Origin of the sequence: Gudongella oleilytica (assembly GCF_004101785.1) — a bacterium.
In the GTDB taxonomy this organism is placed as follows: Bacteria; Bacillota; Clostridia; order Tissierellales; family Tissierellaceae; genus Gudongella; species Gudongella oleilytica.
Genome location: NZ_CP035130.1, coordinates 2,305,185 through 2,356,157, shown reverse-complemented (window position 1 = coordinate 2,356,157; position 50,973 = coordinate 2,305,185). Strand labels below are relative to the sequence as shown.

At 42.1% G+C, this 50,973-nt stretch carries 57 protein-coding genes (1 of these 57 cut by a window edge); 50 read left to right on the top strand and 7 right to left on the bottom strand.

Annotated elements, in window-relative coordinates:
• Positions 1–523 precede the first annotated feature (523 nt).
• The 16 genes from rpmH (at position 524) to EC328_RS11360 (ending at position 14,808) form a co-directional block, all read left to right on the top strand.
• Positions 524–658: a 50S ribosomal protein L34 gene (gene rpmH / locus EC328_RS11435; protein ID WP_128426939.1), complete on the top strand. Its 135-nt coding sequence runs from the start codon at positions 524–526 to the stop codon at positions 656–658.
• A gap of 51 nt (positions 659–709) precedes the next feature.
• Positions 710–1,054, top strand: a complete 345-nt coding sequence (gene rnpA / locus EC328_RS11430; RefSeq protein WP_128426938.1) for a ribonuclease P protein component — start codon at positions 710–712, stop codon at positions 1,052–1,054.
• On the top strand, positions 1,054–1,269 hold the full coding sequence (gene yidD, locus EC328_RS11425; protein WP_128426937.1) for a membrane protein insertion efficiency factor YidD: 216 nt from the start codon (positions 1,054–1,056) through the stop codon (positions 1,267–1,269). Before rnpA ends, yidD begins: the two co-directional genes overlap by 1 nt.
• A 12-nt stretch (positions 1,270–1,281) precedes the next feature.
• Positions 1,282–1,992, top strand: a complete 711-nt coding sequence (locus EC328_RS11420) for a YidC/Oxa1 family membrane protein insertase (RefSeq protein ID WP_128426936.1) — start codon at positions 1,282–1,284, stop codon at positions 1,990–1,992.
• Between the two features lies 1 nt (position 1,993).
• A complete protein-coding gene (gene jag, locus EC328_RS11415) occupies positions 1,994–2,620 on the top strand; it encodes an RNA-binding cell elongation regulator Jag/EloR (protein ID WP_128426935.1) in 627 nt (208 codons plus the stop codon).
• A gap of 132 nt (positions 2,621–2,752) precedes the next feature.
• Complete coding sequence (gene mnmE / locus EC328_RS11410) at positions 2,753–4,126, top strand: tRNA uridine-5-carboxymethylaminomethyl(34) synthesis GTPase MnmE (RefSeq protein ID WP_128426933.1); 1,374 nt, start codon at positions 2,753–2,755, stop codon at positions 4,124–4,126.
• 86 nt (positions 4,127–4,212) lie between these two features.
• On the top strand, positions 4,213–6,111 hold the full coding sequence (gene mnmG / locus EC328_RS11405; protein ID WP_128426931.1) for a tRNA uridine-5-carboxymethylaminomethyl(34) synthesis enzyme MnmG: 1,899 nt from the start codon (positions 4,213–4,215) through the stop codon (positions 6,109–6,111).
• A gap of 1 nt (position 6,112) precedes the next feature.
• Entirely contained in the window at positions 6,113–6,832 is a 720-nt protein-coding gene (gene rsmG, locus EC328_RS11400) for a 16S rRNA (guanine(527)-N(7))-methyltransferase RsmG (protein ID WP_338035541.1), read from the top strand.
• A 214-nt stretch (positions 6,833–7,046) separates the two neighbouring features.
• The gene (locus EC328_RS11395) at positions 7,047–7,811 is read left to right on the top strand and encodes a ParA family protein (protein WP_128426929.1); all 765 of its coding nucleotides are present in this window, start codon (positions 7,047–7,049) and stop codon (positions 7,809–7,811) included.
• A gap of 33 nt (positions 7,812–7,844) precedes the next feature.
• The gene (locus EC328_RS11390; RefSeq protein WP_128426928.1) at positions 7,845–8,714 is read left to right on the top strand and encodes a ParB/RepB/Spo0J family partition protein; all 870 of its coding nucleotides are present in this window, start codon (positions 7,845–7,847) and stop codon (positions 8,712–8,714) included.
• A gap of 34 nt (positions 8,715–8,748) precedes the next feature.
• Positions 8,749–9,645 (top strand): PhzF family phenazine biosynthesis protein, encoded by an 897-nt coding sequence (locus EC328_RS11385; protein WP_128426927.1) that lies wholly within the window; start codon positions 8,749–8,751, stop codon positions 9,643–9,645.
• A gap of 21 nt (positions 9,646–9,666) precedes the next feature.
• Complete coding sequence (locus tag EC328_RS11380) at positions 9,667–10,305, top strand: cyclodeaminase/cyclohydrolase family protein (protein WP_128426926.1); 639 nt, start codon at positions 9,667–9,669, stop codon at positions 10,303–10,305.
• Positions 10,306–10,323: 18 nt separating this feature from the next.
• Positions 10,324–11,466 carry an aminotransferase class V-fold PLP-dependent enzyme gene (locus EC328_RS11375; protein ID WP_128426925.1) on the top strand — a complete coding sequence of 381 codons (1,143 nt, stop codon included), beginning with the start codon at positions 10,324–10,326 and terminating at the stop codon, positions 11,464–11,466.
• Between the two features lie 11 nt (positions 11,467–11,477).
• Complete coding sequence (locus tag EC328_RS11370) at positions 11,478–12,035, top strand: DUF4446 family protein (RefSeq protein ID WP_128426924.1); 558 nt, start codon at positions 11,478–11,480, stop codon at positions 12,033–12,035.
• Positions 12,010–12,888 (top strand): diacylglycerol/lipid kinase family protein, encoded by an 879-nt coding sequence (locus EC328_RS11365; protein WP_128426923.1) that lies wholly within the window; start codon positions 12,010–12,012, stop codon positions 12,886–12,888. Before EC328_RS11370 ends, EC328_RS11365 begins: the two co-directional genes overlap by 26 nt.
• Before the next feature lie 252 nt (positions 12,889–13,140).
• Positions 13,141–14,808, top strand: coding sequence for a LysM peptidoglycan-binding domain-containing M23 family metallopeptidase (locus EC328_RS11360; RefSeq protein ID WP_164906120.1), 1,668 nt, complete (start codon positions 13,141–13,143; stop codon positions 14,806–14,808).
• Positions 14,809–14,862: 54 nt separating this feature from the next.
• Here EC328_RS11360 and EC328_RS11355 read toward each other — a convergent pair whose 3' ends face one another.
• Positions 14,863–17,556, bottom strand: coding sequence for a cation-translocating P-type ATPase (locus EC328_RS11355; protein ID WP_128426921.1), 2,694 nt, complete (start codon positions 17,554–17,556; stop codon positions 14,863–14,865).
• A gap of 319 nt (positions 17,557–17,875) precedes the next feature.
• On the opposite strand from EC328_RS11355, the gene EC328_RS11350 reads away from it, so the two are divergent.
• The 14 genes from EC328_RS11350 to EC328_RS11285 all read left to right on the top strand — a co-directional run bounded on the left by EC328_RS11350 (position 17,876) and on the right by EC328_RS11285 (position 29,858).
• Complete coding sequence (locus EC328_RS11350) at positions 17,876–18,568, top strand: response regulator (protein ID WP_128426920.1); 693 nt, start codon at positions 17,876–17,878, stop codon at positions 18,566–18,568.
• 1 nt (position 18,569) lies between these two features.
• Positions 18,570–20,357, top strand: a complete 1,788-nt coding sequence (locus tag EC328_RS11345; RefSeq protein WP_128426919.1) for a HAMP domain-containing sensor histidine kinase — start codon at positions 18,570–18,572, stop codon at positions 20,355–20,357.
• A gap of 87 nt (positions 20,358–20,444) precedes the next feature.
• Positions 20,445–20,969, top strand: coding sequence for a hypothetical protein (locus EC328_RS11340; protein ID WP_128426918.1), 525 nt, complete (start codon positions 20,445–20,447; stop codon positions 20,967–20,969).
• A 21-nt stretch (positions 20,970–20,990) separates the two neighbouring features.
• Entirely contained in the window at positions 20,991–22,412 is a 1,422-nt protein-coding gene (locus EC328_RS11335; RefSeq protein WP_128426917.1) for a hypothetical protein, read from the top strand.
• Positions 22,413–22,423: 11 nt separating this feature from the next.
• Positions 22,424–23,272 carry a two-component system regulatory protein YycI gene (yycI, locus tag EC328_RS11330; RefSeq protein ID WP_128426915.1) on the top strand — a complete coding sequence of 283 codons (849 nt, stop codon included), beginning with the start codon at positions 22,424–22,426 and terminating at the stop codon, positions 23,270–23,272.
• A gap of 85 nt (positions 23,273–23,357) precedes the next feature.
• A complete protein-coding gene (locus tag EC328_RS11325; RefSeq protein ID WP_128426913.1) occupies positions 23,358–24,155 on the top strand; it encodes an MBL fold metallo-hydrolase in 798 nt (265 codons plus the stop codon).
• Positions 24,156–24,166: 11 nt separating this feature from the next.
• On the top strand, positions 24,167–25,315 hold the full coding sequence (htrA, locus tag EC328_RS11320; protein WP_128426911.1) for a serine protease HtrA: 1,149 nt from the start codon (positions 24,167–24,169) through the stop codon (positions 25,313–25,315).
• A gap of 10 nt (positions 25,316–25,325) precedes the next feature.
• Entirely contained in the window at positions 25,326–26,096 is a 771-nt protein-coding gene (surE, locus tag EC328_RS11315; RefSeq protein ID WP_128426909.1) for a 5'/3'-nucleotidase SurE, read from the top strand.
• A gap of 77 nt (positions 26,097–26,173) precedes the next feature.
• Positions 26,174–26,683: a thiol peroxidase gene (tpx, locus tag EC328_RS11310; protein ID WP_128426908.1), complete on the top strand. Its 510-nt coding sequence runs from the start codon at positions 26,174–26,176 to the stop codon at positions 26,681–26,683.
• Positions 26,684–26,727: 44 nt separating this feature from the next.
• On the top strand, positions 26,728–27,207 hold the full coding sequence (gene rlmH, locus EC328_RS11305) for a 23S rRNA (pseudouridine(1915)-N(3))-methyltransferase RlmH (protein ID WP_128427063.1): 480 nt from the start codon (positions 26,728–26,730) through the stop codon (positions 27,205–27,207).
• Positions 27,208–27,222: 15 nt separating this feature from the next.
• Positions 27,223–27,579 carry a DUF2200 domain-containing protein gene (locus EC328_RS11300; RefSeq protein ID WP_128426906.1) on the top strand — a complete coding sequence of 119 codons (357 nt, stop codon included), beginning with the start codon at positions 27,223–27,225 and terminating at the stop codon, positions 27,577–27,579.
• Between the two features lie 108 nt (positions 27,580–27,687).
• Complete coding sequence (locus tag EC328_RS11295) at positions 27,688–28,461, top strand: B3/B4 domain-containing protein (RefSeq protein WP_128426904.1); 774 nt, start codon at positions 27,688–27,690, stop codon at positions 28,459–28,461.
• Complete coding sequence (locus EC328_RS11290) at positions 28,427–29,332, top strand: GNAT family N-acetyltransferase (protein WP_128426902.1); 906 nt, start codon at positions 28,427–28,429, stop codon at positions 29,330–29,332. Before EC328_RS11295 ends, EC328_RS11290 begins: the two co-directional genes overlap by 35 nt.
• Positions 29,313–29,858 (top strand): GNAT family N-acetyltransferase, encoded by a 546-nt coding sequence (locus EC328_RS11285; RefSeq protein WP_164906119.1) that lies wholly within the window; start codon positions 29,313–29,315, stop codon positions 29,856–29,858. Before EC328_RS11290 ends, EC328_RS11285 begins: the two co-directional genes overlap by 20 nt.
• 246 nt (positions 29,859–30,104) lie before the next feature.
• Here the strand turns inward: EC328_RS11285 and EC328_RS11280 are convergent, their stop codons facing one another.
• The gene (locus EC328_RS11280) at positions 30,105–31,274 is read right to left on the bottom strand and encodes an IS110 family RNA-guided transposase (protein ID WP_128425894.1); all 1,170 of its coding nucleotides are present in this window, start codon (positions 31,272–31,274) and stop codon (positions 30,105–30,107) included.
• Positions 31,275–31,596: 322 nt separating this feature from the next.
• Here EC328_RS11280 and EC328_RS11275 point away from each other — a divergent pair, with 322 nt between their 5' ends.
• Positions 31,597–32,049 (top strand): acyl-CoA thioesterase, encoded by a 453-nt coding sequence (locus EC328_RS11275; protein WP_206363870.1) that lies wholly within the window; start codon positions 31,597–31,599, stop codon positions 32,047–32,049.
• 25 nt (positions 32,050–32,074) lie between these two features.
• Here EC328_RS11275 and EC328_RS11270 read toward each other — a convergent pair whose 3' ends face one another.
• Positions 32,075–32,791, bottom strand: a complete 717-nt coding sequence (locus tag EC328_RS11270) for an EcsC family protein (RefSeq protein ID WP_128426897.1) — start codon at positions 32,789–32,791, stop codon at positions 32,075–32,077.
• Here EC328_RS11270 and EC328_RS11265 point away from each other — a divergent pair.
• From EC328_RS11265 to EC328_RS11180, 18 genes are all read left to right on the top strand, one after another.
• A complete protein-coding gene (locus EC328_RS11265) occupies positions 32,790–33,170 on the top strand; it encodes an EFR1 family ferrodoxin (protein ID WP_128426895.1) in 381 nt (126 codons plus the stop codon). The two genes, EC328_RS11270 and EC328_RS11265, sit on opposite strands and share 2 nt — an antisense overlap.
• 12 nt (positions 33,171–33,182) lie before the next feature.
• Positions 33,183–33,323: a 4Fe-4S binding protein gene (locus EC328_RS11960; protein WP_128426893.1), complete on the top strand. Its 141-nt coding sequence runs from the start codon at positions 33,183–33,185 to the stop codon at positions 33,321–33,323.
• A gap of 128 nt (positions 33,324–33,451) precedes the next feature.
• The gene (locus EC328_RS11255) at positions 33,452–34,147 is read left to right on the top strand and encodes a M48 family metallopeptidase (RefSeq protein WP_164906118.1); all 696 of its coding nucleotides are present in this window, start codon (positions 33,452–33,454) and stop codon (positions 34,145–34,147) included.
• 65 nt (positions 34,148–34,212) lie between these two features.
• On the top strand, positions 34,213–34,662 hold the full coding sequence (locus EC328_RS11250; protein WP_128426889.1) for a GNAT family N-acetyltransferase: 450 nt from the start codon (positions 34,213–34,215) through the stop codon (positions 34,660–34,662).
• A gap of 22 nt (positions 34,663–34,684) precedes the next feature.
• Positions 34,685–35,137, top strand: a complete 453-nt coding sequence (bcp, locus tag EC328_RS11245) for a thioredoxin-dependent thiol peroxidase (protein WP_128426887.1) — start codon at positions 34,685–34,687, stop codon at positions 35,135–35,137.
• Entirely contained in the window at positions 35,134–36,000 is an 867-nt protein-coding gene (locus tag EC328_RS11240; protein WP_128426885.1) for a radical SAM protein, read from the top strand. Before bcp ends, EC328_RS11240 begins: the two co-directional genes overlap by 4 nt.
• A gap of 74 nt (positions 36,001–36,074) precedes the next feature.
• Positions 36,075–36,416: an encapsulin-associated ferritin-like protein gene (locus EC328_RS11235; RefSeq protein ID WP_128426883.1), complete on the top strand. Its 342-nt coding sequence runs from the start codon at positions 36,075–36,077 to the stop codon at positions 36,414–36,416.
• A gap of 12 nt (positions 36,417–36,428) precedes the next feature.
• Positions 36,429–37,214 (top strand): family 1 encapsulin nanocompartment shell protein, encoded by a 786-nt coding sequence (locus EC328_RS11230; RefSeq protein WP_128426881.1) that lies wholly within the window; start codon positions 36,429–36,431, stop codon positions 37,212–37,214.
• 274 nt (positions 37,215–37,488) lie between these two features.
• The gene (locus EC328_RS11225) at positions 37,489–37,668 is read left to right on the top strand and encodes a hypothetical protein (protein WP_128425093.1); all 180 of its coding nucleotides are present in this window, start codon (positions 37,489–37,491) and stop codon (positions 37,666–37,668) included.
• Between the two features lie 112 nt (positions 37,669–37,780).
• Positions 37,781–39,022: a group II intron reverse transcriptase/maturase gene (gene ltrA, locus EC328_RS11220; RefSeq protein WP_240671456.1), complete on the top strand. Its 1,242-nt coding sequence runs from the start codon at positions 37,781–37,783 to the stop codon at positions 39,020–39,022.
• Positions 39,023–39,169: 147 nt separating this feature from the next.
• Positions 39,170–40,570 carry an MATE family efflux transporter gene (locus tag EC328_RS11215; RefSeq protein WP_164906117.1) on the top strand — a complete coding sequence of 467 codons (1,401 nt, stop codon included), beginning with the start codon at positions 39,170–39,172 and terminating at the stop codon, positions 40,568–40,570.
• Between the two features lie 65 nt (positions 40,571–40,635).
• Complete coding sequence (locus EC328_RS11210; RefSeq protein WP_128426879.1) at positions 40,636–41,331, top strand: cytochrome c biogenesis CcdA family protein; 696 nt, start codon at positions 40,636–40,638, stop codon at positions 41,329–41,331.
• 11 nt (positions 41,332–41,342) lie between these two features.
• Positions 41,343–41,990 (top strand): TlpA family protein disulfide reductase, encoded by a 648-nt coding sequence (locus tag EC328_RS11205; RefSeq protein ID WP_128426877.1) that lies wholly within the window; start codon positions 41,343–41,345, stop codon positions 41,988–41,990.
• A 47-nt stretch (positions 41,991–42,037) separates the two neighbouring features.
• Positions 42,038–42,670, top strand: a complete 633-nt coding sequence (locus EC328_RS11200; RefSeq protein ID WP_164906116.1) for a sensor histidine kinase — start codon at positions 42,038–42,040, stop codon at positions 42,668–42,670.
• Positions 42,671–42,773: 103 nt separating this feature from the next.
• Positions 42,774–43,862 (top strand): redox-regulated ATPase YchF, encoded by a 1,089-nt coding sequence (ychF, locus tag EC328_RS11195; RefSeq protein WP_128426873.1) that lies wholly within the window; start codon positions 42,774–42,776, stop codon positions 43,860–43,862.
• A 52-nt stretch (positions 43,863–43,914) separates the two neighbouring features.
• On the top strand, positions 43,915–44,784 hold the full coding sequence (locus EC328_RS11190; RefSeq protein WP_206363869.1) for a tRNA 2-thiocytidine biosynthesis TtcA family protein: 870 nt from the start codon (positions 43,915–43,917) through the stop codon (positions 44,782–44,784).
• 18 nt (positions 44,785–44,802) lie between these two features.
• The gene (locus EC328_RS11185; protein WP_128426872.1) at positions 44,803–45,555 is read left to right on the top strand and encodes an exodeoxyribonuclease III; all 753 of its coding nucleotides are present in this window, start codon (positions 44,803–44,805) and stop codon (positions 45,553–45,555) included.
• A gap of 19 nt (positions 45,556–45,574) precedes the next feature.
• Positions 45,575–46,222, top strand: a complete 648-nt coding sequence (locus EC328_RS11180; RefSeq protein WP_128426871.1) for a YczE/YyaS/YitT family protein — start codon at positions 45,575–45,577, stop codon at positions 46,220–46,222.
• A gap of 30 nt (positions 46,223–46,252) precedes the next feature.
• Here the strand turns inward: EC328_RS11180 and EC328_RS11175 are convergent, their stop codons facing one another.
• Positions 46,253–46,939 (bottom strand): MBL fold metallo-hydrolase, encoded by a 687-nt coding sequence (locus EC328_RS11175; protein WP_128426870.1) that lies wholly within the window; start codon positions 46,937–46,939, stop codon positions 46,253–46,255.
• Positions 46,940–47,072: 133 nt separating this feature from the next.
• Here EC328_RS11175 and htrA (EC328_RS11170) point away from each other — a divergent pair, with 133 nt between their 5' ends.
• Positions 47,073–48,224 carry a serine protease HtrA gene (gene htrA / locus EC328_RS11170; RefSeq protein ID WP_128426869.1) on the top strand — a complete coding sequence of 384 codons (1,152 nt, stop codon included), beginning with the start codon at positions 47,073–47,075 and terminating at the stop codon, positions 48,222–48,224.
• Positions 48,225–48,253: 29 nt separating this feature from the next.
• Here htrA (EC328_RS11170) and EC328_RS11165 read toward each other — a convergent pair whose 3' ends face one another.
• From EC328_RS11165 to EC328_RS11160, 3 genes are all read right to left on the bottom strand, one after another.
• The gene (locus tag EC328_RS11165) at positions 48,254–49,843 is read right to left on the bottom strand and encodes an ABC-F family ATP-binding cassette domain-containing protein (protein ID WP_128426868.1); all 1,590 of its coding nucleotides are present in this window, start codon (positions 49,841–49,843) and stop codon (positions 48,254–48,256) included.
• A gap of 247 nt (positions 49,844–50,090) precedes the next feature.
• Positions 50,091–50,255 carry a hypothetical protein gene (locus tag EC328_RS11565; protein ID WP_164906115.1) on the bottom strand — a complete coding sequence of 55 codons (165 nt, stop codon included), beginning with the start codon at positions 50,253–50,255 and terminating at the stop codon, positions 50,091–50,093.
• Positions 50,256–50,486: 231 nt separating this feature from the next.
• Positions 50,487–50,973 carry the 3' portion of a DsbA family oxidoreductase gene (locus EC328_RS11160; RefSeq protein ID WP_164906114.1) on the bottom strand. It continues 104 nt past the right edge of the window, so only the last 487 of its 591 coding nucleotides appear in the window; its start codon lies off the right edge, out of view; the stop codon is at positions 50,487–50,489.

The following is a 50,973-nucleotide window of genomic DNA, read 5'->3' as shown; positions in this document are numbered from 1 at the left end:
ACTGCTACCTCCTCAGGAAATTATCAACAATGCTTTCAACAGAAATTGAATTGTCCACATATGTGGAAATAAAATGATAACTTAATAGAATTTGTGGATAAAATTATCAACTTACTGTTGATTCAGTAAAAAAATGTTTAAGTATTTTCTTTTTCCACAACTGGATTTAGATAGAATTGTGGATAAAAACTTAAACAAATTACGAAACCTTAATATAAAAACCATAGATTAGTTAAATGTTATACACAAACTATACACACATTGTGTATAACTTTAAGTTATCCACCAGTTTTATAATTTATCAACATTCTATATTATCTTACCAAAATGGGAGCCTTTATTCAATAAATTTATCCACAATACTAACAGTTTAAGAACAGGTGTTTTGTGGATTTTCAGTAAATTTAAAAACTTGACAGCTGCGGGGCTGATACATATAATTTATAGTAGTGTTTTATGCGTTCCATGTTGCAAGCTCTATATTGGTGATATAGATGTATGATTATTGAAGGGGGTGTGTCGGGTGAAAAGAACTTATCAACCAAAGAAAAGACAAAGAAGCAAGGAACATGGCTTCAGAAAAAGGATGAAGACCAGATCAGGTAGGGAGATATTAAAAGCTAGAAGAAGAAGAGGAAGAAAGAAACTTTCTGCATAAGGCCGCTTGATAGTGGCCTTTTATTAAAGGTCATTTTAAGGTGGAATACCTGTGAAAAAAGAAAACAGACTTAGAAAGAATATGGAGTTTAAGAAGGTCTACAAATCCGGCAAAAACTATTGGAATCGAAATCTTATTATGTATGTCAGAAGAAATGGCACTGATAAGGTGAGGATAGGTGTTTCTATTACAAGAAAGATTGGAAACGCTGTTGTAAGAAACAAGCTTAAAAGAAGGATCAAGGAAGTAAACAGAATTTATCTTCCTAATCTTAAAAAGGGCTACGACCTGATCTTCATACCAAAAAAAAATGCCGTTGACCTTAGTTTTGCTGAATTGGAAAGCGCTATTAAGCACATTTACCGGATTTCCGGCATGGCCGAGAAGGTGAATTGATGACAAGGATTGCTATTTTATTGATCAGATTCTACCAAAGATATATCTCAAGATATATTCTTACTGGGAAAAATTGCAGATTTTATCCTACCTGCTCGGAGTACTCCCTGCAGGCTTACACGAAGTATGGTTTTTTTAAGGGGAGCTTTTTATCAGCAAAAAGGATCCTTAAATGCCATCCGTTTCATGAGGGAGGATATGATCCGCTAAAATGAGGGGGTTAGTCGATGATTGGTTTTTTGGGTAATATTATGGGGTCGATCCTGAAGTTAGTTTACAGCTTTGTTTCATCCTCTTTTGGGAGTGAACCGGCTCAGATTTCATTCTATGCGATAGCCATAATATTAACTACGATAATTTTTAAGCTGATGCTGTTGCCTATAAATCTTCAGCAGACAAGATCTACTAAAAAGATGGGTGAAATTCAACCCTTGATGAAGGAGATCCAAACAAAATATAAAAATGATCCACAAACAATGCAGGTAAAGATGCAGGAGCTTTATAAGAAGCATAAGTATAATCCGGCATCCGGATGTCTGATCCTTTTGGTGCAATTACCTATCATATTTGCGTTTTTTGCAGTATTCAGAGAGCCTGCAACATATGCTTTTACAGAGCCAGGATTGTATGAGAGTATGGCGAAGAATTTCTTATGGATAACCGATCTTGAAAACCCGGACATATATTTGTGGGGTCTTCCACTCCTCTCTGCTGTGACGACATATATCCAGAGCTTGACCATGGGACAAGGAAATAAGGACCCGCAGGCAATGGCAACTCAAAGAATAATGAACTACATGCTTCCTGTTATGATTTTTATGGCTGCACGCAGCTTCCCAGCTGGCCTTGCATTGTATTGGGTCGTTAGCAATATCTTTACTATAGTTCAGCAAGTTATTTCGAACAGATCAACGTTGTCGATCAAGGGGGCCAAATGATATGAAATTTGTTGTGAAGACCTCTAAAACGGTTGAAGAAGCTTTAAAAGAAGCTTTGGTTGAGCTTAATGCAACAGAAAAGGACGTCGAGGTTGAGATCATAGAGGAACCCTCCAAGGGCTTATTCGGGATAATTGGTACTAAGGAAGCAAAGATAAAGGTTACATTGAAGAATGATCCGGAGGAGATTGCAGACAAGTTTCTCGAGAACGTTCTCAAGGGTATGGGGATAGTAGCCCTTCAGGATGTTGTTTTGAAGGGAGATACTCTGCATGTGGATATTAATCATATTTCCTCATCAGATATGGGTATACTGATAGGTAAAAGAGGAAATACACTTGATTCACTTCAATACCTTCTCAGTCTTGCCGTCAATAAGGACAGAGACGAGTATTTGAAGGTTGTTCTTGATACTGAGGGATACAGGCAAAAAAGAGAAGAAACACTCAAAAAGCTTGCCAAGAAAATGGCAGATAAAGCCCTATACAGCAAGAGACCTGTCAAGCTTGAGCCAATGAATCCATATGAGAGAAGGATCATCCACTCCGCTCTTCAAAATGTAAGCGGAGTATCGACCTACAGTGAAGGAACTGAGCCGTACAGAAGAGTTGTAATCATAAACAAGTGATAAATGCCCGATACCGGGAATAGTTCAGCAAGAGCCCTATATAGGGCTTTTGTTTTTTGGTTTGACATACAGCGTTGATGTTATAAAATAAAGCTACAGGTTTGATACCATGGTGTAAAATGGGGTGAAAATATGTCTGAGACGATAGCTGCAATTTCAACTGCCGTTGGTGAGGCAGGCATTGGTATTGTTAGAATGTCAGGTAAAAACTCAATTGAAATAGGAAAGTCAGTATTTAAAAGAATTAATAGCTCCTTTGAGGAGGTACTTGAGAATAAGAAGCTTCTTTACGGTCATGTGGTTGATGGCGATGATATAATCGATGAGGTTCTGGTAGTATTCATGAAGGAGCCTTTTACCTATACAAGGGAAAATATGGTTGAAATATATTGTCATGGCGGCATAATTCCCGTAAAGAAAACACTTGAGCTTCTCTTGAGGAGGGGCGCGAGGCTTGCTGAACCGGGTGAATTCACCAAAAGGGCGTTCCTGAACGGAAGACTGGACCTTTCCCAGGCAGAGGCAGTAATTGATGTAATAAAGGCAAAAACTGAGAAAAGCTACGAGGTCTCACTTAAACAGTTAGAGGGTGGATTGAGTAAGGAAATCGAGGGAATACGCGAAATCCTCCTCTCGATGATCGCACATATCGAGGTATCGATAGATTTTCCTGAAGAGGATATTCAGGAAGTGACCTATGAAGAGCTGATTGAAAGCGGAGAAAAGGTAATGAGCCGAATTGGCAGACTCCTCTCTACCTCAGGCAGAGGAAAGATCCTCAGAGACGGATTGAATACAGTCATACTTGGCAAACCAAACGTAGGCAAATCTTCACTACTTAATGCAGTGCTTAGGGAGAATCGTGCTATAGTAACAGACATCCCAGGTACTACAAGGGATGTAATAGAGGAATATATAAACATAGATGGTATCCCTCTTAAGATAATGGATACCGCTGGGATACGGCATACAGAGGATGTTGTAGAGAAAATGGGCGTGGACAGAGCCAAGGAAATGCTGGAAAAAGCTGATTTGATAATTGCAATTTTTGATATTTCAGGTGAACTCTCAGAGGATGATTATCATATCATCGATCTTATTAAGGACAAGCAAACCATAGTTCTCTTGAATAAAACAGACCTTCCTAAACTGTACGATGAGGGCTATTTTGCAGAAATATTCTCGGGGAAGGAGATCATCACAACATCTATGACCAAAGGAGTAGGCATTGATGAGCTCGAGGATAGCATCAGAAGGATGTTCTATCAGGGAGATATTACTATTGAGTCAGATATGATCATCAGCAATATACGACATAAGAATCTTCTTGAGCAGGCAAGTGATAATATCCATTCAGTAATTGAGGATTTGAAAAAACAGGTTCCTCTTGATTGTTTGGAGGTAGATCTAAGGAGTTGCTGGGAAAATCTGGGAGAAATCACAGGGGAAAGCATTGGCGAGGATGTACTTGACAGGATATTCAGGGAGTTCTGTATTGGGAAATAAATGACAATTGACGATTGACAATTGACAATTGAGAATGGACAAAGAGCTAAGAGCTAACAACAATCTTACCATTAAGGATGATTTTTATGAGAGAAGCAAAGAACTATATTGCAGGTGAATACGATGTCGCAGTCATAGGAGCAGGTCATGCCGGAGTTGAGGCAGCGCTTGCAGCTGCAAGGATGGGTCTAAATACTGTAATTCTTACCATAAGCCTTGACGGGATAGTTGCCCTGTCCTGTAATCCCAATATCGGGGGTACCGGAAAAGGACACCTTGTAAGGGAGATAGATGCACTTGGAGGAGAAATGGCCTTAAACATCGACCGTTCATTTATCCAGAGCAGGATGTTGAACCTTTCAAAGGGTCCGGCTGTCCACTCTCTCAGGGTACAGGCGGATAAGAAAAAATACCATATGGAAATGAAGAAGATCCTTGAGGATGAACCAAACCTTACCCTGAGGCAGGCAGAGGCGACGGATATTCTGTTTGAGGACAATAGGGCAAGAGGCGTGGTCACAAGGACAGGCGGAGTCTATCTGGCGAAGGCTGTGGTCATTGCAACAGGAACATATCTGGGTGGAATGGTCTATATTGGCGAGGTAAACTACCAATCCGGTCCAGACGGTATGTTTCCCTCTCTCCTATTATCTGACTCGCTTAAAAGAAAAGGCTTCCAGCTTAGAAGGTTAAAGACCGGCACTCCTGCCAGAGTCCACAGGGATAGCATTGATTACTCCGTTATGGAGGTCCAGCCAGGTGATGATGAAGTAGTGCCCTTCTCGTTTCTTAACGCTGACAAGGTTTTTGATATAAAACAGGTGCCCTGCTATCTTACCTATACGACTGAGGCGACCCATGATATAATTAGGGCCAATCTCGACAGATCCCCTATGTTTGCAGGTTATATAGAGGGCGTCGGACCAAGGTACTGCCCTTCCATAGAGGATAAGGTCGTCAGATTTTCAGACAAGAACAAGCATCAGGTCTTTATAGAGCCTGAGGGATTAACTACAAAAGAGATGTATGTTCAAGGCGTCAGTTCATCCCTTCCTGAGGAAGTCCAGGTTGAAATGTACAGGAAGATAAAAGGTCTTGAGAACGTTAAATTCATGAGGACAGCTTATGCCATAGAATACGATTCAATCGATCCAACGATACTTAAGAGGACACTGGAGCACAAGGATATTCAGAACCTTTTCTTTGCAGGTCAGATCAATGGATCCTCCGGATATGAGGAGGCTGCAGCTCAAGGTTTGATTGCTGGTATAAATGCAGCTTGCAATATAAAGGGCTTGGAGCCATTCGTTCTGGATAGATCAGAGGCTTATATAGGAGTTTTGATAGATGACCTTGTAACAAAAGGCACTGATGAGCCTTATAGAATGATGACATCAAGGGCTGAATACAGATTGACTTTAAGACAAGACAACGCTGATCTTAGACTAACAAAAAGAGGCTACGAGCTTGGCCTGGTAAGCGAGGAAAGATACAAAAAAATGCTCGAGAAGGAAAAGCTTGTGAGAGATGAGCTTACAAGACTATCAAAGATAATAATTACTCCTACCGAGGAGGTCAACAAAATACTTGAAAGCATGGGGTCCACACCTTTAAAGACTGCCTGGACATTGTACGATCTTATAAAAAGGCCTGAGCTTACCTATGAATCCTTAATTCCATTCGATATTGGCAGGCAGTACCTTCCAAAGGAGGTAAGACTTCTGGTTGAAACTGAGATTAAGTATGAAGGGTATATCAAGAAGCAGATGATCCAGATCGAGCAGTTCAAGAAGCTTGAAAACAAGAGTATCCCAGAGGATATTGAATACAAATTAGTCAGGGGACTGAGTAATGAGGCCATGCAAAAGCTGGAAAAGATAAAACCGGATTCAGTGGGTCAGGCCTCGAGGATATCCGGAGTTACCCCTGCTGATATAAATGTTCTGCTGATCCATCTGGAACAGCGTAGAAGGAGTGAGTCTTAAGGTGGCAGGCATCGAAGTGTTGAGACGCACAGCCGGTGAAATGGGGATAGGATTAAGCGAAGAAAATTTCAAAGAATTCCTGAAGTACAAGGAAATGATACTTGAATGGAATAAAAGGATAAACCTTACTACTATAACTGACAACGATGAGATGGATATCAAGCATTTTGCTGACAGCCTCTCCCCTACGCTGACAGGGGTATTTGATGGCAGTAAGAAAATAATCGACATAGGGACAGGCGCAGGTTTTCCGGGAATCCCACTTAAGATTTGGAACCCGGAGCTTCAGGTTACTCTTATGGACAGTCTCAACAAGAGGATCAGTTTCTTAAACCTTGTAATTGCAGAGCTTGGTCTAAATGGAATAACTGCAATTCACGGACGAGCTGAAGAATTAGCTTTGAATCCTGAGTACAGGGAGACCTTCGATATTTGCATATCAAGAGCGGTAGCCTCTCTTGATACACTGAGTGAGTACTGTTTACCCTTTGTTAAACCGGGAGGCTGGTTTATTGCTATGAAAGGTCCATCCGCAATGGATGAGGTCAAGCTTGCAGGAAAGGCAATATCAACTTTGGGAGGATCAGTTGAGGATGTCATAGAGGTTATGTTCCCTGAGACAGACATAGAGCACACCCTGGTAATGATAAAGAAATTGACAAAGACATCTCCAAAGTATCCCAGAGGCGGAGGAAAGCCAAGAAAATCACCAATTAAGTAGCCATGAAACGATTGGAAACACTGGGATTTGGACAAATGTTCCACGTGAAACATCTAATAGATGTATTTGCGTGGAACTTTTTTTATTCAAAAGAGTTCAGGATATGCTATTATATATCTAACAAGGTAATTAATGACTTGCATATAAAGCGTCCTTCGTTGTGCTATCGACAGAGTGTAAAAAAGAGGGCTATTTTGCCGGGAGGAGTGTTGGAATGGGAAAAGTAATAGCTATCTTTAATCAAAAGGGCGGTGTAGGAAAAACTACAACCAGTATCAACCTTGCTGCGGGTCTGGGAAAACTGGGGAAGAAAGTACTTCTTATAGACATTGACCCTCAGGGTAATTCATCCAGTGGATTGGGGATCGACAAAAACGATGCGGAAGTCATCATATACGATATCCTTAGTAATGAAGCTTCAATAGTAGAGGGAATTTATGATACTTCAGCAGAGAATGTGAAGATCATACCATCCAACAATCAGTTAGCAGGGCTAGAGATAGAGCTTGCAAGAAAGGAAGGATGGGAGACTGTACTTAAGGATATAATCGGTGAAATTAAGGGAGAGTTTGATTTCATATTTATCGATTGTCCTCCGTCTCTTGGAATATTAAGTGTTATAGGCTTGATTGCTTCGGATAGCGTCATAATACCGATACAATGCGAATATTATGCACTTGAAGGAGTCAGCCAGCTGTTCCAGACTATCGAACTAGTTAAAAAGAGCTACAACTCAGGCCTGGAGGTAGAAGGTGTGGTACTGAGCATGTTTGATGGAAGGACCAATCTGTCCATTCAGGTTGTTGAGGAGGTAAAGGCTTTTTTCAAAGGGAAGGTTTATACCAGCATTATTCCCAGAAATGTAAGACTTGCTGAAGCTCCATCTTATGGATTGTCTATTATGGACTATGACAATAAATCCAAAGGCGCTGACAGCTATATGGAGTTAGCAGAGGAATTTTTATTCCTTCAGGATTGATCGCGAGACAGTAATTTGAAGGGAGAGGATCAAATGAACGCTAAAAAAAGGGGACTGGGCAAGGGCCTGTCTGCATTGATTCAGGATAAGGAAAAGGCTGAGGAGCTTATCAGTGATGTGAAGCTGAACCCTTCAGAGGCGGTAGAGGAAATCGAGATCTCAAGAATAATTCCAAAGTCGGATCAACCGAGAAAAATCTTTGACGAAGACGCTCTGAACGATCTAAAAGCTTCCATAAAGGAAAACGGAGTTATACAGCCAATTATTTTGAGAAGAAAAGACGATCGATATGAAATAATAGCTGGTGAAAGGCGATGGAGAGCAGCCAAGGCAGCAGGTCTTGAAAGGATCCCCTCAATTGTTAGAGAAATAGATGAGGAAACGGCTGCCAAAATTTCTCTTATTGAGAATGTCCAAAGGGAAAATTTAAACCCTATTGAAGAGGCAGAGGCATATAAAAGACTTATGAACGAGTACAGCCTGAAGCAGGAAGAGCTGGCAAAGGCTGTGGGGAAGAGCAGATCATATATTAGCAACAGCATTAGACTCTTGAATCTCGATGAACGAATAATAGGATATATATATGAAGGAAAGCTGACCGGAGGTCATGGCAAGGCGTTATTGGCCATTAAGAATCACGAGGATCAGCTTGAGGCTGCTAATAGAATTATTGAGCTGGGCATGAATGTCAGAGAGGCCGAAGAGAAGGCCAAGGTTTCAAAAAAGAGATCTAAAAGGAATAAAAAGGCAAAAGAACTGTTTATGATCGAGTTAGAGGAAAAGCTGATGGGGGCGCTGGGAACCAAGGTTACCCTAAACCACGGAAGGAAGTCGGGCAGGATCGAAATAGAATACTATGATGATGACGATCTGGAACGGCTTATTGACTTGATTGTAGGCTAATGTTCCACGTGGAACATTTCGAAAGGAGAACACTATGGAAATAAATATATTTCAGGTGGATGCTTTTACAAATACTCCATTCGGAGGAAATCCTGCGGGAGTTGTGACCAAATCAAAAGGTCTTAAGGACGACGATATGCAGCGAATTGCCAATGAGATGAATCTTTCAGAGACTGTTTTTATAAGGCAGATTGAGGATTGTTACTTCATGGTAAGATACTTCACGCCTTCATGCGAGGTGGATCTTTGCGGGCATGCGACGATAGCGGGAATATTTACCCTTGCGAAGAAAGGATACATTAAAGCTATAGAAAAGGGCACTAAAAAGGCAAGAATCGAAACCAGGCTTGGACCACTTACGGTAGACATCGCATTCTCAGGCTATGAGCCCCAATACATTGTAATGGAGCAGGAGACTCCAAGGGCAATCGGCAAGGTGGATGAAATAAATGAACTGGCAGATGCCATGGGTATAAAGGTCGAGGATATAGGAGTCGATGGAACAAGTGCAGTACCGGAGATTGTATCGACTGGTCTTCCGGATATAATAATGCCTGTAAGAAACGAAACAGTGCTTAAGGACATAAGAGTCGATAATCAGGCACTGACTGCACTAAGCAACAGATTGGGAGTAACAGGCGTTCATGCATTTGCACTGGACAAGGACCTTGAAGATGAGGCAGTTGCAAGGAACTTTGCCCCGGCAGTGGGAATACCTGAAGAGGCTGCCACAGGTACGTCAAATGGTGCATTGATCTATTACTTGAAGTCAAACAACATTCTTAAGGGTGAAAGACTTTTTGTAAGACAGGGGCAATATATGAACAGACCTAGCCAGATAGCTTGTTTTATAAGCAAGGGGGATGCGGGGTTCAAGGTCAAGGTAGGGGGTTCAGCTGTAATAGTACTTGAGGGGATAATGAAATTTTGAAATAGCACGGAGGTGCATACAATGTTGATAGAATTGACTGCCAAAGATTATGTTAGAAGTGTTTCAAGTGAGAGTCCAACTCCTGGCGGGGGCAGTGTTGCCGCTCTTGCAGGGAGCCTGGGAGGAGCACTTACCAACATGGTTGGCAATCTTACAATAGGGAAAAAGGTTTATGACGGAGTTCCACAAGAACAGAAAGTTAATATGGAGGAAGCCTTTCAAAGGATAGACAAACTAATTGAGGAGCTTATCCTTATAGTTGATGAGGATTCGACGGCTTTTGATGATGTCATGAGGGCATTTAAGCTTCCAAAGGAAACTGATGAGGAGAAAAAACTCAGGACCAGCGCAATTCAGGAAGGCTATAAAAAGGCGATGGAGGTACCCTTAAGATGTGCTGAAAAATGCCTTGAAATACTAAGACTTCAGGATGTTTTTGCAAACTATGGCAATGTAAATGCTATCACGGACGTGGGTGTAGGTACCCTTCTGGCATACACTGGCCTTGAGGGAGCGCTTTTTAACGTCATAATCAATCTCAAGAGCATAAAGGACCAGGAATATAAGGCTCAAATCGAGGGCAAGCTGGATGCATTGATGGAGGAAGGAAAGAGATTAAAGGAAGAAATGCTTGCGATAGTTTATAAGAGGCTGTTATAAGTAAAAGAAGGGGATAATATGTACTATTTTGATAATGCAGCAACCAGCTTTCCAAAGCCTCAAAAAGTATATGACAAAATGCTTGAAGCGATGATGGAATATGGAGCAAATCCCGGGAGATCAGGCCATAAGCTCGCCCTGAGAGCCGGGAGGGAGATTTTTAATACAAGGCAGCTGCTTTCTGAGTTGTTTGGAATTGGGGATCCTCTGGACATAGCCTTCACCTTCAATTGCACCGAGAGCCTTAATATAGGTATTCAGGGAATATTAAAGCCAGGTGACCATGTAGTGACTACTTCAATGGAGCACAATTCGGTCTTAAGGCCAATAAAGGCATTGGAAAGATATGGAGTAGAGCATACAATAGTCTGGGCAGATGAAAAGGGCAGGCTGGCAAAAGAAGGCATTGAAGCTGCAATAAAACAGAACACTGCTTTAATAGTGATGACACATATGTCTAACTTACTGGGAACGATCATGCCAATTACTGAAGTGGGGATGCTTGCAAGGTCGAAGGGTATTCCATTTTTGGTTGATGCTGCCCAATCAGCAGGTGTGGTTTCAATAGACGTGGTCAGGGACAACATAGATATTCTTGCGTTTCCAGGGCATAAAGGCTTGTTTGGACCTCAGGGGACAGGAGGGATTTATGTTAGGAAGGGAATATCGTTGGAGCCCTTGACATACGGAGGCACGGGAAGTGCATCCTATTCGATGATCCAGCCAGAAATCATGCCTGATATGCTGGAAAGCGGAACTCCCAATGCACCAGGGATAGCTGCATTGGGTGAAGGGATAAAGTTCATAAAAGAGACTGGGGTAATGAAGATCAGGAAGCATGAAGAGGATCTATTACAGCACTTTTTAGAGGAATCTAAAAATATCGAAGGGATCAAGATTTATGGACCTGAAAATACCATTGAACAGCTTGGAGTAGCCGCCTTCAATCTTAGGGATATGGACTCATCACATCTTGCATATATACTAAGTGAGGAATATGGGATCCTGGCACGACCTGGTCTTCATTGTGCTCCGTTGGCGCATGAAACCATAGGTACTACCGAGCAAGGAGCAGTAAGATTCAGCTTCGGGATTTTTAACGATCACACAGAAATCGAGCATGCTATTAAGGCACTTAGGGAGATATCCAGACAAATATAGAGGGTGGAATAATGACTGTATTGCTTGAATATATGGAAAATAATGGAAGCATGATACTATTGATTCTCGCAGTCTGTTTTGTGATTTTGGCGGGATTATTGGCTGTAACATATGTTAGTTTAAGAAAGCAGAGGAATAGGTACTATGAACTTACAAGGGATCTGGAAGGGGTAAGTTTTGAGGACCTGATCATTCAGCTTAACAGAGACATATCAAATCTAAACAGGGATGTAAACCTTATAGAAAGCAACATTCTCTCAATCGAGACAAAGCTTACTTTCGCGCTGCAAAAAATTGGATTCATACGATACAATGCGTTTGAGGACATAGGAAGTGACCTTAGTTTTTCCATAGCACTTTTGGATGCATACAACAATGGTTTTGTAATTACAAGTATGTATGGAAGAGAAAAATCCGTTAGCTTTGCCAAGCAGGTAAAAAACGGGAAATCCAGCATCCCAATATCTCCTGAGGAGAGAATGGCCATAGAAAGAGCTGTAAGAGGGGAGAAGCCTTTGGATTCCTTTTCCAGAGGAGGGGAAAATGTCCAAATATCTCTTTTTAGTTAATCCGGTTGCCGGAGGAGGCAAGGCTTTGGGTTATGTAGATCATATCAAGGCTACAATGGATGAGTATGGTTTGATGTACAAGATGATGACGTCAACCAGACCGGGTGAAGCCACAACGATAGTCGAGGATAACCCTGATTGTGATATTTGTGTTGCGGTTGGAGGGGATGGAACTGCAAATGAGGTAGCACGTGGAATACTAAGCCGGGGCAAAGGCATAATGGGAATATTACCGGGAGGGACTGGCAATGACCTCGGCAAGTCACTGGGGATAGAAGAGAATCTCGATGAAGCCCTGAAAAAGCTCATACAATGCAGGACCAGGGAAATTGATCTTGGAAAGGCCAAGGATAAATTCTTTTTCAATATATCCAGCCTTGGATTTGACTCAGAGGTCGTAAGACATACTGATAGAATAAAGAGGTTTGTAAAAGGCAAGGCCGCATATATACTTGGAGTAATAACCGCTCTGATCGTTTACAGGAGCAGAAGGATGGTTTTTGAGGTAGATGGAAACCACATTGAAAGGAAGGCCACACTGGTTGCTGTTGGGAATGGAAGGTATTATGGGGGCGGTATGATGATCTTGCCCATGGCTAAGGTAGACGACGGCCTGCTGGATGTATGTGTAGTCAAGGATATCAGCAACCTGAGGATACTTACTTTGTTTCCAACTATTTTTAAGGGAGATCACGTTAAGTACGACAAGTACGTTGAGTTTCATACAGCTAAAAAGATCGTAGTAAGGGCAGAAGGAAGCTATTTATTGAATATTGACGGAGAGTTATTTGAAATAAAGGATGAGGAAGTGGAGTTCAAGCTGGCTGATGAAAGGCTTACAGTCATTTGTTAAATTATAAATTTTTTGTAACAATTGTCCATGAATTTAAATGTAAATATTTGACAACTTTGCACCCCTTGCAAATACTATTGTAAGGGGTTGTTTAATGTCCAATTCCAAGAGCAAATAGAAGTTGTTGGAGAGTGCATTAAAAAGTTGTATTATTTGCTAAGCATTGGTATAATGATTTCGTGAATGTTACAATTCGGTTACAAAATAAATTACCTAGGCATCAATAAGGTAAGGTTTGGAGGAGATTATTGGATGAAGCACGGCTCTTCAACACTTAACTTTGAGAGAATTAAAGGACTTTTTTCTTTTAAAAATAGAATTGTGAGAGGACTTACAGCTTTTGTTGTAGTTGCCTCGATAGTAGGGATCGGTTTTGCCAGCTATTCCGCAAACGAGTCTAAAACAAGGGCATTTGAGGTTTATCTTGGAGATGAAGCAATAGGGATCGTCAGGACAGAGGAAGAGGCGCTAAAAGCCTATGGCGATATCGAGGAGAGACTATCCAGTACATATGATATGGGAGTTGTATTAGACAAAGAGTTGGCATTTCAGCCAACTCACGCAAAGGACGAGGAACTTACCGGGTATGGTGAGCTTAAATCAAATATTCAAACCAGGATCAGCGTGCAGGTAACAGGCTTTAGCCTGGACATAGACGGTGAGAGACTTGGAGTATTCAAGTCAAAAGAGGAAGTCAATTATATTCTTGATACTATCAAAAAGCCTTATTTGCCGGCAGTTGTAGACGAGGAACCAGCAATAGAAGCAGTACAGACTGCTGAACCCGAGCCACAAAAGGAGCCTGCAACTCATACTATTCAATCAGGAGAAAATTTCTGGACGATTGCAAAAAAATATGACTTATCTGCAATGGAGCTTATGAAGGCAAACCCAGAGCTTAACCCGGACAGACTAAAGCCTGGAGACATTGTGAAGCTCCTGGATGGAGCGGCTTCAACGGCGACATCAGCAACAACTGCATCATCACCGGCAGATGAACAGGTTCGTGATGTTGTGATCAAAGAGGTAGGTTTCCTGGAAAAGGTTGAAATCGAGCCAATAGAAACAAGCTTTGGGAGTCTTTCAGACCCGGAAAAGGCTATCGAAGCAATTATGGCCGGCAAAGAAGCCATGAGAACGCATGTTGTTGAGGTAGGAGAGAGCTATTGGATAATCGCCAGGATGTACGGTACAACAGTGGAGGCCCTTGAAAGCGCAAACCCAGAGCTATCGTCGACTAAGCTTAAGCCCGGGGACGAAGTCAAGCTGTTCGTGCCAGTACCGCTTTTGACAGTTGTAACTCATGAAGAGGTTAAATATATAGCAGACATAGATTTTGAGACCAAGGTCGAAAATGATGACTCAATGTACAAGAACCAAAAGAAGATCATCGTAAAGGGAGTCAAAGGTAAGGCAGATGTATTGGCAGAGGAAATAAGACATAACGGAATTTTGGTTGATGAAGTTATTATCGAGAAGAATATACTTGAGGAACCAAAGACTGAGGTAGTCGCACAGGGTACCAAAGAACTTCCAAAGACAGCAGCTGTAGGATCCTTTGTAATGCCGACCAGAGGCAGGGTATCATCCCCATATGGTATGAGAAACGGAACCATGCACAAGGGAATTGATCTGGCTAACAGTAAGGGGACAGCAGTATATGCGGCAGACGGAGGAAAGGTAACCTTTGCAGGGTACAAGGGTAGTTATGGCTACTTGATAGAAATAAATCACGAGAATGGATATGTGACAAGATATGCTCATAATAGCAAGCTTCTTGTAAAGTCAGGGGACCGGGTATATAGAGGGCAGCAGATAGCTACAATGGGCAGTACTGGAAGATCTACAGGGTCTCATCTGCACTTTGAGGTGTTGATCAACGGGATCCATAAAAACCCATACAGCTACATTTTCAGGTAAATATAAAGGAAGTCCAAAATAATCGGACTTCCTTTTTTAATGTTCGTTTTTATATTACTTCGAAATCTTAGCCATAACTACCTTTGTCAGTTCACCTACTACCAGGGGTATGAAGGCAAATGAAAGTACTATTTCCCAATCTACAAAACTCAGCGGGAAGGTGTAGAATATCCCGTTCATAAATGGGATATAGATTACTGCAAGCAGTAGCAAAAATGCTCCAAGTGTTGCATATACCATTGATTTATTGGAGAATACTCCTATCTTTGCAAGAGTAAATTTCTGTGATCTGCTGGAGTAAGCTCTTAAGAGCTCTGCTACGATCAATGTTGCAAAGGTAATCGTTCTGGCTTCCTCAATATTTTCAAGACCATACATTCTAAGGGCCAGGAGGTATGCTGAAAGCGACGCTGCAGCCACTGCTATAGCCTGGAAGGTTACACCGACAAGCATTCTCCTGTCCAGGATCGCCTCATCAGGATTTCTTGGAGGCTGGTTCATTATGTCAGGCTCACCCTTCTCAACGCCAAGCGCCAGTGCGGGGAAGCTGTCAGTAACGAGGTTTAACCATAAAAGCTGTATAGGCAGCAATGGGACCGGAAGATTCATCAGAATGCTTGTGAAAACCAGCAGGATTTCTCCTATGTTGCATGACAGCAGGAAGTAAACGAATTTCTTAATGTTGCTGAAAATTATCCTTCCCTCTTCAACTGCTGCAACTATACTTGCGAAGTTATCGTCTGTAAGAATCATATCAGCTGTATTCTTGGCGACGTCTGTACCTGTGATCCCCATAGATACACCAATATCAGCCTTCTTTATCGCAAGAGCGTCATTAACGCCGTCACCGGTCATGGCTGCTATATCGCCATTTGCTCTAAGTGCTGAAACTATCCTGACCTTGTGTTCAGGTGATACCCGAGCGAATACCTTAGTATTCTTAACTACCTCCTGAAGCTCTTCGTCACTCATTCCGTCAATCTTTTCTCCCATTATTGCCTGGTCCTCGGTATCTGCCATCCCAAGGTCCTTGGCTATTGCAAAAGCAGTTTCCTTGTAGTCACCAGTGATCATTATTGCATTGACTCCTGCCTTCTTACAAAGGGCAATAGCATCTCTGGCTTCGGGTCTTGGTGGATCTATCATACATGTGAGTCCTACAAATATCATATCAGATTCATTCTCGTCAGGTGAAGGATCTGTTGGAAGAGAAGGATATTCCTTGAAGGCAAAAGCTAAAACCCTCAATGCAGCTCTGGAAAGTTCAGAATTGACTCTTAATACCTCTGACTTCAACTCTGGTGTAAATTCACTAACCTTTCCGTCAAGAATTATCCTGTTACATCTGTCGATTATTATATCAGGTGCTCCTTTGGTAAAGGATGAAACGCCCTCATCGTTGGGCATATCATGGAAAGTAGTCATCATCTTTCTTTCGGAGTCGAAAGGTATCTCTTCTATCCTCTTATACATGTGGTTGAGCTCAGCAGAGTCTATACCTGCCTTTCCAGCCAAAGTAATCAATGCACCTTCCGTGGGGTCGCCAATTATCCTATACATGCCGGATGAGTTATCCAGCTTAGCATCATTTGCCAAGGCAGCTATAGTCAATAGTAGCTTCAAGCCGCTGGATTCCTTAGTAGTTATAGTGCTTCCTTCAAGCTTAAAATCTCCAACGGGCTCATAGCCGGTACCCTCTACCTCTATCAGCTTATTGTCTGCAAGGACCTTTACAACGGTCATCTCGTTCTGAGTCAGGGTTCCTGTCTTATCCGTACAGATGACAGAGGTTGCACCCAATGTCTCCACTGCCAAGAGCTTTTTAACTATTGCATTTCTTTCAACCATCTTGTTCATACCTATGGCGAGCACTATAGTAACGATAGCTGGCAAGCCCTCAGGTATTGCGGCGACTGCAAGGCTGATGGAAACCATGAACATCTCAAGGATCTCTCTGCCCTGAAGCAGACCTATCCCAAATACTGCCACACAAACAGCTATCGTAGTCATGCCAAGAACCTTACCCAATTGATTAAGCTTCCTCTGAAGTGGAGTCGGCTCTTCCTCAAAGGTCTGGATCATTGCTGCGATCTTACCGATTTCAGTACCTTCAGCCGTTTCAACTACGATTCCCCTACCCCGGCCATAGGTTATAATGGTACTCATGTAAGCCATATTATGTCTGTCTCCAAGAGAGACTTCATCCGAATAAGTTTCCTGAGCTCTTTTTTCAACGGGAACCGATTCTCCGGTAAGGGACGCTTCCTCGACCTTCAAGTTTGAGCTCTCCACAAGTCTAAGGTCTGCAGGGATTATATCACCTGTCTCCAGTATGACAAGATCGCCAGGGACTAACTGACTTGAGGAAATCTCTTGAGGATTCCCATCCCTCAAGACCTTGGCTGTTGGGGATGCCATTTTCTTTAAAGCCTCCAGAGCCTTTTCAGCCTTGCCCTCCTGGTAGAGACCAAGGAGGGCATTTATAATTACTATGGACATTATTACGATTGCATCTTTAGCTTCACCTACGAAAACAGAAATAAGTGCCGCTGCAATAAGTATCAGGATCAGAAAATCCGAAAATTGAGCAATCAGCTTTTGGAGAAAGCTTTTACCCTCCTGCTCCTTCAGCTCATTTGGACCAAAGGTTTCCAGTTTAGATTGAGCACTCCCCGAGGAAAGTCCTGTTGTCAAGCTCGTATCCAAGCTCTGTGCAACCTCCTCAGGACTTTGTTGATACCATTCCATACTACCCCTTCTTTCTTATAAGTCTTATTATTGTATACCCTGAAAGCAAATAAAAAAGACTCTTGCCCGTGGTATACACAAACAAAAGTCTTGCTTACTACTTTAAGTAGTTTGACAACCGGGTTTGACCGTATTGACGACTGTCATTTATTAAGCTACTCCCTTTTGATAGAGAAATTATAATATAAGGAGTTTCAAATTGCAAGGAGAATATTTTGATTTTACTGCTTTTGACGGCACCAGAGGCTATTGTGATTGACTTATTTGGGATATTAAGAGATAATTTAGATACTAAATAGACAATTGTGGAGTGATTGCCATGAACAACCGAATTCTGATCGTAGACGATGAAAAAGCAATAGGGGATATCATTAAGTACAATCTTGAGAAAGAAGGCTTTGAGGTTGAGCTTGCCTTTGACGGAGAGGAAGGCCTTGAGAAGATCAAGGTCAAGGAGCCGCATCTGCTTTTACTTGATATCATGATGCCAAAGAAGGATGGATTTCAGGTTCTAAAGGAGATTAGACCGACTTTTAAATTTCCAGTAATAGTTCTGACTGCAAAGGAGGAAGAAGTGGATAAGGTCTTAGGTCTTGAGCTTGGTGCCGATGATTACATGGTCAAGCCCTTCAGCATGAGAGAGCTAATAGCCAGGGTCAAGGCAAACCTCAGAAGGATGGACTATGACTTAACTGCAGGAAACGGAGCCGCAGAAATCAAATCTCAGGATTTGGAGATAGATTTAAGCAGGTATGAGGTTAGAAAGAATGGCAACGTTGTGGACTTAACCTTGAGGGAGTTCGAGCTATTAAAGTTTTTAGCCTTAAGCGCAGAGCAGGTATTCACTAGAGAGCAGCTTCTTGAAAAGGTTTGGGGCTATGAGTATTATGGCGATATAAGGACGGTAGATGTAACAGTAAGGCGACTTAGAGAAAAAATTGAGGATGATTCAGGAGACTTTAAATATATACTCACCAAACGGGGAGTAGGCTATTACTTCGGGAGGGGCTAGGATGTTTTCAAGCATTAGATGGAAATTCATCGTGGTCTATTTCCTGTTGGTATTTATTGCTATGGTGATCATAGGAGTGTTCATTGTAAATAGCCTTGAGAATCAGCAGCTGGGAAATATCTCCATATCAATGGAACAGCAGCTTGAGACCATCGTATCGACATCTAGTGATATCGCAGGTGAAAACTGGCTGGAAAACCGCCAAGGGATCCAAAACACCATAGAGGAATGGAGACTTGGTGCCGGTGAGACCCTTTACGTTATTTACGACGAGGAGGTTCCTACGATACTTGCTTCCTCACTTAAACAAGCTGGAGGATTGATGGGGCAGAATGCCCTTTCATATAAGAATATGGATCAGGGTCTTATTCTGAGTGCTTTTAATGGTGATAAGGGAGAGCTTATAATCAGGGATGAGGCTGCAGGAAAGGACTTCATGCACAAGACCTACCCTGTATTGTCAAGTCTGGGCAGGATCACAGGTGTACTTTATATGACAGCAGATCTATCAAATATTGCCCGTACTGTTGATGATTCAAAGGTGATCCTTACAAATGCAACCTTGATAGCACTCCTTATAACGATCATACTTGGATTTTTAATTGCCAGCAGCATCACTGAGCCGATCAGAGACGTTACCAAAAAGGCTGAGGAGATGTCACTGGGTGATTTCGATCAGTTCGTCGAGGTAAAAAGTGACGATGAAATAGGGCAGTTGGCAGGAATGTTCAATCAGCTGACTACCAAGCTTAAGCTTACTATCGGGGAGATGGACCTTGAACGAAGCAAGCTGGATACAATTTTCAGCTACATGGCAGAGGGAGTCATAGCAGTCGACAGGGATGGCAGACTTATTCACGCAAATCCAATTGGTCAGAAGCTGATGGAGCTTGACGAGGAAAGCGTACACTCAGGTATTGAGCTGGACCTTTCATATCTTGATCTTGGAAATATAGATTACAGTAAGCCTGAGACTCTCGACGGAGAGAAGATATATGAGACTATTGACGGAGTATACAAAGTTAAGTATGCCCCTTATAGGGATGAGAGAGACGACATAGCCGGGATAATTATGGTATTCCAGGATATAACTCAGGAGCACAAGCTTGAGAGTATGAGAAAGGAATTTGTGGCTAATGTTTCCCATGAGCTGAAGACTCCTATAACGACTATAAAGAGCTATACTGAGACACTGATGGATGAAGGGGTCGAGCTGGAGGTACAGAAGAGATTCCTCTCTGTTATAGACAGCGAATGCGACAGGATGGCCAGACTAGTCAGAGACCTTCTTCAGTTGTCAAATATTGATTACAAGAAAACAAAATGGGTTCGGACAGAGCTTTTTATCAATCAGCTGCTTCAGGATATTATTTCCAAGCTGGAGGTACTTGCCAGAGATAAGGGTCAGAGGATCAGCATGAGCTTTGCAGAACCTCTTCCTGTCGTAATGGGTGACAAGGACGGCATTGAGCAAGTTTTTATAAATATTATTTCCAATGCCATCAAATATACCGAATCCGGAGGAGTTATATCCATAAATACCACCAATGAGGCTGATAAGGTAAGGATAAAGGTATCCGACAATGGCATAGGGATACCTGAGGAGGACCTTATCAGGATATTTGAAAGATTTTACAGGGTAGAAAAGGGTAGAAGCAGGGATCTTGGGGGGACCGGCTTAGGCCTTTCCATTGCAAAGGAGATAATTGAAGCTCATAATGGCGAAATAATTCTTAAGAGTAAATATGGAAGTGGCACTACTGTTGAGGTAATATTACCCTCTGCGTAATTTAATCTTAATTACTCTGTAATATTCCTGTAATAATTTAAAGGTATAATCCCTATGATAGAATTTATGGTAAAGGGGGTTGAGAGTATGATGAAAAAGATTCTTGTCAGTTTGATTTTGGCGATCGCAATATTTGGATTCGTCAAGGTTGGTCATGCGACAGGGGCTGTAGCACCGATTCAGGAAACTGAACAAGTTGTAGTTGCTCCTGAGATTGCTGCACTGTACCAAATCATAAAGCCTGACAAAACAATCTATTCCTCCTCAGAAAGAGTTGTGTTGATCAACGGGAAAGCACCTTCTGGAACAGAGATTACCATAAATATCTTCGGAACTACAGATTTGACGAGAAGATCCTTCAATCTCGAGAGACTGCCATCGGAACAGGATTATATCCTATTGGTGACTGAAACAGCTACATCGGGCAACATGGGATTCTTTCAAAAGCAGCTGGATCTTGTAAGAGGCATCAATAAGATAGTTATAGATTTTGGAGTTGAAGGCTTGGGAAAAAGCGAATTTATTGTATATACCTACGATTTAAGAAGGACGGAAGTAAGACCGACCTACACAAGGGACTCAGTATTCAGAACAATCCCTTTGATCAACTAGATAATACAAGGAGCGGTTCAAATGAAGGAGAGGCTAAAAACCATTCTCCTTTTTCTTTTGGTAGGGTCAAGTTTGTATATGACTCAAAAACTATGGATCCAGTTTCCGACCAGCGTTACTGGATTTTTTCAGCCTGAGGCTTCCTACTCCTCATCATATCTGTTGTCCGACATGATCATTCCCAACAAATACCTTATAATCTTCGGACAGGATTCTATGACGATGATGTATGACGCCAATAAATACGGCCTTTGGAATTCCTCCAGAGACGCAGCTGCCAAGGTTTTGAGCTCATCTACCTTAAGGATGGAGGAGCTGGAGCAGGGCTACGACACTACATCGGCAGAAAGAGCGATCGTGTTCTACATGCCTGAGAAGCTGAGCACCTATATTGCAGCCAAAGCATGGAATGTAAATGAACCAAATAGTATAACGGATGCCATACCCTACATTGAGAGTATAACTGTCAGTTTGGGTACTGGGGATCCTTTTTTTGTATTTTCAGGGGAAGGCAAAGCTCTGAAGGTCAGGGATACTTCCATAGATTTTTCACAGATCATTCAGGAGATGAATTCAATAGAGGACCAGAAGGGTTACGATTATTACTATTCAATGTCAGATATATTTGACACAGCTAAGCAAGGGATATATATACCCTATGAGATAAACCAAAGTCTTCCTGTAGTTTATGTAAGCAATTCGATTCCATTAATGACTCAAGAGCAGAAGGATCAGTTTGCTGAGAGATTTCTTGAGCAAAGGATAGACTATATTAGACAAATAACAGAGAGCAACGGATCCAATATATATATCTACAACAATCAAGTACTTAAATTCAACTCCAATGGAACGGTTGAGTATTTCAGTTCGCTTCAGGACAAGGTCGAGGACAGGAACCTATATCTGAGTCTGGTTACAGCAGCAGATTTCATCGATAGAAAGGCCTTTACAGCCAGTGGGATGTACCTTGCAAGCACAACTGAGATAGAGGATGAGGATAGTGTAGGATACAGACTCACCTTCAGGTATAGAATAAGGGGACTTCCTGTGCTCTTGGGTAACAGGGAAATACCTGAGTATGCTGAAATTGAGGTTTTCAACAACCAGGTCAGAAGCTATAAGCAGCTGTTCAGGATGGAGGTCGACAATGAATTTGCTCAAACATTTTCAAGTAGGAGGATATTATCATCCTTTGATGTAATAGATAAGAACTATGCATTTCTTGAGAGGAAATATCTCCAATACTCTGGGAATACCAAGGAATCATTAGGGGATCAGCTTCTTAGAGAGGTTTTAGGTTCAATAGAAGACGTAACGATTTCCTACTACGATCCAAATCTCAAGGACCAGGATGAGAGACTTATTGAGATTTGGCAGATAAGGGCTTACGGAAGGCTATATGCCTTTAACGCATATACGGGAACACTTGTATTTGAAAGGTAAGGTGATGAGCGATGGATTGGTCTAAGGCCAAGACGATTTTAATAGTAGCATTGCTCTTTGCCAATGCGATCCTTGGGTATTTTGTTATTACTGATTCTCTGGAATCATATGCCTCAAATAGAGTAGCTGCAGACATTCAGGTTGAGGAACTGCTCCAAAGAAGAGACATTACTCTTCAGTCAGATCTTCCAGGCTTACCAGAGAGTCTCAAGAGCATTACTGTTGAATTTGAACGAAATGAGCCATACGATATTAATTTAAGGTATTTTGACGGGAAGGGATTCAGGGAGCTTAAGGATGAGGAAATAGAAGAGATTTACAGGGGTTACGAGTCTGTTACAATCAAGAACGGCAAGCTATTGATATACGAGAACAGGGGAAGGATGCCATTGGAAACCACGACTATAACACTTGAATCAGCTGAAAATACAGCAAAAAAATTCCTCCAGGAAAGAGGGTACAGCTCAGCGGATATGAAGCTTACGTATCATCAAGAGGAAATAGGTGGCTACAGGCTGGAATATTCCAAGATGCTGGAAAACTCCTATATTGAGGTTGGGAATACATCATTTCTCATCACAGGGGACACTGTAAAAAGGATGGAAAGGACCTGGCTTAATACGGTTGAAATCCAGCAAAGCGATCTTACGCTAATCCCTGCTGAAAAGGCTATTCTTGAGCTGCTAAGCATAGAACAGGCACATGGAAAAACAGTGACTGACATCTCCCTTTGCTATTATTTTGATCCGGAAAAGCAGGACAATTACGATGGTTACCAGCAGGCAACCCAAGGAAATGCAGTACCTGGATGGAGGATACAGTTTGAGGATGGAACAAAGCTTGTCCTCGATTCAGAATAAAATATGCAATTCTAAGCTATCAGACATTCTCTCAGAACTTGTGAGCTGAGAGAGTGTTTGAGGCTTCACTTGAGGAGGACTTACCATGGCTGTTAAATTCTGCTCGCTTTCCAGCGGCAGCAGCGGCAATTGCCAATATATTGAGACAAAGTCGACAAGACTTATAATAGACGCAGGATTCAGCGGGAAAAGAATTGAACAGTTGCTTAAGGAGATTGATGTGGACCCAAGAACTCTTGATGGGATACTGGTAACTCACGAGCATATAGACCATTCCAAGGGAGTTGGAATTCTTTCCAGACGTTACGGCATTCCAGTATTTGCCAACGAAAAGACCTGGATGGGCATGGAGCCTATAGTAAAACAGGTCAAGACCGAAAATACCAGGGTATTTATATCCAACAAGAACATAGAAATAAAGGATGTATTGATACATCCTTTCAATGTAAATCATGATGCTCTTGAACCAGTAGGCTATATTCTGTTTAACGGGGATAAAAAGCTTAGCTTTCTGACGGATACTGGATTGGTCAATGATTCCATGAAAGCCAAGATCCGGAACTCCCATCTATTTTTCATGGAATCCAACCATGACATAAGGATGCTTAAGGAGGGCTCATATCCCTGGCCACTGAAGCAGAGGATATTAAGTCCTTATGGCCATCTGTCCAATGACGATGCGGCATCGGTATTGGGGGATGTCCTGAAGGGAGAAAGTGAGGTCGTGCTGCTGGCACATCTGAGTCAGGACAACAATATTCCAAAGCTGGCCTTTGACACAGTGAGAACAAGTCTTTTGAGTCAGGGATTCGATGTTGATAATGATATAAGGCTTTCTCTTACAAGAAGAGATGGCATAAGCGAGTTTTATATAATTGATTAAGGAGGAATAACATGGACAACTACAACTATGGATCCTATTACCAGCCCCCACGCAAGAGAAGAAGCTTAGTTTCATATATTATTGTGGCAATAATCGCGGGATTACTGGGGGGATTGGGAAGTGCGTATATTGCTCCAAAGTATCTTTACGGGAAATTGATCCCGGTTCCTGAGATTTATCAAGTCAATACTCCTTCAGCAGTAAATACAATAACTATTAAACCTATCGATGAAAGCAATGTAGTTGCAGCCGTAGCAAAAAAATCCGTTAGCACAGTCGTGGGGATAACAACGATCCAGCTGCAGCGTGACTTTCTCTGGACTACTCCGGTGGAAGGCGTGGGTTCAGGTGTGATCGTGCACAGCGATGGCTATATATTGACTAATTCCCATGTCATAGGAGACGGGAATGCCCAGGAGATCAACGTGTTATTTGAAAATGGAGATTCTCTTGAGGGAAGATTATTGTGGTACGATGCTACTCTGGATCTGGCAGTTGTAAAGGTGAATGCAAGTAATCTTCCTGTGGCTGAGCTTGGAGACTCCGATTTGGTAGAGGTAGGACAGATGGCAATCGCCATAGGAAATCCCCTTGGCCTTGATTTTCAAAGGACAGTAACAGCAGGTGTAATCAGTGGTCTACACAGGTCTATACAGATAAACAGATACTCTGTAATGGAGGACCTCATACAAACAGATGCCTCAATAAATCCTGGAAACAGCGGAGGGCCGCTTCTCAATGCGACTGGTCAGGTAATAGGCATAAATACAGCTAAGACTCAGTCAGGAGAAGGACTTGGATTTTCAATACCTATCAATCTTGTAAAGCCGGTTATCGAAGAGATAGTTGAGTCCGGAAACTTCAGGAACGTATATATTGGTTTTACAGGGAGCGAGGTTGCAGTATATGAAAGGCAGATGAATGTTGACATCAAAGCACCTACAGGAGTGGTCGTCATAGAGATCATCGAGAACTCTCCTGCACATGTCGCTGGCCTTAAGCCGATGGATGTTATCATTGCTGTTGACAACTACGAGGTAACAAGCATGTCGAATCTTCGAAAGATTCTATATAACTACAGAATTGGAAGTAAAGCGACATTGACTATAAACAGGGACGGGAATATCAGCAAGGTACCAGTGACTTTCAAGGAATTTTAGGAGGAAGCAGATGAAGATATTATTGGCAAATGATGACGGTATCATGGCACCTGGGATCCATACGCTTGCAAAGCATTTAATCGATAAACACGAAATAATAATCATAGCTCCTGAGACCCAAAGGAGCGCACAAAGCCACGCCATCACTCTACACAAGCCAATAGTCATTAAGGAGGTTAAGCTGGACGGTATAGATGCACCAGCCTACAGCATTTCCGGAACGCCAGCTGACTGCGTCAGGGTGGGAATGGAGCTTTTGACAGATGGTGATGTAGACATAGTACTGTCAGGAATAAATATGGGTCTAAACTCCGGGATGGATATCCTGTACTCGGGTACTGTTTCAGCTGCAATTGAGGCTAATCTCTATGGTGTACCGAGCATCGCGGTTTCCGCTGAATGGTGCAAGGGTGACGTAAACTATGAGATCGCAGCAAAGTATGCTGTTAAGCTGATAGATAAGCTGGAGATCGAAAAGATCGACACGCCAATGGTGCTAAATCTTAATACTCCATTTGATCTTCATGATCCTGAAGTGCCTATTAAGGTTTGCAGGACAGGAGGTCCTATATATGACTACTATATGACTGAAAGCAATGGAAATGGCGAGAAGACACTCAAGGTAATAGGAAGAAAGGATACAGTTCTTGAAGAGGACACTGATAGACTATTCCTTTCTAAGGGTTTTGCCACATTGACACCTTTGAGCTATGATTTCACAAATTTTAAGCTAATGGATAAGGTTAGAAAGTGCATTGAAGAGAACGACAAATGTGAATAAATATACCTGCTTCGGGTATCTATCCCAGGAACCCATAGAAATGGGACCAGGATTATAATTTAAAGGAGATAGATAATATGGATAAGAGGACAGGAGTAGTGACTATGGGAGGAAACCCCATGACATTAGTAGGTAAGGAGATCAGGGTTGGAGACAAGGCTCCTGATTTCACGGGGCTAAAGGGAGACATGAGCTCTTTCAGTCTTAAGGATGCAGGAGATAAGAAAAAAATAATTTCAGTAGTCCCATCTCTTGATACAGGAGTCTGTGAACTTCAGACCATAAGGTTTAACGAGGAAGCAGCTGAGCTTGAGGACGTTGCAATCATAACGGTTTCTGTAGATCTCCCCTTTGCTCAGAAGAGGTTTTGCAGTGCAAATGGAATTGACAAGGTAATAACTGTATCTGATCACAGAGATCTTGATTTTGGTCTTAAATATGGTTTCCTTATGGAGGAGGTACGACTACTTTCAAGGGGGATCGTCGTACTTGACGGAGAGAATAATGTTAAATACGTTGAGTATGTTGACCAGGTTGGTAAGCACCCTGACTACGACAAGGCTCTGGATGCAGTAAGAAGCATATAATTAAAAAAGTCTCCTGTGGGAGGCTTTTTTGGAAGGTGAAGGCAATGAATATAGATATTGCAGTAGTTGGTAAAATAAAAGAAAAGTATCTGGCTGAGGGGATAATGGAGTACTCGAAAAGGCTTGGAAGGTACTGCAGCCTAAGGATCCTGGAGGTGGAGGATGAGAAGACTCCTGAGACCATGTCTTACAAAGAGATGGAGGAAGCCAAGAGAAGAGAGGGCGAGAGACTCCTTTCAAAGATACCTGATCAGGCATTAGTTATTGCACTATCAATCGATGGGAAGCAGCTTTCCTCAGAGGAGCTTTCTGAAAAGATCTCAGATCTTATGGTGAGAGGGACTTCACATATAGTCTTTGTAATAGGAGGCTCCTTGGGACTGTCTGATGAGATTTTGGCAAGAAGTCAGATGAAGCTATCATTTTCCAGGATGACCTTTCCTCATCAAATGATGAGAATGATACTTCTTGAGCAGATATATCGAGCCTTCAGAATAATTAAAAACGAGCCTTATCACAAGTAGCAAAGGGGGTCCAGTATGAAAAACAATGACAAGATCTACAAAATGAGCTTTGCCAAGGTATATCCAATGTACATTGCAAAGGCTGAAAAGAAAGGCCGAACAAAGGAAGAGGTTGACCTGATCATACTGTGGCTTACAGGGTATAGTAAAGAGGAGTTTGAAAGGCAGCTTGAGAGGCAGTCAGATTTTGAAACATTCTTCAGGGAGGCTCCAGCAATGAACCCCTTAAGGTCACAAATAAAGGGTGTCATATGCGGTGTCAGGGTAGAGGAAATAGATGAGCCTCTGATGAAAGAGATAAGATACCTTGATAAGCTTGTTGACGAGCTTGCAAAGGGTAAACCGATGGACAAGATATTAAGAATAAATTAGAAGAAAACACCAATTCTTTGTGATTACTATGAATTGGTGTTTTTCCATATGGGTAGAATAATGGTAGCTTGATTTTTAGGATAGCTTTAACAGAGGGGGAGTTTATAAATGAAGTTTGTGATAGAGGATGGATTTTGGGATATATTCCCTGATGCAAGAATTGGAGTAGCAGTTTGCAAGGGTGTGGAAAATACATACAGTGATAAAGCCTTTTTCGAAGATACTCTCAGATCTGCGGAGATGAAGGCAATTTCAAGACTTGGGGATGGGAATCTGACAGAAAAGCCCGAGATAAAGATATGGAGAGAGGCTTTTACGAAATTCAAAACAAAGAAAGGGGCCAGATCATCTGTTGAAGCCCTGCTTAAAAGGGTAGTTGGAGGGAATCAGCTTAGGTGTATCAATCCGCTTGTCGATCTGTACAACTCAATATCCCTCAAATACGGACTTCCTTGTGGTGGGGAGGATATAGACAAGTTTAAGGGTGACCTGAGGCTTGGATTAGCTTTGGGGGAAGAGCACTTCATTCCATTGGGAGATCGGGAAAGCTCACCCCCATATCCGGGAGAGGTAGCTTATTTGGATGATGAAGGCGCAGTATGCAGGTGCTGGAACTGGAGAGAGGCTGAAAGAACTATGCTGACAGAGGATACAAAGAATGCTTTTCTATGTATCGAGATACCTGATTCGTCAAAATTAAAGGACCTGGAATCTGCTGTTGAGGAGCTCTCACAGCTGGTATTCGAAAATCTTGGCGGATGTTGTCATTATTTCATATTGGATAGAAACAACAGTGAGTACATTCTTACGGAGAATGAAGACAATATAAGAAAGGCAGGGATGTATAGTGGAAGCAGAAGGCAGAATTGTAGATCTCAATAGTGAGAATCTTCAAAGCTTTAGGGAGTTTTGCAGAAGAAACAGAAGTAAGGTTGATGATTCCTATTTGTATGAGGAGGACATTAGCACATTTGAACCTAATCCAGAAAATCCCACCTTCCTTTATCTTGAGGGAGGCAAGGTAGTCGCAGCCGCATCATTGATAATTGACGAGTATAACCGAAAAGGCAACAGGGCAAGGTTCAGGATACTTTATTCAGAAAAGGACAGCAAAGGGATTTACGATGGCATATTCCATAGGATATTGATCCATGCTCTGGATTTGGATAATGTATATATTTTTGTTCCAACCTATAACGATAAGCTGATGGCCAGAATGGAGAAGTTGGGTTTTTGCAGGGAAAGATATACCTATCTCATGGTCAGAGAGGATGATCCAGTCAAGAAGGAAGAGCTGCCAGAAGGCTTTGCTTTGAAGTCTTTTGACCCTGAACGGGATTTAGATGAATGGTGCAGTGTAAGAAATATCTGTTTCGCAACAGTTAAAGGCAATGAGACACCTATAAGTCCTGAAATGGTAAGATCCTTCGCTATTAGGAATGACTATCTTGATGGTGGCATGATCATGCTTACTCATAATGGGAAGGCTGTGGGGATCGTAAGAGGTACAAGAGATGAATATGAGGGGAAGCCAATAATGAATATTGGTTCAGTTGCAGTTCTTCCGGAATATCAGGGCAGGGGACTTGGAAGAGTGCTTCTGAGAGAGGCTATAAGATTCGCAAAGAGATCAGGCTTTTCAAGGACTGTCCTATCAGTAAATGCGGACAATGAGGGTGCCCGAAAGATATATGACAGAGAGGGCTTCAAGGAGGTTGAGGGAGTGGTATGCTATGTCTACCCAGTTCACTGAATTTCCATTGATGGAAACAGCGAGGTTGGTCCTAAGAAGGCTCACCGAGGAGGATCTTGACGATCTTTTCAACATGAGGAAGGACCCTGATATGCATGAATATACAGACACAATGCCCGATACTTCCCTAAAGGATACAAAGGAATACCTTGAAAGGATGGATAAGGGAATAAATGAAGGCAAGTGGCTTCTCTGGGGTATTCAGTCAAAGGAGACACATAGGATAATCGGCAGTGTAAGTGTCTGGAACTTTACTGAATCCCGTAATGGAGCTGAGCTCGGATATGGGATAGTGACCCATATGCAGGGTAATGGGTATATGGCTGAGTCCCTGCAGGCAGTTATAGACTACTGCTTCAGGACTATTGGAATGGATTGGATCGAGGCCTGTACGGAGGAGGGGAATGAAAGCTCCACGAGGCTTCTTGGAAATCTGGGTTTTGTTCAGATAAACAAAGTCATAGACCAGGGTTATAATACGGATAGACTTTACAATATGCTGGTGTTCAGGAAAGTGAAGCAATAGTTGCAACTTAATTTTCTTACTTCATTCATCTCTTGACAAACTGTGTTATAATAGGTTATTGGATGGCAGGGCAATGTTAATTAATTAACCAAGCTCTTACAATAAAGTTTTGAGGTGACTAACTATTAAAAGTCAATGATTTTTTTAGAAATATGATGAAACAAAAATGGGCATACCAAACAAGCCTTTTGATAGATCATTTCAAAAAGCAATCAGACTTTAGTGTTACTGATCGCCACTACACAATCAGCGAAGTTTTGTTGGATCAAAATCAATTCCATTCTTTTCAAGAGTAAAGATGACTCGAATCAATTTCTTGACAAGATGAGAACATGCCACACGGTGTGATTTACCTTCATTACGCTTTTTGTGGTAGTACTCAGCAAATGTCATGTTGTATTGAATCAATGGAATACATAGATTCATCAAGGTGTAGCGAAGATGGGAAGAACCTCTTTTAACCATACCTCCACCATGTTCCGACGTCCCTGATTGATAATAACCTGGTTCAAGCCCAGCAAAAGAAAGCATCTGAGCAGGGGAATTAAATCTAGATAAATCACCATATTCAGCATATATAACAGCTGCTGACAGAGGGCCAATCCCAGGTATAGATAAAGTTTTGGGATCAATTTCAACGATTAAAGATTCAATTTGACTTTCAAGAGAGTCTACCTCATTTGCTAATTGTTTATACAAAGATAGCAGACTATTCAATTGGCAAGTAAAAAGTTCATGATCGCAGCCAACGGTATTCTTGGCCAATTCTTTTAGCTTTATAAATTTTTGCATAGAGAATTTTCCTCTGGAAATACTGCGTAAAGCATCATAGGACCTAGTATTCATATTAGCAATACTTTTGGCAGAACCATAATTATCTAAAAGGTAGATAGCAGTCTTGCTAAACCGATTATTGAAAAATGGCTTAAACTCAGGAAAGACGTGATCAAGGACATTTGTAATCTTAACCATGTAAAAGCTTCTCTGTTTAACAAGAGAGTCACGAAGACGAGTTAATGACTTAAGCGCATAGGTATGATAAAATCCTATTGGATAGGGTTTGTAATCAACCGTCATAAGCCAGCGGGCAATGGATATGGAATCAATTGCATCCGTTTTGGTACGCCTTAAAGACTGAGACTTGTTAAACTTTGAGAGAAGAACAGGGTTAAATTCCATGAAGCTGTAGTGGGCTTTTTCGAGGAACAACTTCAGGTTTAAAGCATAATGACCAGTAGATTCAAACCCTATTCTTACATTCTCTTTAGGATAAAGAGAATCTAGAACAGATAAGAGTTCTGTAAATCCATCAGAATCGTTCTTGATAGAAAAAGAATCACAAACAACCTCGCCTGCTTCAGTAACAATGAAACAGTCGTGTTTGAACTTAGAGATGTCGATTCCGACATAGAACATTAGAAATACCTCCTTTAATAATATTTAGCACTGTTGTTTTCCACAAGGTTTCCGGCCATGTAATCACGTAAATACAAACGTCAAAGCGTTAACTAACCAATTACCAGTGAAGACGAAAAGCTGTGGTCTGAGTCACCTCAAAACAGTCAAAGCTGTAGCAAAATAGAAACAAATCCACAGTGCTTTATCATTATAATAACGGAGTAATAGATAATCCCCAAATAATTTGGGAGAAAGGAGAAATAATCCAACCCCCTCTATTAAAGAGGTTAATTGGATTATACGTGAATATATGAAGGCTAAAACTGTGGCACAATCGCGCGTGAGCATAGGAAATATGATGCAGCCGGACCAAGCTAACGTCAATGGAGGAGTTCACGGAGGAGAAATCATGAAGATGATGGATACCTGCGCAGGGATAGTTGCCAGGAGGCACTCCAGGATGAGCACTGTTACGGCAAGGGTAGATGAGCTGGAGTTTCTTCTACCGATAAGAGTAGGCAACCTGGTCACGTGTCATGGACAGCTCACATATGTTGGTAAACAATCCATGGATATCCTTGTGACAGTTATGGTCGAGGACCTTAAAAAAAGTGAACCCTCCAGAATGGCTCTTACAGCTTACTTTACAATGGTGGCTCTTGATGAGAACGGTCTTCCAACTGAGGTACCGAGGCTTATCATCGAAACAGAGGAGGAGCAAAGGCTTTATGACGAAGGTGAATCAAGGTATAAAGCGCACAAGGAAAAGAGAAAAAACTGGACAAAAGACTAATTCACAGAGCCGCAAGGCTCTGTATTTATTTTAAAACTCTCATCCTGTAGGAATTCATAGCAGTCTCCGTAAGTTTTTTCAATAGCTTATTGTTTACATAGATCCCTACAACTGCTCCAACCACAGGCATCATTTGCATAAGCTTCGCAAGGTCCAGGTAATCCCTGTATTCCTGTTGAAAGCTTCTCCAGTTGAAATCATCTAACTCCTTAGGGAGAGAGGATACATAGTTATCCCAGGACTCCATTTTCTCAAATATTTCATTGACATGGGCCTTGCTGGAGAAAGCAAGCTGGAATATATGGAGGAGGTAAAGTCTCTCTTCATAGCTTGAGGTGTCGAAGCCGTAGATGGCTGCAACCTCATAAAGAAATTTCATTTTGATACCAAGGAGTAAAGGGAAGTCGGCAAGTGAGGCAACAAAACCACCTGCTCCTGTAGCGGCACCCTCTACGGCAGCGGTCGTTGCATAGATCTTGCCCTTGTCTCTTACTCTTCGTTCTCTTTCTTCAAGAGGAAGGCCATACAATGGTTTGGAGGATATAAAGCCGGTCCCCAAGAGTACTGTTGTTGTGATGCTCTTGATAGCACCAGTTATAATCTCATGGTATTTTTCCGGGAACATCCTGGTCACTGCCTTCTGTGTTCCTTTGGAAGCCCTCTCAAGCAGTGAAGGAGGCTTTCGCATTTCTTTTTTCCATCTCTCGAGATCCTTTTGGACTCTGCTCTCGTATGAAAACATGATTTATCACCGTTCCTATAATCACCTTATTTCGTGTATAATCTTATTATACCCAACGAAAATAGAAGAGTTCATTTTCCCTGTCTACTATTTTGGAATACCAAGCATCGTCGAAGAGTTTATTAGAAGAATAAAATTTGAGGGTACTCTAAGTAAGGGTTCATATTTAGTCCTGACCTGTGGGGGAACCACGGGAAATGCACTTGGGATTTTGAAAAATCTTTTAGAAGAGAGGGAGCTTAAGCTGGATTACATATTTGCAGTAGACATGCCGGATAATTACATCCTGATTTATGATATCCAGAAACCCCGACAGCAGAAAATACAGCTTGATAGCTTACCCCTTTTATCGAATGGGCAGAAAGACCAAGAGCTTTAATTTCACAGAGGCTTGCAACGGGGATGTGGAGTATGTGAAAAAATCTGTCCATCGGGGACAATAACCATGAATATGAAGCGGCTTGAGTGGACTGAGGAAAGATGCATCCACTGCCTGGCATGTCTGCATAGATGCCCACAAAATGCCATCTAGTATGGAAGGAAGACTGACGGCAGAGGAAGATACATAAATCCGAATACTAAGTTAGATATTTGAGGATGGCTGTTTAGCCGTCCTCTATTGAAGGTTTTAAGAACAAGCTTGACAGGAGTTGATAGATATTGGAAGGATTCAGGATCGAGATAGAGTACAGAAACAGGAAGACCTTAGGCATTAAGCTTGAAGAATCCGGAAGAATAAGGGTTCTGGCACCAAAGGGCACCAGCTTTAGTGTAATCAAAGAAGCTCTGGGTGCCAAGGAAAAATGGATACTCAATAAGCTTAGGGAAATAGAAGGTCAGGAAAAGCCATCACCTATTGAATTTGGAGGAACTGTACCTTTTCTTGGCACTGATTTGGCGATCAGACCATTTGATCACGATAAAGGCAGGATCAATAAAACCAGGATTTCAAAAGGAGAGCTTTTAATAGGATCCAGAGATTGGAGCAGGGATAAGCTCAAGGACGCAATGGTTGATTTCTACAGAGCTAATACAAGGGAAATAGCTATTGAAAGAATCGACCTATATTGGAGATCCATTGGGATAAAACCTGAAGGGATAACCGTTAGGGATCAAAAGACAAGGTGGGCAAGCTGCTCCTCAAGGGGAAACCTAAGTTTTAACCTTCGGTGCTCGATGCTCCCCATGGAGCTTTTTGATTATATTGTAATCCATGAGCTTTGCCACCTGATCCATATGGATCATTCCATGGAGTTTTGGAAGAGGGTGGAAGCTATACTTCCTGATTACAATGACAGAAAAAAGCGTCTAAAGAACGAAGGAGCATCTATCTTCAGATATTTCAGGAAAGAATGAAGCCTGACAAAATTTGGGTCATTGAACCTCTTATGGGTATACATTACCTTGAAGGGGGGATATGAATGTTGATTAGACGAGCGGAAGTAAAAGAAAATAAAGTGCTTACTGAGCTTGCAGTGATGTCTGAGGCATACTGGGGCTATGATAAGAGGTTTTTGGACGCATATCGTCAGATATATAGTCTTACAGAGGATTACATCAGAAATCATCCAACCTTCGTAATGGAGGAGGATGGAAAGCTTGCTGGCTTTTATAGTATCATAGAGAGCGATGATGAGGTAACTCTTGAATACTTTTACCTGGACCCTGCTTATATAGGGAAGGGACTGGGAAGGGAGCTTTGGGATCATCTGGTGGAATTTTGCCGGAATAGAGGCATCATTGAATTTGTGCTCGTATCAGCTCCTGAAGCAAGGCTTTTCTATGAAAAAATGGGTGCAGTGGTAGTAGGCGATGTGAATTCACTGGTTGGCAAGGATAGAAGGATCCACAAGATGAAAATGATAATATGAGATAATTTTGGGAGGAGATTTGATGATAAAGTATAGTTTTACACTAAAGGAAACTGATGGATCCGAGGTTTCTCTCAAAGATTATCTGGGGAAGAGAGTTATCGTATACTTTTACCCAAAGGACAATACCTCAGGCTGAACCGTAGAAGCTATTGGCTTCAGGGACCTGAAGCAAGAGTTTGAGGCGGTTAATACTGCAATTATTGGTATCAGTAAGGATGATCTCAAATCCCACGCCAGGTTCAGAGATAAGAATGACCTGAATTTTCTTTTATTGAGTGATGAAACAGGAGAGGTCCATGAGCTTTTCCAGGTGATCGTTCCAAAGAAGCTGTATGGCAAGGAATATATGGGAACAGAGAGATCAACCTTTATATTCAATGAGAATGGTGAGCTTATTAAGGAATACAGAAAGGTAAAGGCAGAAGGACATGCTGAGGAGGTACTGGCCTTCATAAAGGAGAGATTTGATTGATATATGAAGGAGTAGTGTACAGACCGCCTTCCGAGGCAGGAAGCTGGATACTTCAGGCTACCATAGGCTGTTCCCACAACAGGTGTACCTTCTGCAATATGTACAAGGATAAAAGCTTCAGAATAAGATCTGTGCAGGAGCTTGAGGATGAGATCCATAAGGTTCGGGAGCTCTATCCGGATATAAGGAGAGTATTTATTGCAGATGGAGACGCTCTTATGATAAGAACTGAGGATTTGAAGTATCTACTGTCAGAGATCAGAGCTTCTTTTCATAAATTGGAGAGGATAGGGATATATGCTTCACCAAAGAGCATACATTCAAAGACTGATGATGAATTGATTTCGCTTTATGAGGCAGGTCTTGGGATCGCGTACCTCGGGCTTGAGTCAGGCGATCCTGAGATACTCCTGAGAGTAAGGAAGGGAGATACAAGGGAAGGTATTATTTCGGCTGGCAAAAGGTTAAAGGCTTCAGGGATCAAACTTTCCATAACTGCCATATCTGGACTCGGAGGGAAGGAAAGGTGGAGAGAGCATGCCTTGATGACAGCTTCTGCAGTAAATGAAATAAGGCCTCACTACCTTGGACTTTTGACACTTATGGTGGAGCAGGGCACTGAGCTTTGGACTTCAGTCCAGGAAGGAAGCTTCCAGTTACTGACGCCAGATGAGGCAGCCAGGGAGACATTGTCGCTCCTTCAGGAGCTTGATTGCGATGGCCTGGTTTTCAGAAGCAATCATGCCTCTAATTACGTGGCTCTCAAGGGAACTCTTAACATGGACAGGGATAAGCTTATAAGTCAGCTGAAAAGAGCAATTGAGGATGAAGGTTTTAAGGATGAATCCTTCCGAAGGCTTTAGCTTTTGCTCGTGTTTATTAGAAACCCCCTCGGGGTAAACTAAAATATGTAAACCAATAAAAGGAGGATGAAATTATGACTCAATACCACGAGCCTGTAGAAAGGCTGGACGACAAAACGATGGATATTACAAGGGCGATCATGAGCCTTAAGGAGGAGCTTGAGGCTGTAGACTGGTACAACCAGAGAGTTGCTGCAACAAATGATCCTGAGCTTAAGGGTATCATGGCTCATAACAGGGACGAGGAGATCGAGCATGCAGTTATGACCCTTGAGTGGCTGAGAAGGAACATGGACAAGTGGGATGAGGAGCTTAAGACGTACTTATTCTCTGAGGGCTCGATCATTGACCTTGAAGAAGGGGAAGTAGACAGTGCACCTGAGGATAAGGGACTAAGCATCGGAGATCTTAAATAGGAGGTAGAATATATGCTTTACAGAGATTTGGCTCCAATAACAAAGGAAGCATGGGGAGAGATTGATTCCAGAGCAGCAGAGGTATTGAAATCATATCTATCTGCCAGAAAAGTGGTTAAGGTAAATGGTCCAAAGGGACTGGACTATAATGTCATAACTGAGGGAAGGCTTGGGGAGGTTTCCAAGTCCAAGGAAGTTGAGTTTGCTACCTATAAGGTATTGCCCCTGACCGAGGCAAGAGTAGAGTTCGAAATGAGCAGATGGGAGCTTGACAACATTTCAAGAGGCGCTAAGGACATAGATTTTGGTCCGCTGGAGGATGCTCTTGAGAAAATGGCTCTATTTGAGGAAAATGCAATCTATAATGGACTGAAGAAGGCTGGTATAGACGGTCTTAAGGCTTCAGCTTCAGCTAAGCCCATAGCTTTTGGAATCGACGGTACTTCAATACTGGAAGCTGTAACCAGCGGGGTGATAGCTCTTAGAGAGGGATTCGCAGGAGGATCTTACACTCTTGTGGTAGGGAAGGAAGCTTATAAAAGGATACTTTCCAACGATGGAGGATATCCTTTGAATAAAAGGATCGAAAGCCTTATCCAGGGTAAGATAATTTTAAGCCATGTAGTTGAAGGTGCTTATTTGCTTCCGTATAATAATGAGAACCTGGAGCTTACAGTTGGCAAGGATTACACTATCGGTTACCAGTCTCATACAAGCGAGAAGGTTAGATTCCATGTTTCTGAGTCCTTTACATTCAGAGTACTAGATCCTGCATTGATAGTGAGGTTTGAGCTATAGGAGGATATAGTATCCAAGCTATATATAAAGGGGAGTTCCTCGGCGAGGAGCTTCTTTTTTGGTACGACGGGCATGCCTTCTGTCTGTGGTGAAAGTCCACAAGGGGCGTAGTTGCCGACGAACCCTATAGCGACTTGCAAGGTTCACATCGTGAGGTGTGGGCGAGAGGAAGCAATAGCGAAATCGTAGCCTGACGGACAGAAACCTGATACCAAGGCTTGCATGGAGGATAAGCTGGCCAAAAGCAGTGAAGTCCAAAAGGCAATCGTAACCCATGCAGGTAGATCAGGCAGGTAGACGAGGAAAGACAGAGGACTTATCCCGTGAGGTCTCATGGGCGGCTAAAACCGTAGTAATAACGAACCATGAGAAGTCAGCAGAGGTCATAGTACTTGGAAACAAGGAAGGACTGAACAATTCAAAGTCAAATGGACTTACGGATGTAAATGCATAGGCCTGACGAGAATCTCAGTAGCGAAGACGTAACGGAGCGAAGGGTTCACAGGAGGTAAGGTTGATATGCATGAAAGCAAAACAGGAAAAGGAGACAAATCATGTCACAACTAATGGAACAGATATTATCAAGAGAGAATATGCTGCTTGCATACAAGAAGGTAAAAGCCAACAAAGGAGCAGGAGGCATAGACAACATAAGTGTAGACGAAATTGATGAATATCTGAAAGGAAACTGGGAAGACATCAAGGAACGTATTCGTAACAGAAAGTACAAACCTCAGCCGGTGCTAAGAGTTGAAATACCAAAGCCAAATGGTGGAGTAAGAAAACTTGGTATACCCACAGTGATGGACAGAATCATAGAACAGGCAATAGTGCAGGTAATCACACCCATAGTGGAGCCACATTTCAGCGAATACAGCTATGGTTTCAGGCCGGGTAGACGAGCACAACAGGCAGTCATCAAACTATTGGAATATCTGAATGACGGATATATCTACATAGTGGATATTGACCTTGAGAAGTTCTTTGATAATGTACCACAAGACAAGCTGATGACCCTTGTAGGCAAAATCATACAAGACCCTGACACAGAATCACTCATAGCTAAATATCTAAAGGCAGGAGTGATGGACAAAGGAAAATATGAAGAAACCAACGAGGGGACCCCGCAGGGAGGAAACCTCTCCCCAATACTCAGTAACATCATGCTCAATGAGCTTGACAAAGAGCTTGAAGCAAGAGGACTTAATTTTGTTAGATATGCAGATGACTGTGTAATAGCAGTAGGAAGTAGTGCAGCTTCCAACAGAGTTATGAACACCATAACAAAATGGATAGAGAGAAAACTCGGATTAAAAGTCAACGCAGAAAAGACAAGAACCACAGAACCAACAAAGCTAAAATATTTAGGATTTGGTTTTGTGAAGATGGATGGTAAATGGGAGGCAAGGCCTCATCGGGACTCCATAGTTAAATTCAAGAGAAAACTCAAGCAGCTCACAAAACGCTCATGGTCAATCAGCATGGACGATAGAATAAAGAGACTCAATTGGGTAATCAGAGGCTGGATAAACTACTTTCGAATAGGTAAAATGAAGACTAATATGATACGAATAGATGGACACTTGCGTACAAGAATCCGTATCGTGATATGGAAGCAGTGGAAAACCAGTCAGAAGAGAATGTGGGGCTTAAGAAAACTCGGTGCTCCGGAATGGATGGTAAGACAGTCGGTAGGGTTTAACAACCATTACCAGGCAGTGGCTAAAACCACAGGTTTACGTAAAATATCAAAAGAAATCCTCGCAAAGCGAGGTCTCATTAGTTGTTTGGATTATTATTTGAATTGAACCGCCGTATGCCGAACGGCACGTACGGTGGTGTGAGAGGGGAATTAATTTTCCCCTACTCGATTTAACGAAATATTGTTAATGAATTTACAAATATAGCCATTATATTCCGACAATGGTACAATGGACTGGATGGGGAGGAGTTTAATGAGCAGCTCAGCATACAACAAGAAAAAAGAATATCTGACTACAAGCGAAAGCTTATATAAAAGTGCAATTTACCTTGCATGGCCTGTGATACTTCAGTCTTTGCTGCAGGTTTCTGTAGGAACTGTAGACATCAAGATGGTCGGTACCCTTGGTGTGGATGCAATTTCGGCTGTGGGGACAAGCAGGAATATCGTAATGATACTTATGGTTTTGGTAATGGGGATCTCAACTGGCACAACTGCAATGGTTTCCAGGTTCATAGGAAGAGGAGATGAACGGAATGCCAGCAGAAGTGCCGGGCAGGCATTTCTATTATCGCTGATGCTTGGAGTCTTCATAATGCCCGTAGGTCTATTGACCAATGAGATAAGCTTAAGGCTGCTCGGGGTAGAAGAATCAGTGCTGGTGCTTGCCATTGATTATATGACTGTCTTTTTCATCGCCATTCCATTTTTCCTGCTTCATTTCATGGCCAAGTCGATTTTCCAGGGGGCAGGAGATACAAAAACACCATTGGTGATTGATATAATAATGAACCTGGTCAATATAGGCGGTAACTTCATATTTATTTTCGGGATGCTCGGTTTTCCCGCAATGGGTGTGGCTGGAGCGGCTATAGGAACAGCACTTTCAAGGATCACAGGGGCAGCGTTGGGATGGGGAGCCCTTCTTAGCGGCAGGTTTGTAGTCAAGGTATACCCTAAAGACATGCTAAAGCCGGTTTGGAGTGCTGCCGGTCAGATCGTACGGATTGGAACCCCTGCTGCCCTGCAGGGACTGTCAAGAAATGCAAGCACCTTTGTGCTTTTTGCAATACTTGCCCGAACAGCAGATGCCGCAGCTGCCGTCCCTGCATTTGTCATAGGTACAAATCTCAATCAATATGCCCTTATGCCTGGACTAGCCATTGGTACTGCTGCAGCGACCTTATCAGGCATGAATCTTGGAGCTGGGAAGCATGAAAGGGCTGAAAAAAGCGGAAAGGCAACGGCAGTTCTTGGAGCAGGTACAATGTTTTTCATTTCCGTACTATTTGTAATATTTGCCAGACCTTTCATCAGCTTCTTCCTGGATGCACCGAATGAACAGGTAATATCTGTAGGAAGAACGTATCTTGCCATAATTGCCGCTTCTGAACCATTCCATGCGGTAGCGATAATTACCTCAAGGACAATGCAGGGTGCAGGATTTACCAAGAAGCCCTTTCAGGTTACTTTCTTTAGCTGGGTAGTCATAAGGCTTATCCTGGCTTACATCCTGGCCATTCTTTTTGGACTGGATTCGACCGGTGTCTGGATAGCAATCAGCATATCTTCTGTGATATCCGGGGTACTGACTTACGGGATATTCCTTGGAGGTGAATGGAAAAAAGTAGCTATCGATCCGGTGAGTGAATAATAAATGTGTACAAAAATACCCTAATGGGGTATAATAAGCTATAAATCATGATCATGGAGGAGAATATGATAAATGCAGATGTATCTTATCCAATAGCTCTTGGAGCTGGTATACTTTCGTTTTTCTCACCCTGCCTTCTTCCGATGATTCCTGCATATATAATGTATGTGTCAGGGGCTGATTTTGAGGAGGATCTGTCGAGGAGAAAAATTCTCGCAGTTACAAGGACGCTTGGCTTTGTTATCGGATTTACTATAATATTCATGATAATGGGAACCTCTGCCAGTTTTTTAGGAAGATTCTTCATCCAAAACAAGCAGCTATTCCTGAGAATAAGCGGACTACTTATTATCGCATTTGGTTTAAACATGATGGGAGTTTTGAAGCTGGGATTTCTAAGCTCGGATAAGAGGGTAAAATCTCCAAAGAAGATAACCAACTGGTTTAGCTCGATACTTATGGGTATGGCATTTGCTGCTGGCTGGACCCCTTGTTTTGGTCCAGTGCTTGCGTCAATACTCGTTTACGCCGGTTCAACAGGTACAATATCTAAGGGTGTGCTGCTGCTCTTGATTTATTCGATCGGTATGGCTATTCCGTTCATGCTTACAGCCTTATTTATAAATGTTTTCACAAGGTTGCTGGAGAAGGCAGAGGGCTTTATGAAGTATATGCCTTATATCAGTGGAATCATACTTGTTATATTTGGAATTCTCATTTTCTTCAACAAGATGATAGATATAAGTAAATTGTTACTGTGAGGAGGTAAAACGTGAATAGAAGAAATGTGATCATATTGGCAATAGCCGTTGTGGCTATACTTGGTGCAGCCCTATTCTTCCTCAATTATTCAGGGAAGGGTGACAACGCAGAGGTTGAACCTCAAGAACCCCAAATCTCTCAGCCTGCAGAGAGTGAATCACCAGCAGACCCTGGAGCAGTTGGAGCCGGAGAACCGGAATCAGTGGACGATCCGGAGGTGGCAAGGCCTGTCGGAACAGGGGTTGGGAATATTGCACCGGATTTTACTCTTCTCAATTTGGAAGGTGAAGAGGTTAGCCTTAGTGATTTCAGAGGAAAGCATGTGTATCTGAATTTTTGGGCGACATGGTGTAGCTTCTGTGATATGGAAATGCCTGATCTCCAAAGAGTATACGATGAGAATGACGACATGGTAGTTCTTGGGGTAAATGTAATGGAGAAGCTCGATGAAGTAAAGCCTTACATCGAAGAAAACGGCCTGACCTTCCCCGTAGTACTTGATGAGGAAGGCATGATGGGGTCTCTTTATTTGGTGCGTGGGATGCCTACCACCTATTTTATAGATAAGGAAGGTGTAATACTGGGCTCCATACCCGGCATGCTCACCTACGATCAGATGATGGACGTATTGAATCAGATGAGAGAGCTTGAAGACTAGTCTTGGGACTGGTCTTTTTTTATGGGTTTGATTGTGGAGCTGGAAGAGTGTATATTTTTATATTGATAACATCTATCATAAGCTACGTCGATCTTTTGAAAAGAGAGGACGGGCTATCGGACCAGGCAAAGGAATACGTTGGTATCCTTTCCGATAAATCAAACAGACTAAAAAGCATAGTATCTGATTTGTTTGAGCTTGCCAAAAGCACAAGTAGGGACTTAAAGCTTGAGCTGGAGGAGATAGATATTAGGAAGCTCATTCAGCAGACTCTGGGAGAGATGTCTGATATTATTGAGACATCCGGCATTCAGATAAGAACAGAGCTGCCTGAGGAAGCCGTGGTAATAACCTCAGACGGTAATAAGTTGTACAGAGTTTTACAGAATATAATCGATAACGCATTGAAGTATTCACTAAAGGACACCAGGGTTTACGTGAAGCTTGAAAATAATGGAATAGATGATAGAGTAACAGTGATCAACACATCTGCGTATGAAATGAGCTTCACCGAGGAGGAAATCTTCCGGAGATTTTATAGAGGAGATGAAGCAAGAAGCGGTGAAGGGAGCGGGTTAGGTCTGTCGATCGCTGAGAGCTTTACAAGAAACCTTGGAGGCCGTTTAAGAGTTGTTATTGATAGTGACCAGTTCAAAGTAATTATGGAATTCCCATTATAGAAAGTCCCCCCTGGATTTTAGGGGGGATTATACTTATTGCACTTTGTCGGCTTTATTGATACAATTTTTCAAGGGATACTTTTAATCGAAAAGGAGCACTGATATGAAAATTGGATTGATAGGACTGCCGTCAACAGGCAAGACTTCATTGTTCAATCTGCTGACAGGATCAGAAATCGAGGTTTCTGAGTTTTCTACAGGTAAGATTGAGGCAAATATTGGAATAGCTAAGATACCGGATGAAAGACTTGATTTTCTTAAAGAGATGTATAAGCCGAAGAAGACCACCCATGCAACTATTGAGGTAATCGACGTACCCGGGCTGGTTCGGGGATCATCCTCAGGTAAAGGTGTGGGGAACCAGTTTCTTGAGAATATCAGGAAAACTGATGTTTTGGTGCATGTTATCAGAGCATTTGATAATGAGCATGTACTCCATACAGACGGTTCCGTGGACCCCATGAGAGATGTCGAGACTATAAATATGGAGCTTCTATTCGCAGATCTGGCAGTAATTGAAAACAGGATCGGAAGGATCGAGACCTCCAAGAAGGTTACAAAGGAGAACCTTGAGGAGCTCGAGGTTCTAAAAAAATGCAGGGATGGGCTTGAGGAAGGGCTTCTTTTACACAATATTCAATTGGAGGATCATGAAAGAGAACTCCTAAGAACATTCTCTTTTCTCTCCGAGCAACCGATGATAATGGTTGTAAACATTGATGAGGACCAGCTTACCTCCGGTACCTATCCTGGTAAGGACGCAATGAAAGCTCTTGCTGATGAAAGAGGAACACCTCTTATAGAAATATGCGTAAAAACTGAGCTCGAGATAAATAAATTGGAGGATGAAGACAGGCTCTTGTTTATTGAGGAGCTTGGGATCAAGGAGTCTGGAATCGATTTATTATCAAAAACTGCCTATGATTACCTGGGACTTGTATCCTTCCTCACTGCTGGTGAGGACGAAGTCAGAGCATGGCCAATAAGGAAGGGTACAATAGCTAAAAATGCTGCAGGGAAGATCCACTCTGACATAGAGAAGGGCTTTATCCGCGCTGAGGTATGCAGGTTTAAAGACCTTAAAGAATACGGTTCCATGCATAAGGCCAAGGAAAAAGGTCTTGTGACCCTGGAAGGCAAGGAGTACATCGTTCAGGACGGAGATATAATAAACTTCAGGTTCAACGTTTAACGGAGAGGCCACCCTCTCCTTTTCACTATAGTAATTAGGAAGGTTTGATCAGATGGAGGATTTGATTAAGGGAATAGCTGGTGAAGGCTGTGAGGTGCTGGTTCCCTTCAACGAAAGAAAGCCTCTCGAGGATATTGAGAGGAGTATTATAAAAACATACAGAAAGCATGTATGGACAAAATTCATCAAGGCAATAAAGGAGTATGATCTAATTGAGGATGGAGACAGGATCGCCGTAGCAATCTCAGGGGGAAAGGACAGTCTGTTGATGGCGAAGCTGTTTCAAGAGCTTAAGAAGAATGGCAGGCAAAATTTTGATGTAGAGTACATTGCCATGGACCCAGGCTATCACCCCGACATAAGAAAGCTTCTTGAGGAGAATTGCAGCTATTTGGGGATCCCGGTTCATATATATGAAGCTAATATCTTTCAGGTCGCCGACAGGATCGCCAATGACTACCCCTGCTATATGTGTGCAAGGATGAGAAGGGGCGCTCTTTACGGTAAGGCAAAGGAGCTCAACTGCAATAAGCTGGCACTAGGGCACCATTTTAATGACGTGATCGAGACTACGATGCTTAATCTGCTTTGCGCAGGCAGCTTCAAAACCATGATGCCTAAGCTAAAAGCCCAAAACTTTGATGATATGGAGCTAATCAGGCCGCTGTATCTGATTGAGGAGAAATATATCGAGAGATTCATCCAGAACAGCGGGATATGGCCGCTTAATTGTGCCTGCATGGTAGCAGCAAAGAGGATAGGAAACAAAAGATACGAGATAAAAGCCTTGATAGAGAGTATGAAGAAAGATTTTGACAATGTTGACATTTCTATTTTCAGGGCAGCTCAAAATGTAAACATGGATGGGGTGCTTGGATGGGAGAAGGATGGCGAAAAGTACTCATTTCTCGATGAATACTGATAAAGGACAGGTGATAAAATGAGGATGATTTCCTGGAATGTTAATGGTATAAGAGCTAACATCAATAAGGGATTTATGGGTTATTTCAAGGAGCTTGACGCTGATATTTTCTGCCTTCAGGAGACTAAGATGCAAATTGGCCAGATTGAGCTGGAGCTTGAGGGCTATCATCAATATTGGAATGCAGCTGAGAAAAAAGGCTATTCAGGCACTGCCATATTTTCAAAAACCAAGCCTATCAGTGATTCCTACGGAATAGGGATAGAGGAGCATGACAAGGAGGGAAGAGTAATAACTCTGGAGTACGAGGATTTTTTTCTTGTCAATGTTTACACTCCAAATTCCAAGACAGATCTGGAGAGGCTTGATTACAGGATGGTGTGGGAGGACGATTTCAGAAAGTACCTGAAATCCCTTGAAAAAACCAAACCGGTTATTGTATGTGGTGACCTTAACGTGGCTCACAAGGAGATCGACCTAAAGAATCCTGAAACCAACAGGAAAAGTGCAGGCTTTACTGACGAGGAGAGAGCCAAGATGACTGAGCTGTTAGAGAGCGGATTTATCGATACCTTTAGATACTTTTATCCGGACCGGGAGGGAGCATACACCTGGTGGTCATATATAACCAAGGCAAGAGAAAGAAATGCCGGATGGAGGATAGACTATTTCCTTGCATCTGAGGAACTAAGGGATAGACTCATAAATGCAGCTATCCACGACCAAATAATGGGCTCAGATCACTGTCCGGTGGAGCTGGAGCTAAAATAAAAGAAAAGAAGGGTTAGATATGATATATAAACCAAAACAGGTAGCAAGAGTAGTTTTTGGCCTATTTCTCTTTGCACTTGGAATTGTAATGACGGTCAATGCAAATTTGGGCGTATCGCCATGGGACGTTTTTCACCAAGGGTTGTCAAAGACCTTCGGGATAACCCTGGGGAGAGCAAACATAATCACCGGGTTTTTTATCATTGGTCTCGATGTAGTCCTGGGACAAACCATTGGTTGGGCGACAATAATGAATATGCTATTGATTGGAACATTTATTGATATATTGATGCTCAACAACCTGGTACCAGTTTTTGACTCCTTTATACCAAGTCTTATAATGCTGCTTCTAGGGGTACTTATTGAAGGCTATGGCTGCTATATTTACATTTCCGGGGGAATGGGCGCAGGCCCGAGGGATGGTTTGATGGTTGTACTTACCAGAAGGACTGGAAGATCAGTGCGACTTATAAAGAGCGCAATCGAGGTAATAGTTGTAACTGTAGGAATTTTTCTCGGAGGTAAGTTTGGGATAGGGACCCTTATTATGGCCCTGTTTGGAGGGGCGATATTCCAGTTTGCTTTTAAGACTGTAAATTTCAAAGTCAATCAGGTCCAGCACAGATTTATTCAGGATGATTTAAAGCTCCTTAAGGGAGGGTCATAGAAACAGGGATGGCGATCAGCCATCCCTTCTTTACACTTCAAAGACTTGATTTCTGTGGGTAACATCGATGATTTGTGTATCGATATTACCCATCTTGTTGATAAAATCTCCAATAACTTTGTAGTTATCCCCAAAATGTAATGGAAAGAGTTTTTTCGGATGGATCTCATTAATGAAGTATTCTCCGCCGAGGTGGAAGAAGTCTCCGAGTCTTGGATCTATGGGGACGAATGCCAGATCGATGATTTGACCCTTCAATCTTTCAATCTCATCCTTAAAGGCTGTTTCCATCCTTCGCTTTTCACCCTTCGAATCATCGTCCCAATACCACCAATGAAGGTCACCTGCAAAGAAAATTACTGAGCCCTCCAGTTTAACCAGGAATGAAACTCCCATATCTGTCGATCCAAGCGTTTCAATCGTTAAATCATGTACATTGAGCTTTTCATAAGGTCCCATCCTCTTTATAGTCTCTGTACTATGGACATCTATGTCGTCGCTTAGAATATAGATTATTGATCCATTTTCACGGCTCCAACGGAATATTTCCTCATTGAAATGATCAGGATGTCCGTGAGAGGAAAAAACTATAACTTGTTTGTCTGTAGGTATAGTTAAATTTCCTCTAAAATAGTCAAAAACAAGAAAGTAGTTCCCGGATTCGATTGTATAACCGCTGTGGTAAAGGTATTCGACTTTTAAAGGTTTGTTTTCCATTACATAGCCCTCCTTGGATTGTGTAAGGGATACTTACCCTTTTTTTAGATATTATCCATCTTTTTTTCACATTTCTTTCACATAGCGGGGGTAAAATATTTTTGAAGTAAGAAGCAGGAAAGGAGTAAGAAAAATGGATGAGACAAGAATAGATGAAAAGCTTGAAGAAAAGGTTTATATCGAACAGGGAAAAACATATAGAAAGCAAAGCTTAATAAAACTTCTTGCAGCAGTATTGATAGTTGCATTTATAGGAGGCTTTGGGGGTTATTACGCCGGATACATGCTTATTGAGCCTCCGATGGCTGAGGCAGCTCAGGAGATCACAATCAATCCCAATGACAGTATGACTGCGGTATCTGCAGTAGCCAAGAAAGCAATGAGCTCTGTTGTTGGTATAACGACCGTTGAAACCAGACCTGGGGGATTTTTCTTCTCAGAGCAGGATATCAGTGGAGTAGGCTCAGGAGTAATTGTCAACAGCGATGGCTTTATACTTACCAACTCCCACGTGGTTGCAGACGGAAATGCTAAAGAGCTCAAGGTATTATTTGACGACGGACAGGAGCTTGACGGAACAGTCCTATGGAACGACCCGCTTCTGGACCTTGCTGTCGTTAAGGTTGAGAGAACAGGACTCAAAGCAGCAGAGCTGGGAGACTCGGATCAGCTTCAGGTAGGCGAGCTGGCTGTGGCAATTGGCAACCCTTTAGGACTGGAATTTGAAAGAACAGTAACAAGCGGTATAATCTCGGGCTTGAACAGATCAGTCAAGGTAGATGCAAATAATATTATTGAAGGCTTGATTCAGACCGATGCATCGATAAATCCTGGCAACAGCGGAGGCCCGCTTCTCAACGGCAGGGGAGAAGTTATAGGTATAAACACGGCAAAGATGACCTCTGCTGAGGGTCTTGGCTTCTCTATACCGATTAATCAAGTAAAGGCGATAATTGAAGAAATTATTGATACAGGAAGCTTTAAAGGTGTAGTGATGGGAATAAAGGGCGTATCTGTTGAGGAATATGAAGCAAGACTTGGAATCGACCTGACCATCTCTGAAGGTGTAGTTATCATAGAGGTAGTTCCAGATAGTAATGCGTCAAGAGCAGGACTTCAAAACGGAGATATAATAACTTCTATTGGAGATAAGCCGGTTGGGTCGATGAGTCAACTTAAGAGACAGTTGTACACCTACAATGAGGGAGATAAGACACAGCTTAAAATTTTAAGGAGCGGAGAAGAAAAGACTATTGAAATAGAATTTTTAGAACAGGTGCAATAAAAAACAGCGGTCATTATTGGCCGCTGTTCCTATTTCATATAGAATTCTTCCAGGTATTCCTCATAGGTCATTGCTCTGTCCCTGAAGCCTTCAGGAGTTATTTCGATTATCCTGTTGGCTACTGTCTGGATGAACTGGTGGTCATGAGAGGTGAAAAGTATGTTGCTCTTAAAATCCCTAAGACCATTGTTTACAGCAGTTATGGATTCAAGATCCAGGTGATTTGTTGGCTGATCAAGCACCAGGACATTCGCATCCTTAAGCATCATCCTGGATAGCATGCATCTTACCTTTTCTCCCCCGGAAAGAACACTTGCTTCCTTAAGTGCCTCCTCTCCGGAGAAAAGCATCCTTCCAAGGAAGCCTCGCACATAAATCTCACTTTGCTCTACAGAGAACTGTCTCATCCAGTCCACAAGGTTCAATGTAACATCCTTAAAGAAATGAGAGTTGTCCTTTGGGAAATAAGAAGTAGTGATCGTCTGACCCCACTTGAAGCTTCCGCTGTCTGCCTCCTCCTCGCCCATAAGGATCTTAAAAAGCATAGTGATAGCCATTTCATCCCCAATAAAGGCAATCTTGTCACCTTTATTCACTCTAAAGGAAAGATCAACTATTGCAGAATCCTCATTTAACCTTTTATTAAGGCCTTCAATGGTGAGTATCTCATTCCCAACTTCACGCTCCATGTTGAAGCTTACAAAGGGGTATCTTCTTGTTGAAGGAACGAGATCATCCAGTGTTATTTTATCAAGCAGTTTTTTTCTTGAGGTTGCCTGCTTTGATTTTGAGGCATTGGCGGAGAACCGTGCAATGAAGTTTTGGAGATCCTTTATCTTATCCTCTTTTTTCTTGTTCTGGTCTCTCATCATCTGAAGTGCCAGCTGACTTGATTCATACCAAAAGTCGTAGTTGCCTGCAAACATCTTTATTTTACCGAAGTCTATGTCTACCATATGGGTACATACCTCATTGAGGAAGTGCCTGTCGTGGGAGACAACTATTACCGTGCCTTCAAAATCTCCAAGGAAATCCTGAAGCCATCTTATGCTTTTTACATCAAGGTGGTTTGTTGGCTCGTCCAGTATTAGGATCCCCGGGTTTCCAAACAATGCTTGAGCCAGGAGCACCTTGACTTTTTCATTGCCGTTAAGCTCCTCAACCCTTTTATCATGAAGAGATGTTGGTATTCCCAATCCTTGAAGCAATGAGGAAGCGTTGCTTTCAGCACTCCAACCGTCCATCTCTGAAAATTCGCCTTCCAGCTCAGAAGCCTTAATGCCATCCTCGTCGGTGAAGTCCTCCTTAGCATACAAGGCGTCCTTTTCGATCATGATATCATAAAGTCTTTTATTACCCATTATGACCGTCTCTATGATCCCGAACTTATCGTATTCGTAGTGGTCCTGCTTCAAAACACTCATCCTGAGATTAGGAGCAATGCTTACGTCTCCTGTATCCGGTTCGATATCTCCGGAGAGGATCTTTAAAAAGGTACTCTTCCCAGCCCCATTCGCACCAATTACTCCGTAGCAGTTACCAGGTGTAAATGCCAGGTTTACATCTTCAAATAATTTCTGAGAGCCATATCTAAGGCTCACGTTATTTACACTAATCAAATCCTATTCAATTCCTTTCCTGTGAATTCATCATGCAATTATACCATATTGCCTTATTTTTAACCATACAATATTGAAGAAATAAAAAACAAAGCCGACCTTAATAGGTGCGTCCAAGATCCATACTATTCCCAAACTCCAATTTTAGTTATTTCGAGCTTATCTATGCAGATTATGTTAAAGTAGCTGCTGATGTTGCACAAACAACTACCAAAATCTTCTTACTATCAAGTGTCATAGCCTTCACCTAATCCTTAAGCTCAAAGTAGTGCTCAGCTATGCTAACAGTCGCAAAACAACCTACAATAGCCATGGCTGCTGCATTAGTTAAATCTGTTGTATTCATTAAGGTAGATGCCAGCATTCCCGCAGTTGTGGCGGCAAATGCACCTAGTCCAATCAATTTTCTCATTTCATTTTACCTCCAATGGTTATGTCTGTAAATTATGACAATATAATGTTAATAATATATCAATATATTGTCTTGAAATTAAATAGAAAAACCCTTAGTTTTTCATCAACCAAGGGCTTTGAACCAATTTAATTGCAGAAATGTATGGAAATTAGGCGCTACAGGAATTGAGGTGAAAAATGGATCAAATTGAGACAATTTTATATAGATGTTAAACAAATAACAATTAATTTAATCAATCAGATCTCTCTTAAATTTCTCATAATCCTTCAGAAGAGTCACTCTTTTGCCATCCTCACGGATGAAGGTAGGCACGCTCTCTATCCCATAAGCTACCCCAAGCTCTCTTGCTTCCTCCATAGCTTCCTCAAAGTTGCCATCCTCAATAACCATCATCATCTCCTGGATGTTTAGCCCAACTTTTAGACCTATATCATTTACAACCTCTTTTAAAGCCACATTCTTCCCATCAGCAAAAATTGCATTAAAGGCTTCTGATGCAAATTCATAGAATTTCCCAGCTTCCTTTGCATATAGAGCAGCCCGGTGCAAAAGCCCGGTGTTGAATTTTTTTATTTTATTTTTGTAGACAAGACCATACTCCGATCCTAAGCACTCGATCCTTCTATAGCTCATTTCTATCTGTTCTTTTGGTATGGAAGACTCAAGAGATGAACCACCTTCGGGAACATCAATGTCAAGCTCATAAGGATAGAAA

Excerpts from the sequence above, each read along its gene's own strand:
- yidD (WP_128426937.1), top strand. The coding sequence starts at position 1,054 with ATGACAAGGATTGCTATTTTATTGATCAGATTCTACCAAAGATATATC.
- EC328_RS11420 (WP_128426936.1), top strand. The coding sequence starts at position 1,282 with ATGATTGGTTTTTTGGGTAATATTATGGGGTCGATCCTGAAGTTAGTT.
- jag (WP_128426935.1), top strand. The coding sequence starts at position 1,994 with ATGAAATTTGTTGTGAAGACCTCTAAAACGGTTGAAGAAGCTTTAAAA.
- mnmE (WP_128426933.1), top strand. The coding sequence starts at position 2,753 with ATGTCTGAGACGATAGCTGCAATTTCAACTGCCGTTGGTGAGGCAGGC.
- mnmG (WP_128426931.1), top strand. The coding sequence starts at position 4,213 with ATGAGAGAAGCAAAGAACTATATTGCAGGTGAATACGATGTCGCAGTC.
- EC328_RS11395 (WP_128426929.1), top strand. The coding sequence starts at position 7,047 with ATGGGAAAAGTAATAGCTATCTTTAATCAAAAGGGCGGTGTAGGAAAA.
- EC328_RS11390 (WP_128426928.1), top strand. The coding sequence starts at position 7,845 with ATGAACGCTAAAAAAAGGGGACTGGGCAAGGGCCTGTCTGCATTGATT.
- EC328_RS11385 (WP_128426927.1), top strand. The coding sequence starts at position 8,749 with ATGGAAATAAATATATTTCAGGTGGATGCTTTTACAAATACTCCATTC.
- EC328_RS11380 (WP_128426926.1), top strand. The coding sequence starts at position 9,667 with ATGTTGATAGAATTGACTGCCAAAGATTATGTTAGAAGTGTTTCAAGT.
- EC328_RS11375 (WP_128426925.1), top strand. The coding sequence starts at position 10,324 with ATGTACTATTTTGATAATGCAGCAACCAGCTTTCCAAAGCCTCAAAAA.
- EC328_RS11370 (WP_128426924.1), top strand. The coding sequence starts at position 11,478 with ATGACTGTATTGCTTGAATATATGGAAAATAATGGAAGCATGATACTA.
- EC328_RS11365 (WP_128426923.1), top strand. The coding sequence starts at position 12,010 with ATGTCCAAATATCTCTTTTTAGTTAATCCGGTTGCCGGAGGAGGCAAG.
- EC328_RS11360 (WP_164906120.1), top strand. The coding sequence starts at position 13,141 with ATGAAGCACGGCTCTTCAACACTTAACTTTGAGAGAATTAAAGGACTT.
- EC328_RS11355 (WP_128426921.1), bottom strand. The coding sequence starts at position 17,556 with ATGGAATGGTATCAACAAAGTCCTGAGGAGGTTGCACAGAGCTTGGAT.
- EC328_RS11350 (WP_128426920.1), top strand. The coding sequence starts at position 17,876 with ATGAACAACCGAATTCTGATCGTAGACGATGAAAAAGCAATAGGGGAT.
- EC328_RS11345 (WP_128426919.1), top strand. The coding sequence starts at position 18,570 with ATGTTTTCAAGCATTAGATGGAAATTCATCGTGGTCTATTTCCTGTTG.
- EC328_RS11340 (WP_128426918.1), top strand. The coding sequence starts at position 20,445 with ATGATGAAAAAGATTCTTGTCAGTTTGATTTTGGCGATCGCAATATTT.
- EC328_RS11335 (WP_128426917.1), top strand. The coding sequence starts at position 20,991 with ATGAAGGAGAGGCTAAAAACCATTCTCCTTTTTCTTTTGGTAGGGTCA.
- yycI (WP_128426915.1), top strand. The coding sequence starts at position 22,424 with ATGGATTGGTCTAAGGCCAAGACGATTTTAATAGTAGCATTGCTCTTT.
- EC328_RS11325 (WP_128426913.1), top strand. The coding sequence starts at position 23,358 with ATGGCTGTTAAATTCTGCTCGCTTTCCAGCGGCAGCAGCGGCAATTGC.
- htrA (WP_128426911.1), top strand. The coding sequence starts at position 24,167 with ATGGACAACTACAACTATGGATCCTATTACCAGCCCCCACGCAAGAGA.
- surE (WP_128426909.1), top strand. The coding sequence starts at position 25,326 with ATGAAGATATTATTGGCAAATGATGACGGTATCATGGCACCTGGGATC.
- tpx (WP_128426908.1), top strand. The coding sequence starts at position 26,174 with ATGGATAAGAGGACAGGAGTAGTGACTATGGGAGGAAACCCCATGACA.
- rlmH (WP_128427063.1), top strand. The coding sequence starts at position 26,728 with ATGAATATAGATATTGCAGTAGTTGGTAAAATAAAAGAAAAGTATCTG.
- EC328_RS11300 (WP_128426906.1), top strand. The coding sequence starts at position 27,223 with ATGAAAAACAATGACAAGATCTACAAAATGAGCTTTGCCAAGGTATAT.
- EC328_RS11295 (WP_128426904.1), top strand. The coding sequence starts at position 27,688 with ATGAAGTTTGTGATAGAGGATGGATTTTGGGATATATTCCCTGATGCA.
- EC328_RS11285 (WP_164906119.1), top strand. The coding sequence starts at position 29,313 with ATGTCTACCCAGTTCACTGAATTTCCATTGATGGAAACAGCGAGGTTG.
- EC328_RS11280 (WP_128425894.1), bottom strand. The coding sequence starts at position 31,274 with ATGTTCTATGTCGGAATCGACATCTCTAAGTTCAAACACGACTGTTTC.
- EC328_RS11265 (WP_128426895.1), top strand. The coding sequence starts at position 32,790 with ATGATTTATCACCGTTCCTATAATCACCTTATTTCGTGTATAATCTTA.
- EC328_RS11270 (WP_128426897.1), bottom strand. The coding sequence starts at position 32,791 with ATGTTTTCATACGAGAGCAGAGTCCAAAAGGATCTCGAGAGATGGAAA.
- EC328_RS11250 (WP_128426889.1), top strand. The coding sequence starts at position 34,213 with ATGTTGATTAGACGAGCGGAAGTAAAAGAAAATAAAGTGCTTACTGAG.
- EC328_RS11235 (WP_128426883.1), top strand. The coding sequence starts at position 36,075 with ATGACTCAATACCACGAGCCTGTAGAAAGGCTGGACGACAAAACGATG.
- EC328_RS11230 (WP_128426881.1), top strand. The coding sequence starts at position 36,429 with ATGCTTTACAGAGATTTGGCTCCAATAACAAAGGAAGCATGGGGAGAG.
- EC328_RS11225 (WP_128425093.1), top strand. The coding sequence starts at position 37,489 with ATGCAGGTAGATCAGGCAGGTAGACGAGGAAAGACAGAGGACTTATCC.
- ltrA (WP_240671456.1), top strand. The coding sequence starts at position 37,781 with ATGGAACAGATATTATCAAGAGAGAATATGCTGCTTGCATACAAGAAG.
- EC328_RS11215 (WP_164906117.1), top strand. The coding sequence starts at position 39,170 with ATGAGCAGCTCAGCATACAACAAGAAAAAAGAATATCTGACTACAAGC.
- EC328_RS11210 (WP_128426879.1), top strand. The coding sequence starts at position 40,636 with ATGATAAATGCAGATGTATCTTATCCAATAGCTCTTGGAGCTGGTATA.
- ychF (WP_128426873.1), top strand. The coding sequence starts at position 42,774 with ATGAAAATTGGATTGATAGGACTGCCGTCAACAGGCAAGACTTCATTG.
- EC328_RS11190 (WP_206363869.1), top strand. The coding sequence starts at position 43,915 with ATGGAGGATTTGATTAAGGGAATAGCTGGTGAAGGCTGTGAGGTGCTG.
- EC328_RS11185 (WP_128426872.1), top strand. The coding sequence starts at position 44,803 with ATGAGGATGATTTCCTGGAATGTTAATGGTATAAGAGCTAACATCAAT.
- EC328_RS11180 (WP_128426871.1), top strand. The coding sequence starts at position 45,575 with ATGATATATAAACCAAAACAGGTAGCAAGAGTAGTTTTTGGCCTATTT.
- EC328_RS11175 (WP_128426870.1), bottom strand. The coding sequence starts at position 46,939 with ATGGAAAACAAACCTTTAAAAGTCGAATACCTTTACCACAGCGGTTAT.
- htrA (WP_128426869.1), top strand. The coding sequence starts at position 47,073 with ATGGATGAGACAAGAATAGATGAAAAGCTTGAAGAAAAGGTTTATATC.
- EC328_RS11565 (WP_164906115.1), bottom strand. The coding sequence starts at position 50,255 with ATGAGAAAATTGATTGGACTAGGTGCATTTGCCGCCACAACTGCGGGA.